The organism is Phaeobacter sp. JH20_29 (assembly GCF_048056175.1).
Classification (GTDB): domain Bacteria; phylum Pseudomonadota; class Alphaproteobacteria; order Rhodobacterales; family Rhodobacteraceae; genus Phaeobacter; species Phaeobacter bryozoorum.
This window is the reverse complement of record NZ_JAYMWO010000022.1, coordinates 110,981-166,126: the sequence shown is the minus strand read 5'-3', so window position 1 is coordinate 166,126 and position 55,146 is coordinate 110,981. Positions and strand designations below refer to the sequence as shown.

Here is a 55,146-nt window from a genome sequence, read left to right as displayed (position 1 = left end):
GAGGACAGCAGCAATATGGTCTTCCATGCGGGCACCAAGGAACAGGACGGCAAGGTGCTCGCCGTCGGCGGCCGGGTGCTGAACGTGACCGCCCGTGGCGCTTCACTGCAAGAGGCCCGCGACCGCGCCTATGCGATGGTGGAGGGTGTCAGCTGGCCGCAGGGCTTCTTCCGCCGCGACATCGGCTGGCGCGCGCTGAAGTAAGACCGGCCGAGCAGGCACTCCCGTCTGTTTCAGAACCATCACAGATGGCTCAACACAGTTGGGCATGGCCGGGCGCTGCTGCGCCCGGCGGCGCAAGCGGCAAGCCCCGACGCCCAGTGAGGATACCGCACACCGGGCTGTCCAGACCCGCCCGGTCGAATCCGACAGGACACCGCGCAAACTCCCCCCAGTCTGACGTTTTCGGCCACGTGCAGCGGTGGGGCGGGCCCTAGGTTGCAGGCGCGCCAAGGCGAGCCTCCCCTTTCGGGACCGGCACTCTCAGTTCCAGGTCTCGGATCCCCCGTCAGCCAGTTGCGCAATTGCCTTAGTCCCGCCTTTGAGCGAAGCGGAGTCCACTTTCGATGATCCTACGCGACAAACCCGGCCTGATGCAGCTGCTGTTTGCGCTGCGCGGCTCTGTCCTGCCCCGCATACTGCCCCGTATCCTCGGCCTCTCCGCCCTGTCGGCGCTGGTGCTGTGGATTGACGCCGATATCACCCGCCTGCCCCATACCAATGCCGCACCTTTTGCGGTCTTTGGCATCGCGCTCTCGCTGTTTCTGGGGTTTCGCAACAATGCCGCCTATGACCGCTGGTGGGAAGGTCGCAAGCTCTGGGGACAGCTGGTCGCGGACCTGCGCTGCCTCAGCCGTGAGGTGGACCTGTTTGTTGCCGACCCGCAGAGCCGACGCCGGATCCTGCGGCTGGCCCTTGCGTTTTTGCATCTGCACCGCATCAACCTGCGCAAAGAACGCGACACCAGCGCCGCAACCCGCTGGGCAGGCGACGATTTCACCACCGCGCCACATCCGCCCTGCGCAGCGCTCGACGCCCTTGCCGCGACGCTGGCCACAGCCGCCGACGATGGGTTTGCCCGCAAGGCGCTGGCCGAACGCACCGCCAGCATGGCGCTCGCTCAGGCGGGCTGCGAACGCATTGCCACCACGCCGCTGCCCTATGTTTATTCACTGCTGGTGTTTCGCACGACCTACCTCTATTGCCTGCTGCTGCCCTTTGCGCTGATCGACAGCGCGGGCTGGCTGACACCAATTTTCGTCGGCATTGTCGCCTATGTCTTCTTCGGCCTTGCGGAGGTGACCGAGGAGCTGTCTCACCCCTTTGGCGAAACGGTGAACGGCCTGCCGCTGGATGCCATCTGCCGGACCGTTGAACGCAGCCTGGCCCCAAAGCTGGGCGAGGAGGTACCGCCACCGCTGCAACCGATCGACTATTACCTCTCCTGACACCCCGACAGGATCAGCATGCCGGCTGGCAAGCACCTGTTTTCACGCTGCCTTCACTCCGCTAAGATCCTTGTAACAGCGACCGCACCCACTCCCGAAGGCTCAGCCCTGCCGCGGAGCTGCGGTCGCCGCGACAGGCAGGACATATGCAGGAACAGCAGGACCAGATGACGGCCAATAGCCAGCAGCCCCGCCCCGGCCTCGACGTCGGCACAGCGCCCATGGGCGATCCCGGCGTCGAGACGCTCGACCAGCTCTTTGCCACCCGTGACCTGATGCAGCTCGCCTATGATTTCCTGCCGGTGGGGATCGTTGTCACCGAAAACCGGGTCCTGCGCGACTGCAACCGGCGGTTCTGCGAGATGTTCGGCTACACCCGGCTGGACCTGCTCGATCAGCTCTTTGCCTTTCTCTACCCATCGCAGGAAGAATTTCTCAACCTGCGCAACCGGGGAAATGACACATTGGGAGCCGGCGCACCCTATTGGGACGAACGGGTGATGCGGCGCAAGGACGGCAGCCTGTTCTGGGTCCGGGTCCGTGGCCATAGCTTCACACCGCAAGAGCCGCTGGCACGCGCGGTCTGGAGCTTTGCCGATCTGTCCCGATCCCGGCCCTATCAGCCCCTGACCCGGCGCGAACGCGAGGTCTATTCGCTGCTGTGCGAAGGCAAGACCAGCAAGGAAATCGCCCGAAGTCTGGAGCTGAGCTACCGTACGGTCGAGGTTCATCGCGCCCGGCTGTTGAAGAAGGTCGGCGTCAGCAATACCGCCGCGCTTTTCTCCTCTCTGGGTGACATCGACGGCGCCCATGTTGTGGGCACGCCCAGCCCGTGACGGCGTGAAATGCGCTCGCAATCGCACCGGGGCCCGCAAGATCCAACCGCTGTCACGGGCTGGGCGCGGGTTGCTCCACCATAGCCCTCCCCGGTTCCGGTTCCGGTTCCGGTTCCGGTTCCGGTTCCGGCAAAGATCGCGCCTCATGCCGCCGAAGTCGATCACGGGGCCGAGCGTCGGCACAAATTCCGCAGGCGGGGCCGATCAGATCAGCCCGCGTCCCTGATCGTACCGGGTAAGGCGCCAATGTCACGAAGGGTGACCGCAGGGGCCGACACTGGCCCGGCACCTTTGTCGCAATGCCCGCGCGCTATCGGAACAGCGTGAAGACGGGATCGCTGAAGCCGCTCGACGCCAGATCACTGTTCAGCCCGCTCAGCAGCAGGAAGCGGTTTCTGAACTCGTCCAGCTTGTCAGGCTTCAGAAGATCCGCCGGATGGCTGGTGCCAAAAGACGACTGCGCACGTTCTTTCATTTCATCAACCTGGCGATCCACGTTCAGCTGGCCAAAGCTGGATGGCAGGCCCAATGCCGTCTCAAACACCGCTTTCAGCGGCGGTGAGCCGATGATGCCGAACCAATGGGCATCTTCGCTGCCACCGGCATCCGCGATCGCTTGCAGCTCGCGCTCCAAGGCAAGGGCAAGGCGCATGTTCGGGTCACTCTCCCCGATGGCGGCCTCAAAATTCCGATCATTGTATAGACCCGCGATCTCCTCAGCGAAACCCGCGGGATAGGTGCGGTCATTGGTACCGGGGTTAAAAGCAAAAGCATTTGCCATAGCCTTCAGGTTCGGATCCCGATGCAGGTTTGCATAAGAAATTTCGGAGGACAGATCGGACTCAAACGCCTTGATCATCACGTCAAAATCAAGCTGCCGCTCGCTAATGTTGAACACATCCAGCCCCGCCTCAAAGGCATCGAAATCAAACACGAACTGCCGTGGCAGCTCATAGTTCTCCAATTTGCCGTCGACCTCATCGGCCAGCACCTTCATCCGGCTTGGCGCGGTGGGCCATTCGTTTTGAAACGCCTCGGCAAAATTATAGAACGCAAGATTTCCGGGCTGATTCACAAAAGAGCTTGGGTCCGAGAGATCGGACTCCAGCACATCACGGATATAATCCTCGCCGGGGTTGCTCAGGTTGAACTGCTCCAGCGCATCCGCGAGCAGTTCAGGCTGAGACAGCAGCTCGTCGGGGCTGGTGAAACTGTTAATATCGGGGATCCCGAAACCAAAGGCGCGCGACATCGCCAGATAGCGCGGATCCTCCTGCTGGTTGACGGGCGATTCCGGATCATAGGGGTTTGATTCCAGCATCCGCTTGAGGAAGATCGAGTTGGTATATTCCAGATCGAAACTGTCCACGACTGCCTTCAGCAGATCCTCATTGGCCAGCAGCTCATCCGCATTGGCCGGACCATTGCCATCGTTCACGGCGAGGAATTCGCCCACCAGCGCCTCCATGCTGGTGCTGTAATCCGGCGGCCGGTTGAATTCGAACGCCTTGGCAAAATCCGCCAGTTTCGTATCGCTCAGCCGGTTCACAAAAGAGTTCGGATCGGTGGTATCGGATTCCAGGACCCGCATCAGAAAGAACTCGTTACCGGCGTATTTCTTCAGGCCAAAGTCATCCAGAGCCTGATTGAGCAGGGTCTGGTTCGACAGCAGATCCTCCGGGCTGGCGACCGTCACATAGGGTTTTTCTATGCTTGTGCTCGGCAGCTGCGGGCCGCTCTCACTGCCAAAGCCAAAGGTCTGCGCAAGACCAAGATAGCGGCTGTCGTTCAGCCGGTTGGCAAAAGAGGTGGGCTCAGACAGATCTGATTCCAGCACCTTCTTGATGAAGGCGCGGTTGTTGATGTCCTCTTCCAGACCAAAGGCGCCCAGGGCAACCTTCAGCACGTTATAGTCGCCGAGCAGCTGATCGGCGGTCTGGATATTGTCGATTTTCCGCGTGAAGTCCTGCACCGCGCGATCAATGATCGGCGATTTTTCAAAAATCTCCTGCTGCTGGGCGCGGGTTCGGTCCAGAAAATTCCATCCGGCGATACCGGTTCCCAGCACATAGGGTGAAAAGGTCACGCGCCTGTCTCCTGCTTGCAAACGGGTTCCGCCACCGGCTGCGACAGCGCAATCCGGGGGGTGTCTTGATCAAGAGAATACGCGCAAAGTGGTGAACAAATCTGCAACGCAGGGGCGCACTGCGGCAACAGCCGGCAAGAAAATAAACCCAACTTTACCGAAGCGGCGCCGAGCATCTGCCGCCTGCCCGCTCAGTCGGCCTGAACCGGCCCCTCGCACCGCAGCGCCGCCGCCAGACCCGTCGCAGGCGAATATGCACCAATTTCCCGGCTGATCACGCGACCTGCCACAAGGGTGCTGACCATGATCCGGCTCCACCCGGCGTCCACAGTCAGCAGCTGCGGGCCATCGCCGCAGTCCCGCAGCCCCGAGGTGATGAAACCCTCCCCGATGCGATGGTTCGTCAGCCCGGACCGCTGTGCGACGTGATGCAGCGCACCGTGGCGATAGCGCCAGATCCGTAGGGTTTTCGCCAGATGAGGACGGTCGATATAGGCGATCTCGATATGGCCGTCGCCATCCAGATCAGCCGCCGCGATCGGGGCCAGCCAGCGAAATCTCGTGCCGATATGCGGCGTCGCTGCCATCTTGCGCAGCGCCCCGTCATGCAGACCATAGATCGCCAGCTGCGCGCCCTTGTCCGGATCGCTTTCGACCACCACCACCTCCGGCAGCGCATCGCCCGTCACATCCCAGAGCCGTGGCGCCAGGTCCTCGAAGACCGCGCCAGCGACAGGCAGGGCCACACGATGGCGGGTGCCCCGGCTGTCCTGCACCACCAGGGCCGAATACTCGATATGATCGCCCAGCACCCCATGCGGATAATGCGCGGTGGGTGCGGCGAATTCAGCGCCCGTCAGCCGGAGCGGATCCTGCGCCGCCGCAGCCGAAACCAGTGCGGACAGCAGCCCGCCTGCACAGATCGCTCGCGCCAATGCGCCAGGAATGGCAGGGCCCGCCCCGGACCCCGCCCGCCACGGGCGCAGCGCCTGACCTGCGCGGCGTCGAGACAGGGGCCAGGCGCGCCACAGATGACGCCGCGCCTGCGGCCCCAGCCGCATCAGATCTGTTTTTCGGGCATATGCACCACGAGACCGTTCAGATCATCCGTCACCTTGATCTGGCAGGTCAGACGCGAGCGCGCGGGATCCGGCTCATAGGCGAAATCCAGCATATCCTCTTCCATGTCGTCCTTGGCGGGGAGCTTCTCAACCCAGGCGGCATCGACGTAGACATGGCAGGTCGAACAGGCGCAGGCGCCGCCGCAATCCGCTTCGATCCCGGGAATATTGTTGTCGCGCGCCCCTTCCATCACGGTCAGGCCATTGGCCACATCCACAACATGTTCGGCACCATTGTGTTCGACATAAGTGATCTTTGCCATCGTCAGCTGCATCCTTTTTCGCGTTGCGTCCGAGGTTGTAGCCAACCGCTGGCCACCGCGCCAGTCAGAAACCACCCGCGGGGCAAAACTCCTGCGCCGCGTTGCACCAGGCCCCCGCCCTCCCTGCGTCCTCCCCCTTTGGGTTGGTTGCCGGTCACGCGCCTTAGCTGAGCCGTCAGAGGATGGAACACCAACAGGCCCGGCGATAACGGGGCTTTGCGCTGGGGCGCGAACTGCGGTAGCCTAGCCCCGGATGCGCTCCGACGCGGGGCCATCCCGGCATCACGGCTGCCGGTATTTCGACACAGGTGTTTCGACACGGGGACTTTGTTCATGTCTGACCTCTTGCGCCCGCACGGGCCCTGGCTGGGGCAGGCCTTTTTGCGGCATATCTGCCGAGGCACAATCCTGCCGGCCACGGCGGGGCTGGTGGTGTTGCTTGCGGCCTGTACCGCGCCACAGACCGGTGGCAGCAGCCTGCAGGTGTCGCGCAATGCTCCCGCCGCCCCGCCCGGCGCTGCCCCCGGCAGCTGCTGGGGCACCCATACCACACCCGCCGTGATCGAAACCGTCACCGTTCAGGTGATGACCCGACCGGCCAGAACCGCCGCCGACGGGCAGGTGCTGGAACCGGCGCGGTTTCGCCGCGAGACCCGACAGGACATCGTGCGCCCGCGCCGCGAAAGCTGGTTTGAAACCCCCTGCCCGGTGGATATGACACCGCAATTCGTCGGCTCGGTCCAGCGTGCCCTGGCGGTGCGTGGCCTCTACCAAGGCCAGATCACCGGCATCCTGGATCGCGACACCCGCGCCGCCGTGCGCAAATTTCAGGAACGCGACGGGTTTGACAATGACCAGCTGTCACTGGTCAGCGCCCGCAGACTGGGGTTGGTAGCCGTTGAGAACTGATCCCCGCCCCGCCCCGTCCCCTAGCACCGAAGGTCTGATATGAGCCCATCGCCAGCCACCGGTGCCCTGCACAGTTCGGGCAGCTCCTCCGGCAACAGCACCGGTCGCGCGGCCTCCTCGGCCCGCCGCAAATGGCTGTTGCCCGACCGCGGGTTCCTCTCTGGTGCCTCCGACCGGTTGCTGGAAATGCTTGACAGCCAGGCCAGTGAAGTCCTCCTGCAGGCTGGCGAAGAACTGTTTGAACAGGGGGATGAGGGCGACGCGCTCTATGCCATCGTCAGTGGCGCGATTGAATTCTCCACCCTGTCCTCTGCCGGGCGCAAACTGTCGCTGGACATCATGCGCCCCGGTGCCGTCTTCGGCGAGATCGCCCTGTTTGACCCCGGCCCCCGCACCGCGACCGCAACCGCGCTGGAGCCCAGCCGCCTGCGCCGACTGCGCAGCGGCGACGTGCTCGCCAAGCTGCAACACCATCCCTCGCTCGCCGGAGATCTGCTGCGCCTCGCCGGTCAGCGGATGCGCTGGATGAACACGCAATACAGCGAACAGGTGTTTCTGCCGATGCCGGTGCGGCTGGCGCGCAAACTGCTGTATCTCACCACCGAAGGCGGCGACGGGCGGCTGTCGCTGTCACAGAGCGAGCTGGCTGAATTTGTCGGCGCCACCCGCGAGGCGGTCTCCAAAACCCTGTCGCAGTGGAAACGCAGCGATGTGATCGACATCAGCCGTGGCGGTCTTACCATCCGCGACCGGGCTGCGCTGCGGCTGCTGTCGGACCCCGACATCGGCTGACAAAGCCGCAGGCTCGGATCTCCGCAGGCCCCGGATCCTCCCCACGCACCTTTTCCCAAAGACTGCCCTCGCCAGCCGGGAAGCGCGCCGCGCGCGGGACCGGCAATCGGACAAATCTTAATCCATTGTGAACTGGGTTACAGACCAGACCGCTCCGGGCAGGGCATGGTCACGACAGGTTGCCGTTATCCGTTCCATCCCAACGGCATCCTGTCCCATCAAGAGCCATGTGTCACGGCACATGGCTCGACGGGACCCAGGGACATCCGCCGGGCGCAACCGGGGACCAATGCGCCATCTGGGGCGGCGGATATCTACGAACAGCTTGTTGGATCGAACAGAAGGTGCCTGGGGGGTGCCTGGGGTCATTGGACCCATGTGCAGACGCCTCCCGTCGGCGTGAGTCCGTGACACGCCGGACCTGTGGGCCGGGGGCAATTTCGCCACCCTGTGATGATCCACGCAAAAGGGCCGAGCATCCCTGCCCGGCCCTTTTGTTATTGTATCTGCTTGTTATGGTATCTGCCTTACGCGCACGTCAGGCGCCTGTCTGCGGCCTGTCTGTGGCAGGTGACCGGACAGATCGGGCCGCCCACCGACGGGCGGCCCTTGACGGATCACTCCGACAAGTTCAGCGCCACGAACCGCGGCTCACCGGCACGGCGCACCAGCAAGAGCAGCGACTTGCGACCGGCTTCCTTGGCTTCGTCGATACGCGCTTCCAGCTCGCTGATCGAGGTCAGTTTCTGCTGGCCCGCCTCGGTGATCAGATCGCCGGCACGCATGCCTTTTTCCCAGGCTTCCGAACTTTCATCTACCGAGGTGATCACCAGACCATCCATGCCATCGGGCACGTTCAGCTCGCTGCGCTGCTCATCGCTCAGACGGCTGACGGTCAGACCCAGCAGCTGTTTCTCCGCCGTATCCGGCGCGCTGTCATCACCAGCGGCAGGCGTGCTCTGGCGCTGCGCATCTTCGCGACGGCCAAGGGTCACCCGCAGGGTTTCAGTCTTGCCTTCGCGGAATACCCGCACCCGCACGGCTTTACCGACTTCGGTATTGCCGACCTGACGCACCAGACCGCGGGTGTCCTTCACATCAACCCCGTCAAAGGACAGGATGACATCACCTGCCAACAGGCCGGCCTCTTTCGCCGGGCCTTCCGGCACATCGGTCACCAGCGCGCCCTTGGCACTGTCCAGCCCCATTGCCTCGGCCACATCGGTGGTCACATCCTGAATGCGGACGCCCAGCCAGCCGCGGCGGGTTTCGCCGAACTCTTTCAGCTGGTTCACCACCTTGCTGACCACATTGGAAGCCATCGAGAAACCGATCCCAATCGAGCCGCCGTTGGGCGACAGGATCGCCGTGTTCACACCGACGACCTGACCATCCATGTTGAACAGAGGTCCGCCGGAGTTGCCCCGGTTGATCGCCGCATCGGTCTGGATGTAGTCGTCATAAGACCCCGACAGCTCGCGGTTGCGCGCTGACACGATCCCGGCAGACAGCGAGAAGCCCTGCCCCAGCGGGTTGCCCATCGCGACAACCCAGTCGCCAACGCGGGCCAGATCACTGTCGCCAAATTTGACAAAGGTCAGCGGCATCGGCGCATCGACCTTCAACAGCGCGATATCGGTGTTGGGGTCAGTGCCGACCACCTTTGCGGGCAGCGGCTGCGACGGCTGGCCTTCACCGGGGAAGAATTCGATCTCGATCTCATCAGCTTCTTCGATCACGTGGTTGTTGGTGACGATATAGCCATCTTCAGAAATCACAAACCCCGATCCCAGCGCCGAAGAGCGGCGCGGACGGTCGCCCTGATCGCCGTTGCGGTCCTGGAACTCCCGAAAGAAATCCTCAAAAGGTGAGCCCTCGGGCACGATGCCCTGCGGACCGGTGCGTCCCTCAACAACAGTTGTCGTGGTGATATTCACCACCGCCCGGCTCACCTTGTCGGCCAGCGGGGCCAGGCTTTCAGGCCGGGCCTGGGCGATGGCCACCTGCGCCAGCACCATCAGGGTGCTGATCATGGCCAGCCAGAGCAGGCGCCACTGCGTCGCCTGCCGCGCGGGGGCGCGGGCAAGGGCGCGGGCGCCGCTGATTGTGTTGTTCTTTGCCTGTGGCTGCACGAAACTACTCCTTAGTTGTCGCCATATTCCATATCCAGCGGCGGGCCTGGGCGGGCGGGCGCCTCTGGATCCGCTGCGGGTCATGGGCGTTAATGTAGTCTTTCCAAGAACCGTCACAACGAATGTTGCACGTATTCAATTCGAAGTGAAACCCGGTGAGCTGCCGCCGGGGAAGCTTTTACAGAAAAGGGGCCAGCCTCACGGCCAGCCCCTGTCTGATGTCTCGTCAATCCACGCAAAGCTTCTGCGGGCCGATCATTGCTGCGCAGCCGCTGCCGGTTTGCCGCTTGAGGATTTCAGATAGTTGAAAAACTCATTGTTCGGCGACAGCACCATGGTGGAGTTCCCGGCCTGCAACGAGGTCGCATAGGCATTGAGCGAACGGTAGAATTCAAAGAACTCCGGGTCCGCGCCATAAGCCTGCGCAAAGATCGCGTTGCGTTCGGCGTCCGCTTCACCGCGGATGATCTCCGCTTCGCGCTGCGCATCTGAGACCAGCTCAACCACGGTCCGGTCAGCCTGCGCCCGGATCCGCTGGGCGGCCTCGTTACCACGGGCACGCTCATCGGTCGCTTCGCGCACACGCTCCGCCCGCATCCGCTCAAAGGTCGCGTCGAGGTTTTCGGTGGGCAGGTCGGTCCGCTTCAGCCGCACGTCGATGATGGTGATCCCCAATGAACGGGCATCGCTGATAGCCCCGTTGCGGATCCGCAGCATCAGCGCCGCCCGGTCCGAGGACAGGATGTCGTTTGAGCTGACAGAGCCGAGGATCTCACGGGTTTGCGCCCGCAGGATCGAGTCCAGCCTGTTTTCAGCCGTTGCGATACCACCGGCACCCACCGCCTGACGGAACCGGTTCACATCGGTGATCCGATAGCGGGCAAAGGCATCTACCACCAGACGGCGGTCATCCGACGGGGTGATTTCCAGCGGGTCGATATCCCGGCTCAGAATGCGGTCGTCATAACGCACCACTTCCTGGATCAGCGGGATCTTAAACGCCAGCCCCGGCTCTTCCTTGACCGAGACAACCCGGCCAAACTGCAGAACCAGCGCCTTTTCGCGCTCGTCGACGATGAACACCGACGACAGTGCCGTGATCGCCACAATCACCAGCGCGGGCAGCAAGAGAGTTGATTTACGCATCAGTTGCTTCCTCCACGGCGCAGTTCATTAAGCGGCAGATATGGCACCACGCCCTGTCCTTCGCCGGTTTGCTCATCCAGGATGATCTTGTCGACGCGGCTCAGCACCTTCTCCATGGTCTCGATATAAAGACGTTTGCGGGTCACATCCGGGGCCTTTTCATATTCGGTCAGAACCGCAGAGAAACGGCTGGCTTCACCCTGGGCTTCGTTCACGACACGTGCACGATACCCTTCGGCTTTCTCCAGCAGTTCCGCCGCCTGACCACGGGCCTCGGCCAGCGCGTTGTTGGCATAGGCATCCGCTTCGTTCTGGCGCCGGTCACGTTCCTGTTCAGCCGCCTGAACATCCCGGAACGCCGCGATCACCGATGCGGGCGGGTCGGCCTTGTCAAAGTTCACCCGGATGATGTTGATCCCACTGTCATAGTCATCCAGCGTGAACTGGATCAGATCCTGCAAACGCGAGGCAATCGCGCCCCGGTCCCGGTTCAGGATCGGCGCCAGCTCGGACTGGGCGATAATCTCGCGCATTGCCGATTCCGACACCGCGCGGATCGTGGTGCGGGCATCGCGCAGGTTGAACAGGTATTTCGCCGGATCATTGATGTTCCAGACCACCTGAAAGTCGATATCGACGATGTTCTCGTCGCCGGTCAGCATCAGCCCTGCATCGGAGCTGATACCGCCACCGACGCCGATGTCTTCGGTCTGTTCACGGGTCACCGGCAGGATTTCCTTGGTCACCAGCGGCCAGGGCGCGAAGTTCAGGCCCGGCTGCCCGGTTGCGGAATACTCCCCAAGGAACAGCTCAACCGACTGTTCTTCCGGCTTCACGGTGTAAAAGCTGGCAAAAGCCCAGAAGCCAACCGCAGCCAGCGCGCCCAGCGCAAGGGTGCCCTTGGTCAGCTGCGGGCCACCGCCGCCGCCAGCACCACCGCGACCGCCGCCGCCGGTGCCACCACCGCGACCGCCCATCAGAACGCGCAGCTGCTCCTGGCCTTTCTTGACCAGCTCGTCGATCTCGGGGATCTGACCTTCATCAGGACGACGTCCGCCACCCCGGTTGTCGTCACCGCCCTGGTTGTTGCCTCTGTTGCCTGAGCCGCCAGAAGAGCCGCCGCCCCCCCAGGGGCCACCATTATTGCCCGCCATATGTGTCCAATCCCTATCTTGCCGCCCATCGCGGCTTGGTGTTCTACCTGTGTGTTCTGCCTGAAAAATCAAGCCGTCCGCACCGGTGTCTTCATCGTGACCAGCTCTTCCGACATCGTCGGATGCACCGCCACGGTGCGATCAAAGTCTTCTTTTGTTGCGCCCATTTTTACGGCGATGCCAGCCAGCTGGATCATTTCACCCGCACCGGGGGCGACAATATGACATCCCAGCACCTTGCGCGTGGCCTTGGAGACGATCAGCTTCATCAGCACCCGCTGCGCCCGCCCGGCAAAGGCCTGCTGCATCGGCTTGAAGGAGGTCGCATAGACCTCGATCTCCTCCTGCTCTGCCGCCGCTTCCTCGCTCAGCCCCACGGTGCCCATTTCCGGCTGGGTGAAGATCGCCGTCGGAATAAGGTCATGGTCCGGGCTGGTCGGATTGCCGTTGAACACCGTCTCGACAAAGGCCATGCCCTCGCGGATGGCGACCGGTGTCAGGTTCACCCGGTTGGTCACATCCCCCACCGCATAGATCGAGGGCACGCCAGTCTGGCTGTACTGGTCAACCACGATGGCGCCCGCGCGATCACGGGCAACGCCGAGATCCTCCAGGCCGAGGTTGTCGGCATTGGGACTGCGTCCGGTGGCGAACATCACCTGATCGAACAGGGTCTCATCGCCATTGGTCGCTTTCACCCAGATCTTGTCGCCCTCTTTGCGCATCTCCAGCACATTGGTGCCCAGATGCAGATCAATACCGGACTGGCACATCTCTTCGGAGATCAGCCCGCGTGCCTCATCATCAAAGCCGCGCAGGATCTGCGCACCGCGATAATACTGCGTGGTCTTGACCCCCAGCCCGTTCATGATGCCGGCAAATTCGCAGGCGATATAGCCACCGCCGACAATCAGCATGGTTTCGGGCAGTTTCTCCAGATGGAAGATCTCATTCGAGGTGATCGCCAGCTCCGAGCCGGGGAACTCCGGCGTGATCGGCCAGCCACCGGTGGCAATCAGGATATGTTTTGCCGTCTTGCGGGTGCCATCGGCCAGTTCGACCGTATGGGCATCCGCCAGTTTGGCACGCTGATCAAAGGTCTCGACCTCGTTGTTCTTCAGGATGTTCCGATAGATCCCTTCCAGCCGGTCCAGCTCGGCGTGCAGTTTGGTCTTGAACCGATCCCAGTCAAAGCTGCCGGGCGACAGATCCCAGCCATAGGCCTGCGCGTCCTCGACCATCCCTGCGTATTCGCTGGCAAACACCATCAGCTTCTTCGGCACACAGCCCCGGATCACACAGGTGCCGCCGTAACGGTCTTCCTCGGCCAGCGCCACCTTCACGCCCTGCTGCGCAGCCACCCGCGCCGCACGCACCCCACCGGAGCCGCCGCCGATAACAAAGAGATCGTAATCAAAGCTCATATAAGTCGCCCTTCTCATATCTTGCGCGAGGTATCCCATAGCGCAGAGGTAATTGCCAGTCTCGCAGGTGGGGACACTGCGCCCTGATTGTTATGCCCAAGGGCGGTTTAGTCGCGAAACCGTGAAAAGCGCGTGAAGAGACCGAGACGCTTGTGACAAAGCAGTCTAATCTACAACCGCCTTGCCGCAAGACGAGGACCAATCCGGCCAGTACGAGGCGAACGCAGCCTGAAACCGCCGTGTTTCAATTGTATCAGCGTTTTCCAATGGGCATCGAAGTTTGGTCAATGAGCCGTCTTCAGCGCGCACGAGAATCGACGCATACCGGTATCGCCGAAAGGGCACGAGACGCAGATCCGATGGCTTTTCCTGAACAGCGACAACTCTCGACCAAGGGATCCTAGCGGAGGATGAGCAGAGGCCCGTGCGTGTCGTAATTCCCTTTGCAGAGACCTCTGCCCAGCTGAGAGGGATCCCATCCCACAGAAAGCACAAAAGCGTCAGCAAATACAGATAGGTCAACGGCGCTAGGTAAGGGACCTCGAAATCGGGCTGATCCAGCACCCACCAATTGTTTTTCTGCGACACCGAAGCGATGAGCAGTGCAAGCGAGAACACAAGGAACGGTGTTGCCGGGACACGCAGCCTCACCGACAGGGAAACCGGCCGGTCCCACGTCTCAGGATCGGCAGCCGATATGTTAGATGTGGTTTGCATGTCGGTGGTCGTCATATGGTTCCAGATATCGCGGTGGCCGACAAAAGCCCAGCCGTCTGGCCCTATCCGTTGCACCTCAATCCATCAGATCCGTGAACAGATTCTCGGTCTCGACAAAATCCAGCCGGTCGATTTCCACCGTGCCCTCATTGATGTCGCGCACCTCGACCCTGCCATCGCCATAGCCGACCACCACGGTGTCACAGATATCGACGAACAGCCCGTTCTCGACCACGCCGGGGATCTGGTTCAGCACCAGCGCCATCTGCCGCACATTGCCGATCCGGTTGAGATGCAGATCCAGAATATGGTTGCCCTCATCGGTCACCAGCGCCGCATCGCCGTTCATCCGCAGCGTTGTCTTGCGGCCCATCACGTCCATCGCCACCAGTGTCTCCTCCAGCAGCGCCTGCGTGGTCTGCCAGCCAAAGGGGATCACCTCCACCGGCAAGGGAAAGGCGCCGAGCGTCTCGACTTCCTTGGCCTTGTCGGCGATCACCACCATCCGGTCCGAAGCAGTGGCGACGATCTTTTCCTGCAACAGCGCACCGCCGCCCCCCTTGATCAGGTTCAGATCCCGGTCGAACTCATCAGCGCCGTCAATGGTCAGATCCAGCCATTTCGCCTCATCCAGCGAGACCACCTCAATGCCCACTTCCAGCGCCAGCTCCGCCGTACGGCGCGAGGTCGGCACGCCCTTGATCCGCAGCCCGTCGGTCTGCACCATCTCACCCAGACAACGCACCAGCCAGGCCGCCGTCGACCCGGTCCCGAGACCAACCCGCATCCCGTCCTCGACCATCTCCGCTGCCCGTTTGGCGGCAACGAACTTGGCCTTGTCGATAGGCGATAGTTCTCCTGTCATGGCAGCATCTCCCTGAAGCTATCTTCTGGTGGTATAAGCCTAATCCGCCCCCGGCGCGAGAGGCCAGCGCCCGCGCGCACGATTTCGCAACACGGGCATAAAATGCAGTACCAAAATACGGGCAGAAAAACGGGCACGATACCCGGCAGGATATTTGGCCAGATAATCGCGGCAGGTCAGCGCGATGTGCTCAGGATCTCGGCAAGCGTCGCGTAATCCTCCCGGTAGTCGAAGGATCCGAACTGCCCGCCGATCCGCACCGCCAGATAGAACAGCACACTCAACAGCAGGGCCGCCGGCACCGTCACCAGCGCCAGGGGCCAGCGCTGTGTCACCGCGTCATGCAGCATCGCGACAAAGAACTTCCAGTCGCAGCGCGCCCGGTCCCAGCGATCACCGCCCACCGCATAGCCGAAATCATGGTGCCGCCAGCTGGCATCGCAGAAAAACCAGCTTGCGGTGTCGGTAATCAGCGCCCGCAGGCGATCCGGCAGCCAATAGGGGCCAACCCCATTGCCGAACCGCAGTTTCTGGGCCTCTGTCAGGTCATCAAAAGAAGGGCGCGACATCCGCTCTCACCTGTTTATCCTTGCAGCCAATTCCGCATATTGCGCCGCACAGTAGGATCACGGATATCGGGAATTCAACCGTCCGGCGCATCATTCGCGCCGCCACCTGTGCCAGCTTCTGCGCAAACTGCGTGTTTCCTATTGGAAACGTCGGAAACGGGCGTTACCCATGGCGGCGGAGATCTTAGAATGGTTCCACGATGGACAAGTATCGCCTGCATTACGCCCCCGACAATGCCTCGCTGGTGATCCGGCTGGCGCTGGAAGAGATGGGCCTCAGCTATGACACCGCGCTGGTCGACCGCCGCGCCGGTGCGCAGAATGGCGCTGCCTATCGTGCGCTCAACCCCACCGGGCTGATCCCGGTGCTGGAGACCCCCGACGGTGCGATCTTTGAAACCGCCGCCATCCTGCTGTGGCTGGGCGACACACACCCCGAGACCGCGCTGGTGCCCGCCCCCGACAGCCCGCAGCGCGCCGCCTTCCTGAAGTGGCTGTTTCATGCCTCCAAGACGCTTCATGCCGATCTGCGCATGTTGTTCTATCCTGAAAAATACATCGGTGCGGCGCCGGACGACCAGCGCCGGCTTCAGGCCATGCTAAAGGTCCGCATCGCGACGCATCTGCGCAATCTGGACGCCGCCTGCGCAACCGTGCCGACCCTGTTCATCGGTCCCTCCGCCAGCGATGATCGCGCCGGTCCCAGCGCACTTGCGCTCTATCTGGCCTGTATGATGCGCTGGATGGCGCTCTATCCGCGCAACAGCGACCGCAGCTGGTTCCGGCTGAGCGACACCCCGGACCTCGCCCGGCTGCTCTCCCGGCTTGAGACCCGCGCCAGCACAGTTTCTGCCGCCGGGGCCGAAGGCCTTGGCCCGACCCCGTTTACACAGCCACATCTCGCGCAGCCGCCAGAAGGATCAGCGACCTAATGTTTCTCTCCGTCTTCGACATGTTCAAAGTGGGCATTGGCCCGTCCTCCTCTCACACGATGGGGCCGATGGTGGCCGCCGCGAAGTTTCTGGACCTGATGCGCGCCTCGCCCTTCGACTTTCACGGGCTGCGCGCCTCGCTGCATGGCTCGCTTGCCTTCACCGGTGTCGGCCATGCCACCGACCGCGCCACCATCCTCGGGCTTGGCGGTTTTGTCGCTCATGACTATGACGACGCCAAAGCCGAGGCCTTTCTGGCGGAGCTGGACAAGACCCATAAAATGCACCCCGAGGGTCTGGGCGCGCTGCATTTCGACCCCAAGGCCGACATGATCTTCGATTATGATCACGCCCTGCCGGGCCACGCCAACGGCATGATCCTGATGGCCACCGATGCCCAGGGCGACGTGATCCTGAAACAGGTCTACTACTCCATTGGCGGCGGCTTTGTCCTCACCGAGGAAGAGCTGACCGCAGGCAAGGCCACCGACGAAGGCGATCCCGTCCCCTACCCGTTCAAATCCGCAGCCGAAATGCTGGAGATGGCCAAGGCCAGCGGCAAATCCATCGCCCAGATGAAACGCGCCAACGAAATCGCGCGCGGCTGCGAAGAGAGCCTTACCAAAGGCACCGCCCGCATCTGGCAGGTGATGAACGACTGTATCAACCGCGGACTGGAGCGCGACGGCATCCTGCCCGGCGGCCTCAAGGTGCGCCGCCGCGCCAAGGGCATTCACGATGCGCTGCTGGCTGAACGCGGCATGAACATCAACGCGCCGCACACCATCAATGACTGGATGAGCGTCTATGCGATGGCGGTGAACGAGGAAAACGCCGCCGGCGGTCAGGTCGTGACCGCCCCCACCAATGGCGCCGCAGGCACCCTGCCGGCGGTGATCCGCTACTATCTCGACCACGTACCGGGCGCGTCCGAATCCCATGTTGAGGATTTCCTGCTGACCGCCGCCGCCATTGCCGGGCTGGTCAAATACAACGCGTCCATTTCCGGCGCCGAGGCCGGCTGCCAGGCAGAGGTTGGCTCCGCCGCCGCGATGTCGGCCGCAGGTCTCTGTGCGGTGATGGGCGGCACGCCCGAACAGGTGGAAAACGCCGCCGAGATCGCGCTGGAGCATCACCTCGGGATGACCTGCGATCCGGTCAAAGGCCTGGTCCAGGTCCCCTGCATCGAGCGCAACGGTCTGGCGGCGATCAAGGCGGTCTCCGCCGCGTCGCTGGCCCTGCGCGGCGACGGCCAGCACTTCGTGCCGCTGGACGCCTGTATCGAGACCATGCGCCAGACCGGCGCCGACATGCACGACAAATACAAGGAAACCTCCCTCGGCGGCCTCGCCGTGAACGTGCCGAACTGCTGAACCATAATCCCACAGGATCGGGCCCATAGCGGCCCGGTCCACGCAGGGGTTTCGCAGCCGGGTTCAACCCCTACTTGCATCCCCCCGCCACCACGCCTAGCGTGGCGTTATGACTCATGACCGCCCCTCACTAGGCATCCTGCTCATGCTCGGCTTCTGTATCGTCGCCCCCTTGGGTGACGCGGTGGCCAAACTGCTGGGCGCTCATATCCCCTTGGGGCAGCTGCTGTTTGTCCGCTTTGCCGCGCAGGTCCTGCTGCTGGTGCCGCTGATCTGGGCCACAGGGCGCCTGTGGCGGATGCGGGGCCGCGTGCTCTGGCTTACCTTCCTGCGCACGCTGCTGCATATCGCGGGCATCGGCGCGATGTTCACCGGCCTCAAATACCTGCCGCTTGCGGATGCGGTGGCCATCGCCTTTGTGATGCCCTTCATCATGCTGCTTCTGGGCAAATACGTACTTGGCGAAGAGGTCGGCATGATGCGCCTCTTGGCCTGCATCGTCGGTTTTGGCGGCACGCTTCTGGTCATTCAGCCCAGCTTTGCCGCCGTTGGCCTGCATGCGCTCTGGCCCCTGATGGTCGCCGTGGTCTTTGCCCTGTTCATGCTGGTCACCCGCCAGATCGCCAAGGACACCGATCCGGTTGGCCTTCAGGCGGTCTCCGGCACCATGGCCTGTGTCATGCTGCTGCCGGTGCTGCTGCTGGGACAGGTCACGGACATCCCCGCCCTGTCGCTGGTGACGCCAAGCGCCGAACAATGGGGGCTGCTGGCCGCCATCGGCAGCCTCGGCACCGCCGCCCATCTGCTGATGACCTGGAGCCTGCGTTACGCGCCTGCCGCGACTCTCGCCTCGATGCAATATCTGGAGATTCCGGTGGCCGCACTGTTTGGCTGGTGGATCTTTGCCGACCTGCCCAATGGCATTGCCGCCCTAGGGATTGTGATCACCGTTGCGGCCGGTCTCTTCGTGATCCTGCGCGAGCGTCAGATCCAATCCCGCAAGAGTGCCGCCGAGCGGGCTGCGCTGCTCACCCGCGACCCGCCCATCGCGCCGGAACAGCCGGCCGTCTGACCCGCCAGCCTCAGCCAGCAGCCAGCGCACCCACCACCACGCCCAGCCGCGCCCGTGGCAGGATCACCAGCAGCCCCGGCCCATCGGCCCGGATCCGAACCGGCCCCGTCGCCCGGTTGGAGGTCCCGACCCGCGCCATCGGATCCAGCTGCAAGCCCTCGATGGGCCATTCCAGCCCCTCCGACCAGCCGCTCACCCGCTGCATCGGAAACAGCGAGACCACCTCCCCCGCCACCAGCGGCAGGGCGATCTCGCCGCGCAGATGAAACACCACCTCCTGCGGCCCCAGCAGCACGCAGGGGCTGGGATGTGGCTGCATCAGTGTATTGAACCCGGCCAGCTGATGGTCAATCCGCCCGCCCAGAAACCCGACCCCCAGCACCACCGGCGCAGTGATCGCGCGCAGCGCCTTGTCGAAATCCGTCGTGGTCTGCTCGGCCACATGGTGCAGCGTGCCGGGGGCGAGCTGCGCCTGCACATCCGCCGACAGCGAATCCAGATCGCCAATGACGGCGACCGGCCGATGCCCCGCCGCCAGCGCATGGGCTGCGCCGCCATCCGCCGCCACCAGCACCGGTGCCAGCGCCAGCGCCGCCTCCAGATCCCCGGGATCCACCGCGCCCGCCCCGACCAGGGTTACCGGCTCAAACCGTTCAACAATCAGCTCTTTCATGCTGGGATTACTCGCAGAAAAGGAAACAGACCACAATGTGGACACAAAATGATACGATCAATTGCACGGATTCGGGCGCAATTTGACCCCCTGGGCGGTCAACGTAGACGGCACTGACTTTGGCGAGGACACCTATCCGATGGTACAGACCAATAAGGTTTTGACAGTCTCCTACGGGACTTTTTCCTGCACATTGGAGGGGTTCGACGATTCTTTCGGCACGATGAAGGCCATTGCGGAGTATTTCCGCGATCTGGCCTCCGATGACCGCTACTTCGGGGCCGAACCGCCGCAGCCGGACGCCGAAATGCTGGCGCGCATCGCCCAGCGTGAGGTCGCCCGCCAGGTCGAGGCGCGCACCAGCGCCGAGGGCATCCACCTGCGCGCCGCCACCCTGCCGCCGCCGCCGCAACAGACCGCACCGCCGCAGAGCGCAACACCGCCCCGCCCCGCTGCCCAGCAGCCCAGCGAAGAGACCTCGCAGCATCGCGCCACCGGCGCCCTCGCCGCCCCTGCTGCCCCGGCCCCTGTCAGCGCTGCCGAACCGACAGACCCCACCGCCCGCGCCGCCCCGGCTAGCGCGCCCAAAGCCCGCGCGCCGCTGTCAGAGCCCTCGGCGACGCCTGTGGCTGAGGTGAAGTTGCAGCCGGTCCAGCAGACCGCACCCACCTCTGCCGCCGCCAGAATCGCCGCAGCCCCGGGAGCCGCTGCCGCCTCGGCCCTCGCGGCCCAGGATGCCCCAGACGATAGCGGTACGGCCGCCACGGCCGATGCCGAGACCAACGCCGAAAGCATCGCCGCCAAGCTGCGCCGCATCCGCGCTGTTGTGGCCAAGACCCCGGTTGATGAGTTCACCGAAGACCAGCACGCCGAACAGGCCCGCGAAGAGGCGGTCAAGGAAATCACCAACGCGCTCTCCGCCGATCACGATGCCGTCGACGCTCCGCGCGCCGCAGATGGCCAGATCGCAGCGCAGGAGCTCGACGAAAACGACGAGGATGACGCCGCCATCGCAGCCGCGCTGAACCGGCTCGACCTCGGCAACACCCCGTCAGTTCCTGCCACACCCAGCGTGCCCAACGTCCCCGAAGGCGCCGAAGAATTCTTCGCCGACAGCAGCAGCGCCACGGATGACACCGAGGCCGACAGCCTTGAGGACGATCTCGACGAGAGGGTCGCGCCCCTGTCGGAAACTGCCCAGCCACAGCCTGCGAAGGCAGAGGTCCAGCAGGCAGAGGTCCAGCAGGCCGAGCGCGCCCCGGAAGAAACCTCAAAGAGCGAGACCGCCGCCGAGACCCCAGCCGCGCCCGAAACCGCCGCGCCCCGCAAACGTGGCCGCGTGCTGCGGATCAAGCGCCGCGATATCGAAGGCGCCATGGCCGATGGCACGCTGGAAAAACTCGACGACACCGCCGCTGCGACTGTGCCCGATACCCCTCCGGCGACACCCGCCGCCCCGGCGCCCGAGGCCGCCGAAACATCCGAGGCCCGACCAGAGACCCGCCCAGAAACCCACAGCAGCCTCTCACCCGATGACGAGGCCGAACTGCTGGCCGAACTCGCCGCCGTCGAGGCCGATCTGCTGGGCAGCGATGATGATGAGGCCTTCTTTGACGACGAGGATGACGAGGACGAGGACAGCGCCGCACCGGCCGCAGCCGTGCGCGCCTCGCCTCGCACTGACGCACCGCTCAACAGCGCCGCAGAGGCCGCCGCCGCCGTGGCGCCGGGCTCCCGACGCGGCGCCACCAGCACCGCCGACAGCGATATCGCCCGTCTGATGGCCGCCGCTGACGAACGCCTGGAAGACCCCGAAAACACCACCTCGCGCGAAACCTACAGCCAGCTGCGCGCGGTCATGGCTGCGGCCTCGACCGAGCGCTCCGCCGGTGGCGCGCTGGAGGCCGAGGACGACGCCCAGGTCTACCGTGACGATCTGGCCAGCGTGGTGCGCCCGCGCCGCCCCGAATCCCGCGAGACCGCCGACCAGCGGCCCGCCAAACCGGCGAGCCGCCCCGCACCGCTGCAACTGGTGCAGGAACAGCGCATCGACGACAGCGCCGCCGCCCCCGTGCGCCCGCGCCGGGTCTCCGCCGCCGTGCTGGCCGAAGAGGCCCCGCGCAACAGCGGCAGCGACGGCGGCTTTGCGGCCTATGCTGCGAAATCCGGCGCCGTGGAACTGGCCGAACTTCTCGAAGCCGCCGCCGCCTACATGAGCTTTGTCGAAGGCCGCGATCACTTCTCGCGTCCGCAGCTGATGAACAAGGTCCGCGATGTCGATGGCACCGACTTCAACCGCGAGGACGGGCTGCGCAGCTTTGGCCAGCTCCTGCGCGAGGGCAAGATCGAACGCGCCGACAATGGCCGCTTCACCGCCTCCGGCCAGATCGGCTTCCAGCCTGGCAACCGCGCCGCAGGCTGATCCCCGACCCAGATGACACAAAAAAAGGCGGCCCCCAAAGGCCGCCTTTTTAGATTGAGACCAGCCCGGCGTGACACTGCCGACCTGTCATCTTTCCCGAAATACTCCGGGGTGAATTGACCGTCAGGTCAAGAGGGGCAGCGCCCCTCGCCGGCTGTTATCCCGGCGCCTCAGCCCTGATCCTGATCCGCATCATCCGGATCCGCCTTGCCGACACCGCGAAAGACGAATTTGAACGGCAGGATCCACAGGACACCCAGCAGCACATAGACAATCAGCTCAACCAGCAGCGACGGCCGGTCCAGCCAGCTGATCACATTGACCGCCAGCACGATATAGACCGGCATGCCAATCAGCAGGATCACCAGCGCCCAGCGCCGCCGCGCCTTATAGCTCAGACCACCCTCTCCCGACATCAGTCGGCAAAGGGATCGGTCACCAGAATGGTGTCGTCCCGCTCCGGGCTGGTGGACAAAAGCGCAACCGGGCAGTCGATCAGCTCTTCCACGCGCTTGACGTATTTGATGGCATTGGCAGGCAGGTCGTTCCAGCTGCGCGCCCCTTCGGTGCTCTCGTGCCAGCCCGGCATCTCTTCATAGATGGGGGTGCAGCGCGCCTGCTGGTCGGCTGCGGTCGGCAGATAGTCCAGACGCGCGCCGTCCAGCTCATAGCCGACACAGATCTTCAGCGTCTCGAACCCGTCCAATACGTCCAGTTTGGTCAGCGAAATGCCGGTGATGCCGGAAGTGGCACAGGTCTGACGCACAAGGCAGGCATCAAACCAGCCACAGCGGCGCTGACGGCCGGTGGTGGTGCCGAATTCATGACCACGGGTGCCCAGACGCTCGCCATCCGCATCCGGGGTGCCGTCTTCCTTCAAAAGCTCGGTCGGGAACGGGCCTTCGCCCACACGGGTGGTATAGGCCTTCACGATGCCCAGCACATAGTCGATGGAGCCCGGACCAATGCCCACACCGGTTGCCGCCTGACCGGCAATCACGTTGGAGGAGGTCACAAACGGGTAGGTCCCGAAATCAATATCCAGAAGCGCACCCTGCGCCCCTTCAAACAGGATCCGCTTGCCCGCCTTGCGCTTTTCATTCAGCACTTTCCACACCGGCGCGGCAAAGGGCAGGATATCCTTGGCGATCTCTTTCAGCTGCGCGATCAGATCGTCGCGATCCACGGCTTCGATGCCCAGACCCTTGCGCAGCGGATCATGGTGCTGCAACGCACGATCAACACGCGCGACCAGGGTCGCCTCATCCGCCAGATCCGCGACACGGATCGCACGACGGCCCACCTTGTCCTCATAGGCCGGGCCGATGCCACGACCGGTGGTGCCGATCTTGGTGCCCTTGGAGGCCGCCTCTTCGCGCGCCCGGTCCAGCTCGCCATGCAGCGGCAGGATCAGCGGCGTGTTCTCCGCAATCATCAGCGTCTCGGGAGAGATGTCCACGCCCTGGGCGCGCACGGTCTCGATCTCTTTCATCAGATGCCAGGGGTCCAGCACCACGCCATTGCCAATGACCGAGAGCTTGCCGCCGCGCACCACGCCCGAGGGCAGCGCGTGCAGCTTGTAGACCTTGCTGTCGATCACCAGCGTATGACCGGCGTTATGGCCGCCTTGAAAACGCGCAATGACATCAGCGCGTTCGCTGAGCCAATCGACAATCTTGCCTTTACCTTCGTCACCCCATTGGGCGCCGACTACCACGACATTGGCCATCTCAGGTCCTCATGTATGCTGGTTGAAACCGACGCTCCGTATAACGAGACCGCGCAGACAGGGGAACCGGTTTTTCGTCGCAGGCGCGGGAATCCACGGCAAAGCCCCCTGCTGCGTGGCGAAAATGGACGATCAGGCCGCCGCGCAGCGCTGTTGCGCGTGGAGCGCCCGTCGCAGGGCCGTTGCGTCCGCAGCGCGCGCCCTCTTCACCCCTTCGGGATCAGGATATGTCAGTCTGGACGCGGATCGATCCCCCGCGTCAGGGTCACTTAAGCCCGGCGCACCCACACGCACAGGAGACCGGCCCCGATCCCATCGGGGGCGTGTCAGGATATCCTGCCTGCGCAGGCCCCATCCGGGCCTGTCCACCTCCACCGGCGGCGCCGCCATCCCTGTTTTTGGCACAGCGCGAGACCGCAACCGAGACGAGACAGACAAACAGACCGATAGACTGGGACGGCGAAACAGAGACAGAAGGGACGCGAGAGAGCGACAGAAGAGACACCCAGACCCGAACAACACAGGCCCGAACGACCCAGGTCCGAACGACCCAGACCCGGTGCGGATCTCCCCGCGCCGCACCATCAGCCGTGGCGGTGGCGCCCCGAACCGGTGCAGCTGCGCCCGGCCCTCCGCAGACGATATTTCCGGCCACTCGCCCGACTAATCCGCAGGCAGCTCAACCGGCATGCCATGTGGCGTCGACAGATAGGCCGCCTCCCAGCGGGCGCGCATCCCCTCGGCATCGGCAGGGGCCACCCGGCCTGTCTCTGCCAGAAACATCTCCAGCGTCTCCAGCCAGACAGCAAAGTAATCCTCGCCCCCGTTCAGATCGCGCTCCAGCCCATGGCGGCGCAGGCTGGCAGAAAACCGCGTCACCCAGTCGCCCCAGGACAACGCCCCGCTTTCGTTCAGATGCACCGTCAGCGCAAAGACCTGCGCATGCCACGGCTGTTCAAAGGCCGGTTCCGGGCGCTCTGCCACCGACGTGTCAGTTGTGCTCATGCCGGCTCCAGATAGCTTTGCCACAGGTCCAGAACCACCTCGTCGCGCGGATGCTCCGGCGCGCTCCACAGCTCGGCCGCCGGGAACACCACCGCATAAAGCGGCTCCGGCGCCTCCCCCAGACCATGTGCGGCACTGTCCGGCAGAACATGCGTCCCATGCAGGCGCAGCACGCGACCGCTGGCGCCCACTGCATAGCCGGGCAATCGGGTGTGACCGCCCGCCACCAGCCGGTTGCCACCGGGGCGGCGACAGCGCACCGCATCGCCCGGGGCAAAGACCACCGGCACATCAGAGGGCCGGTCCGCCGGCCCGCCCTTGGCGAGGGTTGCGGCCACATCCGATGCCTTCAGCGCACGGGCAGCGAGCGGATGCGGGGCCACGGCCTCTGCGCCCGTGCCGTCTTTCTGACGCCCCCCTGCCTCGGCTGTCGCCAGATCCGCGCGGCTCAGCACACCCTTTTCCACCAACAGCGTCGCCAGACCGGCCAGCCATTTCTCGTAGTAGGAAAACCGCGTGTAATCCTTCGGTGCCAGCCGCTCGCGGGCGTGGCGCGAGGTGTCGATATTCCACTGCCCCAGCGCGCCGCAGGCCAGCGTCACCGCCAGGGCACGGGCGTGCCAGTCTTCGGCAAAGACCTCTTCGGCAAAGACCGGGGCATCCTCTGCCTCGGGCACCACCGGCCCGTCCCCGAATCGCCCGCCCATGTCATGCAGCCTGCTCATGTCGCTGCCCCCTCGGGCAGCTGTGCCAGACCGGTGCCGATCATGCTGTCGCGGCTGACCAGCGCCGCCAGCGCGTCCTCGCTCAGCCCCTCACTGCCCGCAGGCCGCATCGGCAGCACCAGATAACGGACCTCAGCGGTGGAATCCCAGACCCGCACCGCGGTGCCGTCGGGCAGGCTCACGCCGAATTCCGCCAGCACCTTGCGCGGCTCGCGTACCGCTCGGGCGCGGTAGGCGTCGGATTTGTACCAGCCCGGCGGGATCCCCAGCAAAGGCCAGGGGTAACAGCTGCATAAGGTGCAGACGACCATGTTATGCTGCTGCGCGGTGTTCTCGACCACCACCATATGTTCACCCTGACGGCCATAATACCCAAGCTCCGCCAGCACCGGATCGGCATCAGCCAGCAGACGCGCCCGAAACTCAGGATCAGCCCAGGCCCGCGCCACCACGCGGGCGCCATTGGCCGGGCCGATACGGTTCTGATAGGTATCGATAATTTCATCCAGCGCCGCCGGATCAATCAGCCCCTTTCGGGTCAGCACCGTCTCCAGCGCCTTGACACGCAGGGCGGGGTCCGGGGGCAACAGGCTATGCGGGGCGTCTGCGTGATCATGAGGCATAGGGCGAGACTGCCCGCTGCGGCGCAAAGCTGTCCAGTCACAATCCGTCATGATCCCGATCACCAGCGGTGATGCCCGCGCGCAGCCGCAGCAGCCGGACCTCTCATGCGCCGTTTTCTGCGGATTTGATGCGCCCGAAACGCCGCAGGTCCGCCTTCTCCGCCCTTCGGCAAACTGAGCCCTTGCCCCTCAGAGCAATCTTCCCTATTTACCGCCCGATACTCAGCCAACCGCCGTAGGATCCTATGGAAAACGTCGTACTCATCATCCATCTTCTTCTGGCCCTGGGGCTGATTGCCGTTGTCCTCTTGCAGCGCTCCGAAGGCGGCGGCCTTGGCATGGGCGGCGGCGGTGGCGGGGCTATGTCCGGCCGTGCAGCAGCCACCGCGATGAGCAAGGTGACTTGGATCCTGGCCGTGGCCTTCATCGCCACATCCATCACGCTGACCATTCTGGCAGCACAGAAATCCGCAGGCTCTTCGGTTGCAGATCGCCTCTCGGCGCCTGCCGCAGAAGGCGCTGCCGACACACCCGACACCCCGCTGGGCAGCGACCTGCTGCCGCCGGTGCAGGGTGACAATGCACCGCTGGTTCCCAGCGCAGACTAATCCGGCCACCCGGCCCGGAGGACCCTCGGATCGGCCCGACAGCCAATTGCGCTTCGGGCAGATCCGGCAAGACCAGAGCGTCTGACGCGGGATTCGCGAGGATCCACTACACTTAGAATGAACAAAAGCAGCCGTAACAGCATCTTGCGGCTTGCTTGCGCATTTTGCGCGAATCCTTTATATGTAAAGCCCCGTGATGCTGCGGTTTCTGCAACCGCCGGGCAGCTGAATTCTGACTTCTCACGGGGGCAGCCGAACAGACATGGCGCGTTTCATTTTCATTACTGGCGGTGTTGTATCATCTCTGGGCAAAGGGCTGGCATCCGCCGCTCTTGGGGCACTTCTGCAGGCGCGCGGCTATTCCGTCCGCCTGCGCAAACTGGATCCCTATCTGAACGTCGATCCGGGCACGATGAGCCCCTTCGAACATGGCGAGGTCTTCGTCACCGACGACGGTGCCGAAACCGATCTCGACCTCGGTCACTACGAACGTTTCACCGGCGTGGCCGCCCGCAAGACCGACTCGGTCTCCTCGGGCCGGATCTATTCCAACGTGCTGGAAAAGGAACGTCGCGGCGACTACCTCGGCAAGACCATTCAGGTCATTCCGCATGTGACCAATGAAATCAAAGACTTCATCTCCATCGGTGAAGATGAGGTTGATTTCATGCTCTGCGAAATCGGCGGCACCGTCGGCGACATTGAGGGGCTGCCCTTCTTTGAAGCGATCCGCCAGTTCGCCAATGACAAGGCGCGTGGCCAGTGTATCTTCATGCACCTGACCCTCCTGCCCTATATCAAGGCCTCCGGCGAGCTGAAAACCAAGCCGACCCAGCACTCGGTGAAGGAGCTGCGCTCCATCGGTCTGGCACCGGATATCCTGGTTTGCCGCTCCGAAGGGCCGATCCCGCACAAGGAACGCGAAAAACTGGCGCTGTTCTGCAATGTGCGCGCCGACAGCGTGATTGCCGCGCAGGATCTGAAATCCATCTACGAGGCCCCGCTGGCCTATCACCGCGAAGGTCTCGATCAGGCGGTTCTGGATGCCTTTGGCATTGCGCCGGCCCCGAAACCCAATCTGACCCGCTGGGAAGATGTGGCCGATCGCATCTACAACCCCGAAGGCGAGGTCAAAATCGCCATCGTCGGCAAATACACCCAGCTGGAAGACGCCTATAAATCCATCGCCGAGGCGCTGACCCATGGCGGCATGTCCAACCGCGTGAAGGTAAAGATCGAATGGGTCGATGCCGAGCTGTTCGACAAGGAAGACGCCGCCCCCTACCTGCAAGGCTATAACGCCATTCTGGTGCCCGGCGGCTTTGGCGAGCGCGGCACCGAGGGCAAGATCAAGGCCGCGCAATATGCGCGCGAGCACAAGCTGCCCTATCTCGGCATCTGTCTGGGTATGCAGATGGCCGTCATCGAGGCTGCGCGCAATGTCGCGGGCATCGCGGAGGCAGGCTCCGAGGAATTCGACCATGAGGCAGGCAAGAAACGCTTTGAACCGGTGGTCTATCACCTGAAGGAATGGGTGCAGGGCAACCACACCGTGGCGCGCAAGGTCGATGACGACAAGGGCGGCACCATGCGTCTGGGCTCCTACAACGCCACGCTGGCCGAAGGCTCCAAGGTGGCCGAGGTCTATGGCACCACCCGGATCGAGGAACGCCACCGTCACCGCTATGAGGTGGACACCAAATACCGCGAGCAGCTGGAAGCCTGTGGCCTGAAATTCTCCGGCATGTCGCCGGATGGTCGCCTGCCGGAAATCGTCGAATGGACGGATCACCCGTGGTTCATCGGCGTACAGTTCCACCCCGAGCTGAAGTCGAAACCGTTTGAGCCGCACCCGCTGTTTGACGATTTCGTCCGCGCCGCCAAGGAAGCCTCGCGGCTGGTCTGACCGGCACAGCGCCCGACGCATCGGGCCTGACTGAAACACACCAAAAGGCAGACCACCCCGGTCTGCCTTTTTTGCGTGCGAACGCCTGACGGATATGCCTGCCTGCGATGTTTCGCCGAACCGCCGCCCGGTCGCGTCACTGTTAGCGGAGGCGTTAGCGCAACCACTTGATACAGATAGTTGTTTCCTGCCGCAGGCGCGGTATAGACGATGCCAGACAGACAATCCCTTTTCGTGGAGACCCGACCTATGGCGCAAGAAACCTCGACCCAGACTGCTCAGCTCGATCGCATCGCAAACGGCAAGGGCTTCATTGCGGCGCTCGATCAGTCCGGCGGGTCAACCCCGAAGGCGCTGGCGCTTTATGGCGTGACCGAAGACGCCTACCGCAATGACGACGAGATGTTCGGCGAAATCCAGAAAATGCGTGCCCGCATCATCACCGCACCGGATTTCAACAGCGAAAAGATCCTCGGCGCGATCCTGTTTGAAAAAACCATGGATGCCGAAATCGACGGCCTCCCGGTGCCCGCCTACCTGTGGGACAACTGCGGCGTTGTACCTTTCCTCAAGGTCGACAAGGGCCTCGCGGATGAGGCGGACGACGCCCAGACCATGAAACCGATGCCCGATCTTGATCAGCTGCTGTCGCGCGCGGTACAGGCCGGGATTTTCGGCACCAAGATGCGCTCGGTGATCAAGGGCGCCAATGCCACCGGCATCAAGAACGTCGTCGGCCAGCAGTTCATCGTCGGCCGCCAGATTGCCGCTGCCGGTCTGCTGCCGATCATCGAACCCGAAGTGGACATCAACTCCGCCACCAAAGCCGAGGCGGAAACCCTGCTGAAGGCTGCGATTCTGGACGAGCTGAACGCCCTGCCCGCCGATACCAAAGTGGCGCTGAAACTGACCATCCCGACCGAGGCCGGTCTCTATGACGATCTCGCCGCCCATGCCAATGTGGTGCGCGTTGTTGCGCTGTCCGGCGGCTACACCACCGATGACGCCTGCGAAAAGCTGGCCAAGAACAGCACGATGATCGCCTCCTTCAGCCGCGCCCTGACCGAAGGTCTGAATGTCGCGATGAGCGACAGCGACTACAACGCAGCGCTTGGCTCCAACATCGACAAGATCTACCGCGCCTCGATCTGACGATCACGCCGCCCCTGTCGGGGACAGACACCAAGGTAAAGAGCCGCGCCGGTCAGATCCCGGCGCGGCTCTCTTTCATTGCACTGACTGGCTGACGTCGGCCTCAGTCGAATTTGGGCGCGCGGTTCTGCATCTGGGCGGCGACCACTTCCATCTGCTCAGGCTTGCCGATCAGACCGACCTGAACACGGGATTCCTCCAGCAGCACCTCGGCGCGATCCGCGCTGGCCTCGGCCGTCTCGATCAGCGTTTTTGCCGCGCGGATGGCGGCGGGGCTTTGCCCAGCGATCAATGACGCCAGTTCATGGGCGCGGGCGATGGGATCCTCGGCCAGCTCGGTGACCAGCCCCCAGTCCAGCGCCTGCGGCGCCGACACTTTCTCCGCCGTATAGGTCAGCCGCCGCAGCACATCGGAGCGCAGCAGCCGCGGCAAGAGCACCATGCCGCCCATATCCGGCACGATCCCCCATTTCATCTCCATCACTGAAAACCGCGCATCGGGCGCAGCAATGCGGATATCGGCCCCCAGCGCCAGTTGCAGACCGCCGCCAAAGGCCACGCCATTGATCGCCGCAATCACCGGCATCGGCAGGCGACGCCAGACCATTGCCACCTGCTGCACCTGATTGGCATCGCCATGAGAGCGGCTCATCAGCCACTCTGTCGGGTCTTTCATCCCCATCTGGGCAAAGCTCATCAGATCAAGGCCGGCGCAGAACGCCTTGCCCTCGCCCGAGAGCACAACCACCCGCGCCTTGCTGTCCATCAGGCTTTCGCCAGCGGCAATGATCTCTTCGATCATCTGGCTGTCCAGCGCGTTCATCTTGTCACCGCGGGTCAATGTCACCCGTGCAATATGGTCTTCGATCTCTACCGATACCCGTGCCATCTCGGCGCCCTCCTTCTTGGAATTTCCGTTGGCGGCAGACTGCCCCGGATCCCGGCAGTGATCCAGCGTAACGCCGGGGCAAAGCGACGCGCTTGCCCGGACGCACCGGATCACGTTATCTCAGCCCATGACACAGCCACGCTACACCCCGCTTGCCCACTCCCTCCCCGCCTCTGTCCCCTTTGTCGGGCCGGAAACCCAGGAGCGCCAGCGCGGCGCGCCCTTCACGGCGCGGCTGGGCGCCAATGAAAACATCTTTGGCCCCTCGCCCAAGGCGATTGCGGCCATGCAGGCCTCGCTGGGCGAAATCTGGAAATATGGCGACGCCGAGAGCCATGACCTGCGCGAGGCGCTGGCCGCGCATCACGGTGTTGCGCCCCAGAACATCATGATCGGCGAAGGTATCGACGGGCTGCTGGGCTATCTGGTGCGGCTGCTGATTGGCGAAGGCGATGCGGTGGTGACCTCGCTTGGCGCCTATCCGACCTTCAACTACCATGTCGCGGGCTTTGGCGGCCTGTTGCATACCGTCCCCTACAAGGACGACCACGAAGACCCCGCCGCGCTCTTTGCAAAGGCCGCCGAGGTGGATGCCAAGCTGGTCTACCTCGCCAATCCCGACAATCCGATGGGCAGCTGGCACAGCGGCGCTGATCTGCTGGCCGCGATGGACGCCCTACCAGAGGGCTGCCTGCTGCTGCTGGATGAGGCCTATATCGACTGCGCCCCCGAGGGCACTGCCCTGCCGATAGATATCGACGATCCCCGCGTGATCCGCACCCGGACGTTTTCCAAGGCCTATGGCATGGCCGGTGCGCGGGTGGGCTACGTGCTGGCAGAGGCCGGGCTGGTCAGCGCCTTCAACAAGGTGCGCAACCATTTCGGCATGAACCGCACCGCTCAGATTGGCGCATTGGCGGCCCTGCGGGATCAGGCGTGGCTGGCCGAGGTGCTGGGCCGCATTGCCACCGCGCGCAACCGGATTGCGCAGATTGCCCGCGACAATGGGCTAACGCCCCTGCCCTCGGCCACCAATTTCGTGGCCATCGACTGTGGCAGTGACGGTGCCTTTGCCAAATCGGTGCTGGAGAGTCTGGTGGATCAGGGCGTGTTTGTGCGGATGCCCTTTGCGGCGCCGCAAAACCGCTGCATCCGGGTCAGCTGCGGGCCGGAGGATCAGCTGGACGCCTTTGCCCGCGCGCTGCCCCTCGCGCTGGAGCGGGCGCGCAACGGCTGAGGCTGCGTCAGGGCCTGCTGCGGATCACCCGCAGCAGCTGCCTCTCTCTGATGTGTCTGCAACAGATGCCGCGCCACCCCCGGCGATCACCTGTGAGGCCGCCTCCAGCGCGCCGGATCCATGCGGGATCTCCAGCGCCTTCAGACCGGCATCAACCCCGCCCAGCAGCCCCATGATCATCTGACCGTTCACATGGCCCATATGGCCCAGCCGCAGGAACCCGTGCCACTCAGGGCTGTTCGGCGGCGCCATGCCAAGGCCGATGCCCAGCGTCAGCCCAAGGGTCTGTTCCACCCAATTGCGCAGGCGCGTGCCGCGATCGCCGCCGATATGCAGCGATGTGACCGCGTTTGACCGCAAAGCGACCTCCTGCACATTCATCCGCAGCGGGCCACCTTCGCCCCAGCAGTCACAGGCCGCCCAGATCGCCTGTGCCAACAGGTGATGGCGCGCCCAGACGGCCTCCATCCCCTCACCGTGGATCAGATCCAGTGCGGCCCGCAGACCATAGAGGTGATGCGTGGGCGCGGTGCCGCCGAAATACTGGTAGAATTCCTCCGGGTTGGCGCGCGGCTGCCAGTCCCAATAGCGGCTGACCCGTGGCAGGCGGGCGCGGGCCTCCGCCGCCTTTGGCCCGAAGAAGACAAACCCCATGCCCGCAGGCACCATCAGCCCCTTCTGGCAGGCCGAGACCATCACATCCACGCCCCAGTCGTCCATCTCGAACCGGTCACAGCCAAGCGAGGCAATGCAGTCGACCATCAACAGCGCCGGGTGGCCGCAGGCATCCAGTGCCGCGCGCATTGCCGTCACATCATTGCGGATCGCGCTGGAGGTATCGACATGCACCGTCAGAACCGCCTTGATCCGCTGGGCGGTATCGGCGGCGAGATGGCTGGAGATCTGGTCCATGTCCCAGGCCGAGCCGGTGCCGAAATACAAAAGCTCCACCTTGATGCCGAGCGCCTCCGCCATTTCCGACCAGCCAATGCCAAAACGGCCCGAGGCGGCGACAAGCACCGTGTCACCCGGCTGAAGGGTGTTCAGCAACGCCGCTTCCCAGGCGCCGTGACCGTTGGAGATATAGATCGCCACATCATGATCGGTGCGCGCCACCCGGCGCAGGTCCGGGATCAGGGTTGCCGTCATCTCCACCAGTTCACCGGCGTAGATATTCGGCGACGGGCGGTGCATCGCCTGCAACACCGCGTCCGGCATGACCGAGGGGCCGGGAATGGCCAGATATCCGCGTCCCGCGGCAAGGGAAACACCCGCTGTCATGCTGCACTCCTATGTTTATCTGGGCAAACTGTGACGCGCGTCTGCGGTGGCTGCAACCCCTTGCAACGGCGCAGCACGCGCATTTGACGCAGCGGTTTTTACCGCCGCCCAGAGCTGGCCCATCGGCTGCGAAAGCCGCGCCATGCTTGCACCTTTTCCCCCAGCTGCTTAAATGGCTCAGGCCTGACGTGGATGTCAGCGCCAGAAAAAACCACATCGGTTGTGATCCTTGCCCCAGACTGACCCCAAGACGACGCCCCCATCCGCAACGCCGGACACGCCGGACGCCCCTGCGGTGGATGCCGCCCCCTCGCCCAGGCGGGCGGTGGCACCCGCCACGGCAGAGGCCCCGGCCATCAAGTCAAAGCCCGAGCACATGTCCTCGCGCGAGCTGCTGGGCTGGCTGTGGCGCGGCTATCTGCGCCATTACATGGGCCTGTTGGGGCTGGCGATCGTCTTCATGCTGATCGAAGGCGGCACCGTTGGTGGCCTCAGCTACATGATGCAGCCGATGTTCGATCTGGTGTTTGTGGCGGGCAATACCACTGCGCTGTTCTGGGTCAGCCTGGCGTTTTTGATCATCTTCTCCATGCGCGGGATTTCCAGCGTCTGTCAGAAGGTCATTCTCAGCAAGATTTCCCAGACCTCCGCCGCCCATATGCGCAAGGACATGCTGGCGCGGCTGATCCGGCAGGATCCGTCCTTTCATCAGGTGAACCCGCCCGGTTTCCTGATCCAGCGGGTGCAGAGCGATGTGATGGCGATCAATTCGGTCTGGCAGGCGCTGATCACCGGTGCCGGCCGCGATGTCACGCAGATGGTGGCCGTTCTGGCAGTGGCGATCAGCGTTGACTGGCGCTGGACCGCGATCATGCTGGTCGGCCTGCCGATGCTGCTGTTGCCGCTGGCGGCGGTGCAGCGCTATGTGCGGCGCAAGGCCTCGCAGGCGCGCGATCTGGGGGCCTCGCTGTCGACCCGGCTCGACGAAATCTTTCACGGGATCGTGCCGATCAAGCTGAACAATCTCGAAGACTACCAGACCGACCGTTTCGGCGGCCATATGGACCAGTTTGTCCGCTCCGAAGTGCGCGCCTCTTTTGGTGTGGCCTCAACCACCGGGATGATCGACATCATGGCCGGCTTGGGCGTGATGGGCGTGGTGCTTTATGGCGGCGCCGAGATCATCGAGGGCAAGAAGACCGTGGGCGAGTTCATGAGCTTTTTCACCGCCATCGGTCTGGCCTTTGACCCGATGCGCCGGTTGGCCTCGATCAGCGGCACCTGGCAGGCCGCGGCCGCCGCCATGGAACGCATCAAGGAACTGATGGACTCGCCGATCAAACTGGTGTCGCCGGAGACGCCGGTGCCCGCCCCCAATGGCCTGCCCGAGGTGGCGCTGAGCGATGTCACCCTGCGCTATGGCGACTCGGATGTGTTGCGCGAACTGTCGCTGGTGGCAGAGGCCGGCAAGACCACCGCGCTGGTTGGCGCCTCCGGGGCCGGGAAATCCACCATCTTCAACCTGCTCACCCGGCTGGTGGACCCGCAGGAAGGATCAGTGACCGTGGGCGGCGTCGCCGTGCGGGACATGGATCTGGATGATCTGCGCGGGCTGTTCTCGGTGGTGACCCAAGAGGCGCTGCTGTTTGACGAGACCCTGCGCGAAAACATCCTGCTGGGGCGCACTGATGTGAGTGATGAGCGGCTACAGGAGGTTCTGGAAGCCTCGCATGTGGCCGATTTCCTGCCAAAGCTCGCCAATGGGCTGGATACGCTGGTGGGTCCGCGTGGCTCGGCCCTGTCCGGTGGCCAGCGTCAGCGGGTGGTGATTGCCCGCGCGCTGCTGCGTGACACGCCGATCCTGCTGCTGGATGAGGCGACATCGGCGCTGGATGCGCAATCTGAAAAGGTGGTGCAACAGGCGCTGGAGAAACTCTCGGGCGGGCGCACCACGCTGGTGATCGCACACCGGCTGTCGACCATCCGCAATGCCGACAAGATCGTGGTGATGGAACGTGGCCGTGTAATGGATCAGGGCACCCACGAGGAACTGCTGGAGCGTGGCGGCATCTATGCCGATCTCTACCGGTTGCAGTTTCAGGACGGCAAAACGCTGGTGGACCGCGCAGGCGTCGCCGCACAGGCGCCCAGACAGTTCAGCGAAGGCGGCGACCAGCCGCGCTGGTTCCAGAAACTGGCCCGGCGCATGTTCGGCTAGGCCTTACCCACTTCGCGACCTACATTGCCTTCGTGATCTTTCAGGAGCCTGACCCATGACCAACCGCCGCATCCTGCGTCTTTCCGGCGCTGACACCCGCGACTTCCTTCAGGGGTTGATCACCAATGATGTCGCCAAGGTGGATCAGGGGCTGGTCTATGCCGCCCTGCTGACCCCGCAGGGCAAATATCTGGCGGATTTCTTTGTCGCCGCTGATGGCGATGACCTGCTGGTGGACGTGGACGAAAGCCTCGCCGCGGGGCTGGCGAAACGGCTGACAATGTACCGGCTGCGCGCCAAGGTCACCATCGAGGAAACCGATCTGGCCGTGCGCCGGGGCACCGGGCCGGCGCCTGAGGGCGCGCTGGCGGATCCGCGCCACCCGGATCTGGGCTGGCGCGCCTATGGCACCGAAAGCGGCGAGGACGGCAGCAACTGGGACGCCATCCGGGTCGCCCATTGCATCCCCGAAACCGGCATCGAGCTGGGGCCGGAGAGCTACATTCTGGAAGCCGGGTTTGAGCGGCTGAACGGCGTCGATTTCCGCAAGGGCTGCTATGTCGGCCAGGAGGTCACCGCCCGGATGAAACACAAGACCACCCTGCGCAAGGGTCTTTCCACCGTCGCCATCGAGGGCAGCGCGCCCATCGGCACCGAGATCCGCCGCGCCGACAAAGCCGTCGGGACGCTGTTCACCCAGTCGGGCGAACACGCGATTGCCTATCTGCGATTCGACCGTGCGGGCGACGATATGTGTGCGCAGGACGCACGGGTTCACTGGCAGGTTAAGACCTGAGGCGATTCCGTGGCCGCCACCCGAGATCGTGACGCGACGTCACATCGGGAGCGCGGCCTCGGGCGGCTATGTCTCAGACATCATTTCACGAGGATAATTTCATGCGATTGCTCCCCTGCCTTGCCCTGACGCTGCTGCCCCTGCCCGCGTTTTCCAGTGACTACTGGGAATATCAGGACTGGTCCGTCGCCGCCGATATGCGCGTCACCGAAGAGCACGACTGGCGCGATTGCACCGCCTGGACCGGCGGCGACGGGCTGCCGCTGCTGCGCCTCACGGTGACCGAAGGCGATGTCGGCCCGCCCGAAACCTACCCCCAGCTTGAGCTGTTTGAGAGCGCCGCGCGCCATTATCCGACGCAGGTTCAGAACGGTCAGGCCATCGGCTTTATCATCGACCAGAAGGCGGTGTTCTACGGTATCGCCGATGCCGAGATCAACGAGGAAGGCATTGCCGAAGCGCGCGCCATGGTCCGCTGGATGGATGCGCTGAACACCATTCTCTGGATGCAGGACGGCGATCGGATGGAGGTGCGGACCGTGGTGCCCTATGGCGCGGGCGAGGTGGTTCTGGATGCCTCTCTGGCCGGGTTCACCGCTGCCTATGGCAAGATGATGGACGAATGCGGCCACAGTCTGGAACTGCGCAAGATTGAAATCGACTACAACTGATCGGCTCTGCCACCTGTTGTGACACCATGAAAAAACCCCCGCAGGACAGCCTGCGGGGGTTTTCATTTGCTGAAGCTGTTGGCGCTAACCGCTTAGGCGCGCTCAGAATATTCCATGGTCTCGGTATTGACGACGATCATCTCATCCTGACCGACAAAGGGCGGCACCATGACCTTGACGCCATTGTCCAGGATCGCAGGCTTGAAGGAGTTGGCAGCGGTCTGACCTTTGACCACCGGCTCGGTCTCGACAATCTTGCAGGTGACTTTCTGCGGCAGCGTTGCGTTCAGCGCCTCGGATTCATGGAATTCCACAACGATGGTCATGCCGTCCTGAAGGAACGGGCGGCGATCGCCCAGCAGGTCGGCGGGCAGCTCGATCTGCTCATAGGTTTCGGCATCCATGAACACCAGCATGCCGTCGCTCTCATAGAGGAACTGCTGGTCCTTCTGTTCCAGTCGGACCTTTTCGACCTTGTCGGCGGAGCGGAACCGCTCGTTCAGTTTGGAGCCGTTGCGCAGGTTGCGCATCTCGACCTGGGCAAAGGCGCCGCCCTTGCCGGGCTTCACGTGATCGACTTTGACAGCGGCCCACAGACCGCCGTTGTGTTCGAGAACATTGCCGGGGCGGATCTCGTTACCGTTGATTTTGGGCATGACAAAAATCCCTCTCGGGTGGTTGATGAACTGTTAACCGCCCCTATATCTGGCAGGGAGTCGGCTGGCAAGACAACGATATGTCGTGTGAGGGACCGGGGAGCCATGCAAATTGCGCATAAAAGATATGCGTATGAAGGCTATCCGAATCGTCACAATTCCGCCATAAGGAGCGCTACGCCGAAATTGCAATAGCAAGAACAAAAAGGAAGCACGATGCGAGATTTCGTTGACGGCACCGCATATAACAACGAGCAAGGCAACCGGGCACGCAAGCTGTTTGCGGCGGTGGTATTGGCTGCGCTGGACGATGCGATTGCTGATGACAAGAAATACGGTAACGGCCCCGAGCAGATCGCTCGGTGGGCACGGTCGCGCGACGGGCGCGAAGTGCTGAGCTGTGCAGGCATCGACCCGAACGAACGTGTGGTCGGCGGCCTGATGGAATTTGTGGGCCGGGGTGTCCGTACCTCTGTTGCACTGTCGCGCGAAGAGAGCGAACGCCGCAACGCGGCACAGGCCGAAGCGGCCTGATCAGACCTGCCAGTCTGACGGACAGTTAACCGTCAAAGAAAAGCGCGTCCTGGGGGGCGCGTTTTTTCTTTTGGCGATGGCGGTTTCATGGCGAAATCGGCCGCTCGCCGGGCTTTTCATGGCCCGAAAAATCCGCCATGGCTGACAGGTGACAGATCACACCAGCAACAGCGGGAAAGAGGCGGCCATGACAGCACGGGCCATCATGATCCAAGGCACCGGCAGCAATGTCGGCAAATCAATGATTGTCGCGGGGCTGGCGCGTGCCTTTGTGCGCCGGGGCCTGTCAGTGGCGCCATTCAAACCGCAGAACATGTCCAACAATGCCGCGGTCACCCCCGAGGGCGGTGAGATCGGCCGCGCGCAGGCGTTGCAGGCACGGGCCGCGATGCGCCCGCCTCATACCGATATGAACCCCGTGCTGCTGAAACCGGAGACGGAGACCGGCGCGCAGGTGATCGTACAGGGCAAGCGGCGCGGCACCCAGGCGGCAGGCTCCTTCATGCGCGACAAGACCGGCCTGCTGGAGGCCGCCTTGGAGAGCTTTCGCAGGTTGGCGGCGGATGTCGATCTGGTCCTGATCGAGGGCGCCGGATCCCCGGCGGAGACCAACCTGCGCCGGGGTGATATCGCCAATATGGGATTTGCCTGCGCGGCGGATGTGCCGGTGGTGCTGGTGGGCGACATTCACCGGGGCGGCGTGATTGCACAGATCGTCGGCACCCATACGGTGCTGGAGCCGCAGGATCTGGCGCGGATCAAGGGCTTTGCCGTCAACCGGTTCCGCGGCGACCGCAGCCTGTTTGATGCCGGTCGCGATGATATCGCCGCACGCACCGGCTGGCCGTCGCTGGGGGTGATCCCCTGGTTCTGGGAGGCCTGGAAACTGCCGGCCGAGGACATGATGGACATCGCCTCGCACCGGGGGGGCGCCTGCAAGATCGTGGTGCCGCAGCTGGAGCGGATGGCGAATTTCGACGACCTCGACCCGCTGGCAGCAGAGCCCAATGTCACGGTTGAGATCGTGCCCGCCGGGCGCGCCCTGCCCGGCGACGCGGATCTGGTTCTGATCCCCGGCAGCAAATCCACCATTGGCGATCTCACCTATCTGCGGGCGCAGGGCTGGGACATTGATATCCTGGCGCATTACCGGCGCGGCGGCCATGTGATGGGGCTCTGCGGCGGCTACCAGATGCTGGGGCAGACAATTGATGATCCTGATGGTGTCGATGGCCGACCGGGCAAGGTGGCCGGGCTGGGCCTGCTGGATGTGCATACCGTGATGGCGGGCGAAAAGCGGGTGACGCTGACCGAAGCGGTGACCCGCGACGGCAATCTGCCAGTCAGCGGTTACGAGATCCACATGGGCCGCACCGATGGCGCGGATTGCGCCCGCGCCTGGCTCAGCATTGAGGGCCGTCTGGAAGGGGCCGTATCGCCGGATGGGCGCGTGCGTGGCTCATATCTGCATGGTCTGTTCAGCTCGGATGCGTTCCGGGCGTCGGTCCTATCTGGTCTGGGGCATGAGAGCGTTGCAGGCTATGACGACGGAGTCGAGGCCACGCTGGATGCGCTGGCGGCCCATCTGGAGGACTGCATGGATCTGGACGCGCTGCTGGCGCTGGCCGAACCGGTCCGGGGCGCATAGGCGCGATGAGCGCAGCTATGGTGTCGCCAGAGACGCGCGCCAGTGGATCGGTTGGGATCTGATCAGAGCAGGTTCTGGGCCGACAGGGCGCGGTGGATCTCGCGGCGCACCAGTTTGCGGACGTTGCGGGTGATCCGCTCACCCAGGGCGCCCTGCAACTCCTCGCGGACGATTTCAGAGACCAGCTCGCGCAGGGCCTGTTCATCCAGAATGCCCTCGTCGGCGCTGAACCCCGCCAGCGCCTCCAGCGCGGTGTCGGTGACAGCGGTTTCGGCCAGATCGCGGTGATCGACGGGGGGACTGTCAGGGGCCTGCGCCGCAACTGCGCCCTCCGTGACCTCCTCCGTGATCTCTTCCGGGTCTTCGCTGACGGGCGTCTCCTGCGCCTCGCGGTGCGAGCTATCAGCCTCTATCCCCGTCTCCGGTTCTGCGATCTGATTCTCCTCCGGGGTCTCGGCCTGCGGTGCCGAAGCGGCCAGCTGAACCTCCTCAGCGGCCTCCGCGTCACTGTCCTGATCCTCCCAGGCGAGGGTCTCCAGATCGCTGCCGGCATAGGGCGTATCGCGGGAGCCATCCGGCTCCCAGAGCACGGGGCGGGCTGAGTTTGCAGCCTCCATCTCGGCCAGTTTCTGCACCACGGCGCCCACCTTCGGGTTCAGCTGGGCATGTGGTTTCACCACAACCGCTGGCGCCTCTGTCTCGGGCCGGCGTTCGGGTGCGTGTTCGGGCCTGTGCTCAGGTGCGTGGCCGGTGGTGGCGGCCGCCTGATAGAGCGTGGCAGAGGGGTCGGTCCAGGGCGCGTCGGCGCTGCGCGCAGCAGCAGCCGGTTGCGGCGCGGGCTTGGCCGCATCAGCGGCAGCCTTGGCGGCATCAGCGGCGGTTGCGGCGGCGATACCGTTGAAAAACGCCAGATCCTCATGGCCGGGATCATTGTCATGCAGCGCCAGCCCCTGCGCGATACGGTCCTGCGGCTCATCCCAGAACTCAATCGCATCAACGGCCATCAGCGCCTCGAAACGCGCCTTGCCGGATGTCGCGGCATCAGAGGCCTGCTGCGAAACCGGTGCGGTGTCCGCGTCCTTGGCATCCTGGGTGATCGGCCTGTCAGCCACGAATGTATCGGCAATCGGCGTATCGGCGATGGGCGCAAGCTTGCTCTCGGGGACGCGCAGGGCCGGTGTCAGAACCAACCGTGTTACCGGCTGGCTGCTGTTGGCGGTGTCCGTTTTCGGCTGCACGCCCGTGTTGCGGTGGATCCGCTGCGGCTGGGCGATCTGGGCGGCCAATGCCACCTCGCCCCCCTTGCCAAGCCGGGGATCAGCCGTGCGGCTGTCCTCGCTCACCAGACGGCGGATCGATGACAGGACGTCTTCAATTTCAGCTTGGGTAACCGGTTCGGACATTTTTGCTTATCACTCTCGCCTCTTGAGGCTGAGTGTAGCGATCTGTCCCGGTTCAGACAACCGTGTGAATTAAGCGGTTTTTAAGGAGGCCCGCCGCTGCGGACCTCCGGTCGAGCGCTCTGCGAGGTCTCAGTTCTTGCCCAGAGCGCGCATCACACGGTCCAGATCCTTGCTGCGCTGGCTGACATGGGCCGGCGCATCCTTGACCAGATTGTAGTAGAGCGTCGGATCGTAGATTTCGACAGCCAGACCAAGGTGTTCTGCGGTCAGAAGCCCCTGCGCCTGCAACAGCGCATAGGCCGCCAGCACCTGATTGGCGCGGGACTGCACGCGGTCGGTCTGGGCGTTCAGCAGCTCCTGCTCGGCTTCGAGCACGTCGAGCGTGGTTCGCGCGCCCAGCGTTGCCTCCTCGCGGACACCGTCAAAGGCGACCCGCGCGGCGCGGACGCGCTCATTCGAGGACACCAGGCTGGCGCGCGCGGTTTCCAGCGCCACAAAGGCCGCCGATACATCCTGTGTCACGCCGCGCTGGGTGGTGATCAGGGCACCGCGTTCGGCCTGAAGACGGGCAATGCTGGCACGGCGCGCCGAGGCCAGAGAGCCGCCGGAATAGAGCCGCTGTGACAGCGTCACGCTGGCGCCGGAGGTGTCGCGCGTCCCCGGCCCGCTGGCGTCAGAGGCATGGGTGGCATTGGCTCGCAATGTGACCGATGGCCCGAGGTTGCGGGTGTTGCTCTGCGAGGCGTAATCCGCAGCCTTTACCGCGTGTTGCTGCGACAGCAGGCTGGGGTGATTGCGCATCGCGATGGCTTCTGCCGATTGCAGCGAGGCCACGCGCTGCGGCAGCGGCGGCTGGCCGGCAATCGTCCCCGGCGCATTGCCAACAGCCTGAACATAGGTCGCACGGGCATTGCGCAGGTCGCCCTGGCTTTCGATCAGGCTGGCCTGCGCGCCGGCCACGCGGCTTTCGGCCAGAGCCACATCGGTCCGGGTGACTTCGCCCACTTCAAAGCGGTCATTGGCGGCGCGCAGTTCCTCGCGCAGCAGCCGCAGGTTGTTGCTGCGCAGCGCCACGGTCTCCTGTTGCAGCAGCACGTTCACATAGGCCTGGACGGCGGCAAAAAGCACCTGCTGTTCAACGTCGAGCAAGGCCTGCCGCGTCGCCAGAACGGTCTCCTGCGCGGCGAGCTGGCTGAGCCGGGAGACCCCGTTGTCAAACAGCAGCCAGCTGACATCAATACCGGTAGACAGGGTCGAATCATGGTTGGAGCTGGCAATGGTGCCGTTGCCATTGCGCACATACTGACGCTCTGCCCGGGCAACCCAGTCGACCACCGGACGCAGGCGCGCTACAGCGGCGGCAACGTTTTCGTCCTGCGCGCGCAGCAGAGCGCGGTTCTGTTCCAGCAGGCCGCTGGTCTTGTAGGCGCCGATCATCGCATCCGAGAGATTGTCGGCAGCAGCCTGTTTCGGAGCACCCAGCAGCAGTGCCGCGCTTCCTGCGAAGACGAAGGCCTTAACCAGGTTTGCCGTCAGTTTATTGCGCATCTTAAGCCTCTTGTGATCCGGCCTACCGACGCGGCAGTGCCGTTCTGCTCTCTCTGGCGCACAGGGGTCTCAGGCGCCGATCTGTCACGATCCGCCCGGACCAAGGTCAGCGCGGATCACCTGTGAACTCTCTGACGGATCAGAGAGCGAATTCTTCAACAGCCGCAAAACCGGGCAGCACTGGGGCACCCGCATTAAAGGCCAGACGCCAGGAGATCTGGCCGCCGGTCTTATAGCCGACTTTGACCTCTCCCAGCGGACCGGACATGAAGATTGCTGCCATCCGGCCGCTATCCTTCAGCTGATCCAGCAGCGCCTCCGGCAGGGTTTCCACCCCCCCCTCGACGATCATGACATCATAGGGGCCGTGTTCTGCGGCGCCCTCGACCAGCGCACCGGTGTGCACGATCGCATTGTCGGCGCCAACGGCCGACAGCTGGCCCTGCGCTTCGCTCGCCAGGGTCTCGTCTTCCTCGACGCCGATCACCATCTGCGCCACCCGCGCGATCACCGCGGTGGAATAGCCCAGACCGCAGGCCACATCGAGCACCAGCTCATCCGGCTGCACGTCAACCGCATCCAGGATCTTGCCCAGGGTGCGCGGCTCCAGCAGCACCCGACCGGGTCCGATATCCAGATTGCCATCGGCATAAGCCGCCTCGCGCTGCGCATCGGCAACAAAGGCTTCGCGCGGCACGGCCAGCATGGCTTCGATGATCGGGAACTTGGTGACATCCGACGGGCGGATCTGCGTGTCGACCATCATGCGGCGACGTTCGGCAAAGTCAGTCATATGCTAAACTCATCTGTTCAGTCAGTTGCTGTGGTTGTGCCACATCCGGGACAGGGCGGCAACGGGCGGGCGCGCATTTCTGCTGCGTTGTGGCGGGTGAGACGCCTATTTCTTTTTCACGAATTTGGTCAGGATGACGATGCGCTGCCCCTCGACCCGGCCTTCGATATGTTCGGGGTTGTCGGCAACAAGGGAGATATTGCGTACGGCGGTGCCACGTTTGGCGGTAAAGCCTGCGCCCTTCACCGGCAGATCCTTGATCAGCACCACGCTGTCGCCATGGGCCAGCGGCGCGCCATTGCTGTCGCGGTGGGCGCCGGGCTGAGGTGCCGCATCGACCCAGGCGCGCGTGTCCTCGTCAAGCCAGAGCTGATCGGAGAGATCCCGCGCCCAGTCCTGATCCGACAACCGCGCCAGCAGACGGGCCGCCAGCACCTGAACCGCAGGCGTTTCTGACCACATCGCCGAGGACAGGCAGCGCATATGTGCGGGATCCGGATCGCCCGTCACCTGCGCAGCGCAGGTCTGGCAGATGGCAACCTCGTCCAGCTGGCCCTCGGGGGCGCCAGCGACCTCATGGGTGACAAGCGGCGTTTCGGCGGCGCATAGGGCGCAGGACATCGGCAAAGCTCCTTCAGGACAGGGTTGCCCCTGCTTTAGGCGAGCGGACCGACAAAGAAAACCGCGAAAGAAAAGCGCCCGCGTGGAGGCGCGGGCGAGTTGGGATGCAGCACGGAGACCTGCTGCGGGTCCACAGGGGAACGGGGGTACTCGTAAACGCAAACTTGCGGAGGCGGGGGAATGCGGGCTCGGTTGGAGGTACCCGGCCTGCATTTCCGGCCTGCATCTCCGGCCTGTATCGCCGGCCTGTATCGCCGACGCTGGCGGCTAGCCTGCGCAGGAGGTGCAGAACGGCGTGGTCGGATGCTCGCGCAGGTGGCTGTCGGTGATGCGATCACCACAGATCTGGCAGTAGCCATAGGAGCCTTCGTCAAGCCGGGCCAGAGCGCAGTCGATATCCCGGCGCAGTTCCAGCCATTTGCGGCTGAGCAGCGCCTCCGACGGCTGCGCGACTGCCGGGCTGGCGCGGCGCGGCGTCATCGGTACGACGTTGCCCGCGGCATCCGCGAAAGCGGCGCCAACGGCAGGCAGGCCATTGCGAAGATGTGTCAGTATGTCTTTCTGAGCGGCGTGGTTCATTGAGAAATCCTCCCCGGATCGGTGACAGGTTGTGCTGACGAAAATTGATCGACCCGACTCAACCTATGCGGTTTTGACCGAAAGTGGTACTCACCGGATATGGGGGATGGGGTCGGCGCGGGCGACGGGCGGCCGGGGCGGCGGCGGTCGTGAAAATGCCGCCGATATATCGCCCCGCAAACCACTGGAACGCGCGCCGCGCGCTTGCTATCTGTTGGGCAAGATCGACCACGGGAGACATGCGATGATCCGAACCGCCCTGACCGCCCTCGCCCTGACGGGCGCGCTGTTTGGCCTGACCGCCTGCGAAACCACCAAAGGCGCCGGCCGCGACATTTCCAAAGCCGGCCAAGCCATCAGCGGCGCCGCACAGGACGTGCAGAACAGCTTCTGACGACGGGATGCGAAAGATGTGGAAACGCCCGGTTTGCCGCCGGGCGTTTTTGTTTGCTCTGCGGGGCCTCAGATGCCGAGCATCGCCTTGGCCTCGGCCAGGGTCTGAACCGAGGCGTCATGGTCGCCCGCGTCATGCAGGCTCTGCCCCTCGTCGCGCAGTTCCTGAACGGTTGCCAGATCCGCCTCCGACAGTTCGGTGCCAGCCGCCAGAGCCGCGTCGATGGCGGCAATGTCGGCGGGGCATTGTCCGGCCAGAAGCGGCGACGCCAGGAGGGTGATCGCGGCGGCCAAAGTCAGGTGTTTCATGGTGTTCTCCTCCCCAGATGAACGGGGTGTAGGATACCACGGAACGGGTGCGTTTTCAGCGGGTTGGTGCACAGAGGCTGCGGATGGGCGGAGAGTGGCGCACAAAGGTTTAGAGGGGAGCGGCGGTTGGCCGACAGCGTAGGGCAAGCCTGCCTGCATAATAGACATTGCCTGACATCAGATCAGCACGCGGAGGGCAGCGCCCGGCCCGGCGGGGTGGGAAGCGAAGCGCCCGCCCCGTGGGGGGCGGGACGGGCGCTGCCCGGCCTGCGGCCGGGCGGTGAGTCTGAATTTCTCTATGGACCTTTACAGTTTCATGGTGGAGCGTTTCCCCGTAATACAGTCAAAGCGAATCTCTCGATGGACATTGAAAGCCTTTCTGACTTTTTTGACGCGGTGAAAAAGGAACTATCCGAGCACAGTGGTCGGCAAGTCTTCTTTCGCGGTCATTCCAAGACTGATTACAAACTCGAGCCTTCCGTATTTCGGACGAAGAACTGGCGGGAAAGCGAACACCTTATGCTTCGTCAGATGCTTGCCGAGAACCCAAAGGACTTCGAAGGCGATAATTCAACTTTCGATAAGCTTGTTAGAGCACAACACTACGGTCTGCCAACTCGCCTATTAGACATCTCTACAAACCCTTTCGTTGCGTTGTATTTTGCTTGTTGTTCAAACAACTCTCACGATGGCAAAGTTCTGGTCATTAGTTCCTCTAAGCAGAGGCACAAGTATTTTGACAGTGACACAGTTAGCTTACTCTCAAACTTAGCGTTCTTGAAAAGATCTGAAAAAGATGAGCTACTCAGCTACGCCAAGTCCAACGTGCCCGAGAGAGCCATACAATCAGAGCGCGTCAAGCTTTATGAAAAATGTCCTTCACTGGATAAGTTGCTCCAAACCATTAGGGCTGAGAAAAATTTCTTTCGCTCACAAGCCGATCCCTTCGATCTTGCGTATGTCGTCTCAGTCACGCCAAGAAAGACACACGAACGAATAAAGGCCCAGGAAGGACAGTTCTTGCTCTTCGGCATGAATGAGAGCGACCAGGGAACCCATCTAGAGAACTTAAAAATAACGGAAATCGATATTTCTGAGTTTTATAAAAACATCTTGTTATCCGAGCTTGCACAGTTCGGGGTTTCCGAGAAGACGCTATTTCCTGAGATCGAAAAATCAGCGATACAAATTCGGCAACGATACAGCTAATCTGTAGGAGCGAAGGCGATCTACTCACAACACTAACTGCTTCTCTAAAATTCCCCAGAAGACAGCGCCTGCCCGTGGGGGCGGATCGGGCGCTGCCCGGCCTCTCGGCCGGGCGGGACTTTGGATGGGCCAGAAACAGAAAACGGGGCCGAAGCCCCGTGTTGAAACCGTTTGAATAGGTCTCGTTTCCGCCGCAGAACGCCGGGGTGCGGGCACGCAATTGGCTGCGCCAACCGCTTTCGCCCGCGCGCCCTCGGAAATGGTCAGCTTCAGCTGTCCATTTTGAGGGCGGAAATAAACGCCTCCTGGGGAATATCCACCTTGCCGAACTGGCGCATCTTCTTCTTGCCCGCTTTCTGCTTGTCCAGGAGCTTGCGCTTCCGGGTGGCGTCGCCGCCGTAGCATTTGGCGGTCACGTCCTTGCGCAGCGCCGAGAGGGTCTCGCGCGCGATCACCTTGCCGCCGATGGCGGCCTGGATCGGGATCTTGAACATGTGGCGCGGGATCAGGTCCTTGAGCTTTTCGCACATGGCGCGGCCCCGCAACTCGGCGCGGTCGCGGTGCACCATCATCGACAGCGCATCCACCGGCTCATCGTTGACCAGCACCGACATCTTGACCAGATTGTCCTCGCGGTAGCCGGTCATCTGGTAGTCGAAGGAGGCATAGCCCTTGGTCACCGATTTCAACCGGTCGTAAAAGTCGAACACCACCTCGTTGAGCGGCAGGTCATAGACCACCATGGCGCGGGAACCGGCGTAGGTCAGGTCTTCCTGAATGCCGCGACGGTCCTGGCAGAGCTTCAGCACATCGCCGAGGTATTCATCGGGCACCAGAATGGTCGCCTTGATGCGCGGCTCCTCAAGGTGGTCGACCTTGGACATATCGGGCATGTCGGCGGGGTTGTGCAGCTCGATCATCTCGCCCTCAACGCCTTCCTTGCCCTTCATATAGACATGGTAGACCACGGAGGGCGCGGTGGTGATCAGCTCGATATTATATTCGCGTTCGATCCGGTCGCGGATCACCTCAAGGTGCAACAGACCAAGGAAGCCGCAGCGGAAGCCAAAGCCGAGGGCCGCGGAGGTTTCCATTTCAAAGGAGAAGGACGCGTCATTCAGCGCCAGCTTGTCGATGGCGTCGCGCAGGTCTTCGAACTCGGAGGAATCCACCGGGAAGAGACCGCAGAACACCACGGGCTGTGCCGGTTTGAAGCCCGGCAGGGCGACCTCGGTGCCGTTGCGGTCATTGGTGATGGTGTCGCCGACGCGGGTGTCGCGCACCTGTTTGATGGACGCGGTGAGGAAGCCGATCTCGCCTGGTTCCAGCTGGTCCACCACCTGCATGGCCGGGCGGAACACGCCGATGCGGTCGACGTGATGCAGGGTGTTGTTCGACATGAACTTCACCCGCATGCCCTTTTTCAGCACGCCGTCCATGATGCGGACCAGAACGATCACACCGAGATAGGCGTCATACCAGCTGTCCACCAGCATCGCCTTCAGCGGCGCGTCGCGGGTTCCGGTTGGCGCGGGGAGTTTCTTCACGATGGCTTCGAGCGTCTCGCGGATGCCCTGCCCTGTCTTGGCGGAAACCCGGATCGCCTCGGAGGCGTCGATGCCGATCACATCCTCGATCTGTTCGGCGACGCGGTCACAGTCAGAGGCCGGCAGGTCGATCTTGTTCAGGACCGGCACGATTTCATGGTCGGCGTCCAGCGCGTGATAGACATTGGCCAGCGTCTGCGCCTCGACCCCTTGCGAGCTGTCGACCACCAGAAGCGAGCCTTCGACCGCGCGCATGGAACGGGAGACCTCATAGGCGAAATCGACGTGACCGGGGGTGTCGATCAGGTTCAGGACATAGGTCTCGCCATCATCGGCCTTGTAGTCGATGCGGACGGTGTTGGCCTTGATGGTGATGCCGCGCTCGCGCTCGATATCCATGGAGTCGAGCAGCTGCTCCTTCATATCGCGGTCCTCAACCGTTCCGGTCTCCTGAATGAGCCGGTCAGCGAGGGTGGATTTGCCATGGTCGATATGGGCGACGATGGAGAAATTGCGGATGTGAGCGAGGTCTGTCATGCAAGGGGATATGATTTGGTTTTAGGGTTTGGTCAAGGTGGATTGGAGGGTAGATTTGGACGATCATTTTTATCGCGTAGAGTTCCCTAAAGTGATCCGCAAGTTGGGCTAGGTCTCTTCCAGAAGCAGAAAGATCCTTTTGGGCCGCCATGTGCTGCGAAATCTGGGCTTACGGATGGCGGAATTCTCCGAGGGTTCTCCTGAACCTGACACCGATCTGCTGCGTATTCTGCGAGTTCTTCAGGGGTCCCAGCTCCCATCTTCGGAAGCAACTGAACTGTTCTCTGCTCCGTATACGCCCAATGATAGGCCAGAGGAAATTTCCCTAACAAAACGGAAGTCCCATACAGTGGCTTCGGTTCGCTTCTTTGGAGGCGGATCGTCACTTCACTTCCGGCAACCTGAAGGGCATCACAGCACGTTTACCAACGAGATGTCAGAATTGTTGCATTTGGCTGACCGAATTTTTTCGAGAGAAGTCAGAGACACTACCAAATCTACCAGTTTGAGCACCAAGCGCATCGTTGATGAGCGGAGCAACTCGCTGGCTTGGTAGGTGGTGGTGCAATTGCGGCAGGGGTCAATTTTGGCCCCAAGTTGCTTGAACTCGTAAAAATTGGCCTGCGCCTGCTCGGTGTTCTCTGAACAGGCCCCCGCCCAGTCCCAAGGCCAAACCGCGCCTGCCCTCCCCACACCGCCAAAACGCCGCAAATTCGTCTGGCCTCCTGCGGGCGCGTCGAAAATACGCTATACTGTGGCCATTCCGCGAGACGCGCGCCCCCGCTGCGGGGGATCCCACTGCTCAGGAGGACACCGAAATGGATGCCATCAGAACTGCCGAATATGCCCGAGCGCTCTATTCAGCGCATGGGGACAAGGCCGAGGCCGAAGTGGCGCAGAAAATGCGGCGTTGTCAGGAGGCTGGCAAAACCGCCGAGGCCGAGGACTGGAAGTCGGTCCGCCAGATGATCCTGTCCCTGCGCGGGCCAAATCAGTCCTGACCTGCGCCCGCTGGCCGCTCGGTCGAACAGCTGCCCGAACGGGGAGCCGGACTATCGGACAGGGCCGCATCGCCATAGCAGATCACCAGAGGGGTCGGCGCCCGATGGGCGCGGCGGCGGCTGGGCTGTGCCCGGGCCGCGGCGGAGGCCCTCTCGCCCGTTGGCGGGTTTCCGCCGAGGGCTAACCAGCTGTTTACCTAGATTGAAAGCCTCCGCCGCTTGCGTCATAGTCCCGGCACACGCGGGCATCAGACCCGTTCAGATCAGAGCACTTGCAGATTTCTAGGGACAATGAAGATGAAGCTACTGCTGACTGCCACGCTATGCGCTGTGATGATCACCGGTGCGATGCCTGCCCCCGTCGACGCCGGCGCCATCGAGAAGGCCTGCCGCCAGTCCAACCGCGCCGCAGCCTCGCCGTCACTCTGCCGCTGCATTCAGTCGGTGGCCAATGCCAGCCTCAACCGCAGCGAACGCAAGACCGTGTCGAAATGGTTCAGCGATCCGCATCAGGCCCAGGTCGTGCGCCAGTCGAGCCGCAGCTCGGACGAGCGGCTGTGGAAACGGTACAAATCCTTCGGTGAAAACGCAGCCCGGGTCTGTAGCTGATCCGCTGCGGCGGGGTGGGTTCATCACGTCCAACCCGGCGCCCGGATGACACCGGATGGCATCGGATAAGACGCCCCGCAGGCAGAGGCTATCACGGACCGCAGCTGAGCAGACGATGCGCATCGCCCCTCCCCTTTCCCATCGACGGGACGCAGAACGGCGCCCGCACCATCAGGCAGGACCGCAGATATGTTGATGAAAGGGGTGACGCTGCGCGGGCTTGAGGTGTTCGAAGCGCTGGCCAAGACCGGGTCGGTGGCACAGACGGCCGCGCTCACCGGGCTGAGCCAGCCTGCGGTCAGCCAGCAGCTGCGCAATCTGGAAAGCGCGCTGGGGGCGGAGCTGGTCAACCACGGCCGCCGTCCGATGGTGCTGACCCCGGCCGGGCGCAATTTCCTGGCGCGGACGGAGGCGGTGCTGACCGAGCTGCGTCTGGCGCAGAGCGAATTGAGCGTGGTTGACCTCAACCACCTGTCGACGCTGTCCATCGGTCTGATTGATGATTTCGACAATGATCTGACCCCGCGTCTGGCCACCACACTGGCCGAGAGCCTGGTCAACTGCCGTTTCAAGATGATCACCGCAGGCAGCCACGACATTCTGGACGCACTGGATGCGCGCGAGCTGCATATTGCCGTGGCGGCCACCTCAGGCGCGCTGCGCGAGGGGATCACCGAATACCCCTTGGTGCGCGATCCCTTCATGCTGGTGGCGCCGCGCGGGATGCTGCGCAAACCGGAGGCGGAGATGGATATCCTCAGCGCCCTGCCGTTTCTGCGCTATGAGAGCAGCCAGCTGATTTCGCAGCAGATCGAGGCCCATCTGGCGCGCCAGAAGCTGCTGTTTGAGGAACGGTTCGAAATCGGCTCGCATCTGTCGCTGATGGCGCTGGTGGCGCGGCGGATCGGCTGGGCGATCACCACGCCGCTGGGCTATATGCGGGCTGGCCGGTTCCATGATGAGATCGAGGCCTTTCCGCTGCCCTTTGGGGCGTTTTCGCGGCGAATTTCGCTGTTTTCCAGTGCCGATTGGGCCGACCGGGTGCCGCGCGACGTGGCGCAGACGATGCGGCGGCTGGTGCAGGGCCATATGATTGACCCTGCGGTGCACCGCCTGCCCTGGCTGGCCGGTGAGCTGAAGGTGCTGGAGGACTGAACCCGCCTTAGCGCAATGTTCTGGCCAGCCCGGCTGCGGCGGCTTCGATCAGATCGAGGCATCCGTCAAAGTCGCGGGTGTAATAGGGATCCGGCACGTGATCGGCGCCATGATCCGGGGCGTAATCGGTGAACAGCCTGACCGGCGTCGTGGCTCCCTCGGGGCGCAGCGCTTCGATATCGGCGAGATTGTCGCCATCCATTGCGATGATCAGATCAAAGCGGGCGAAATCCTGTGGTGTGAACTGACGCGCGCGCAGATCCGACAGATCAATCCCCCGCGCCCCGGCTGCGGCCTGCATGGCGCCATAGGGCGGCGCGCCCACATGGTAGCCTGCGGTGCCGGCGCTGTCGGTCCCGACCTGCGGGCAGAGCAGTCGAAACACGCCTTCGGCGGCGGGGGAGCGGCAGATATTGCCAAGACAGACAAAGAGAATGTTCTGCGTCACGGATGCGGCCCTTGCTGGATGCGCCGCGATTTGGCGCGAGGGGAGAGGCCCATGGTAACGCGCCCGCAGAAAAAGAAAATGGCCAGCCCAAGCGGCGGTCTGCGCGGGCTGGCCAAAAAAGGGCTGTGGTTTCAGATCAGACGGGCGATCAATGCGAGTGTTTCATCGCACCGTGATCTGCCTTGCGCTCCAGATCGACGGGCACGGTCACGGTGACCTCACCGGCCTTTTCGAACACGAGGGTAAGATCGACCGTATCGCCATGCTCCAGCGGTCTGGTCAGCCCCATCAGCATCACATGATCGCCGCCACGTTGCAGCATATGGGTGGCACCGGCAGCAACGGCAAAGCCCTCCTCGACGTGCAGCATCTGCATGACGCCGTTTTCGCCTTCCTTATGGGTGTGCAGCTGCACCAGCTTTGCGGCGTCGCTGTGGGCTGCGATCAGGCGGTCGTCGCTGTCGGAGGCGTTTTCGATCATCATAAAGGCAGCGCCGCTCTTGGCGGCTTTGGAGGAGACGCGGGCATAGCTGTCTGTCACGGTGATGTCGGCGGCAAAGGCGGCACCGGCAAAACAGATGGCAGCGACGCTGGCGGCAAAAGTGGTCTTGAAGGTCATTGGTCGTGATCCTTGATACGTAGGCTTTGGAATTCGGGTCTGGTGGAGCGCGCTCAGACCGCGCGCAGAGGCACCAGTTCCGGTGGACCACGGGCCCAGGCCGCCAGCCGCACCATGGGCAGGATCGCGGCGGATTCGCCCAGATCGCGCGTCAGCTGTCGCGGCAGGGTACTCTGCGCCGGAAGCGGCAGCGACAGCGCAAGATCGGCGGTGAAGGTCAGGCATTCGGGGCAGTCCATCGGCGGCGAGACCGGCTGGCCGTCGCTGTCGATATAGACCATCACCGGCCCGGTGCCGGTACAGATCACCATCTGCCCCGTAGCATCGCGCATACCCGCCTGCGCGCTGACGCCGGTGACGGCCATCAAAGCGATCAGGGCCAGAGCCAGATATGAACGCAGCAAGGTCATTGTGCCGCGAGATATGCGCCCGCGACCGCGCCGCTGCAAGCCGAAAAAGGGACGCAGGCAAAGCAGGCGAGACCGGCCAGCAGGCACACCAGTGGCACACATGAAAACGCCGCGCATGAGGGTCATGCACGGCGTTTCGAAATCTTGTCCCTGCCCGCTGCGGGGCCGGGTCTGGCGATCAGGCCTCGGCGGCTTGTGCCTTGGCGATCTCTTTCTTGACCTTCAGCGCTGCGGTGGACAGCTCTTCGTCCTTGGCTTTGGCCAGGAATGCGTCCAGACCACCACGGTGATCAACGGTGCGCAGAGCAGCCGCGGAGATGCGCAGCTTGATACCACGACCCAGAGTCTCGGACTGGAGGGTCACGTCGTTCAGGTTCGGCAGAAAGCGACGTTTGGTTTTGTTGTTGGCGTGGCTGACATTGTTGCCAGTCATCGGGCCTTTTCCGGTCAGTTCGCAACGGCGCGACATAGGTTCATCCTTCGTATCTGGGGCGCCCGTGGATCATTGTTCGAATCGAGCACCAAATTACAAGGGGCGCGGCCATTGGCTGCGCCCGAAAACTGGTTGGATGCGTTTAGGAGGAATCGCGTGCAGGGTCAAGCCATATGAAACGGATTTATGGGACAACCCGTGCACAACCTCCCAGCGGGCTGTTTCAGCACCCAAGGTCTGCGCCCTCATAGCCTGTCTGAGGCGCGGACTCCAGCGTTTATCACAGCATCTGCGCCTGCCGCAGTATCCACTCCCGGCAGCCGGTGCGGACCTCAACCGACGCCCAGCCCGGCCAGCAGATCCCGGGCCGCCGCCGCCGGCGTGATCTGCCCTGCCGCCACATCTTCGGAGAGTTCGGCCATGCGGCTCCGCGCCCAGGGGGTTTCCAGCCGTGCCAGCAGCGCCTGACGCACATCCTCGCCAAACCAGTAGCGGGCCTGTTCGGCGCGGCGGCGCTGCCAGTGGCCATTGGCGCGACGCCAGTCGGCCAGCGCCTGCATGTCGTCCCATGCGGTCTCCAGCCCGTCCCTTGTCGCGGCAGAGACCATCAGCGCCTTGGGGAAGCCATCGGGATCCTGCGGACGTTTGCGCAGCAGGCGCAGCGCCCCGGCATAATCGGCGCAGGTGCGGGTGGCGGCCGGTTTCAGATCGCCGTCGGCCTTGTTCACCAGAATGATGTCGGCCATTTCCATGATACCGCGTTTGACGCCCTGCAATTCGTCGCCCCCCGCCGGCGCAAGCAGCAAGAGAAACAGATCGGACATTTCCGAAACCACGGTTTCTGACTGCCCGACCCCGACGGTTTCGATCAGCACCACGTCAAAGCCCGCCGCCTCGCACAGCGCCACCGCTTCGCGCGAGCGGCGCCCAACGCCGCCCAGATGGGTCTGGCTTGGCGAGGGGCGGATAAAGGCGTTTTTTTCGCGGCTGAGATGTTCCATCCGGGTCTTGTCGCCCAGAATCGATCCGCCCGAACGGGTCGAGCTGGGATCAACCGCAAGCACCGCGACCCGCAGGCCTGCCGCGATCAGCATCATGCCGAAGCTTTCGATGAAGGTGGATTTCCCCACCCCCGGCGTGCCGGACAGGCCGATGCGCAGAGCCTGACGGTTTTCGCGGGCCAGACTGTCCAGCAGGCGGGTGGTGGCCTCGCGGTGGTCGGCGCGCCCGCTTTCCACCAGCGTGATCGCTCGGGCCAGGGCGCGGCGTTCGCCATTCAGGATCCGCGCGACCAGATCGTCGATATCCAGCGGCCCCCTGCGGTCTGCCGTTGTGCCGCCTGTTCCACCGGAATTGCCTGCTGCTGCCATGGTGGCCCTCTCCCCGCTCCTAGGTTTGGGCATTGATGGCGCAGCCGGGCGGCGCTTGTCCAGTGAACATCCGTCGCAGGAGGACAAAGCCGCTGCGCTCGGCGCTGGACCACGCCCGCGCCATTGGCGATAAGGCGGCATGACCAGATTGCCCATTGATGACGCCCTGCCCGAGTTGATCGCTGCCCTGCGCCGCCAGTCGCGTGCCGTGTTGCAGGCGCCACCGGGCGCGGGCAAGACCACGCGGGTGCCGCTGGCGATGCTGGAAGAGCAGCTCTGCGAGGGGCGGATCATCATGCTGGAGCCGCGCAGGCTGGCAGCGCGGGCCGCGGCGGAACGTATGGCCGACACGCTGGGCCAGCCGGTCGGCGCAACCGTCGGCTACCGGATCCGCGGCGAGGCCAAAGTCAGCGCCGAGACCCGGATCGAAGTGGTGACCGAGGGGATCCTGACCCGGATGCTGCAATCGGACCCTGATCTGCCCGGTATCGGCGCGGTGATCTTTGACGAATTCCACGAACGGTCGCTCAATGCCGATTTTGGTCTGGCG

55 protein-coding genes (2 of these 55 only partly in view) are annotated in these 55,146 nt (G+C 63.5%); 24 read left to right on the top strand and 31 right to left on the bottom strand.

Annotation, left to right across the window (positions count from 1 at the left end; all coding sequences use genetic code 11):
- The 3 genes from purD to VWZ85_RS20250 all read left to right on the top strand — a co-directional run.
- On the top strand, nt 1-204 hold the 3' portion of the coding sequence (gene purD, locus VWZ85_RS20260; protein WP_416554888.1) for a phosphoribosylamine--glycine ligase. 1,062 nt of this gene lie to the left of the window's left edge; the window shows 204 of its 1,266 coding nt (coding positions 1,063-1,266); its start codon lies off the left edge, out of view; the stop codon is at nt 202-204.
- 362 nt (nt 205-566) lie between these two features.
- Complete coding sequence (locus tag VWZ85_RS20255; protein ID WP_416535058.1) at nt 567-1,448, top strand: bestrophin family protein; 882 nt, start codon at nt 567-569, stop codon at nt 1,446-1,448.
- 221 nt (nt 1,449-1,669) lie between these two features.
- The gene (locus tag VWZ85_RS20250; RefSeq protein WP_416535136.1) at nt 1,670-2,284 is read left to right on the top strand and encodes a LuxR C-terminal-related transcriptional regulator; all 615 of its coding nucleotides are present in this window, start codon (nt 1,670-1,672) and stop codon (nt 2,282-2,284) included.
- A 310-nt stretch (nt 2,285-2,594) separates the two neighbouring features.
- On the opposite strand, the gene VWZ85_RS20245 is transcribed toward VWZ85_RS20250, so the two are convergent.
- From VWZ85_RS20245 to VWZ85_RS20235, 3 genes are all read right to left on the bottom strand, one after another.
- Nucleotides 2,595-4,370, bottom strand: coding sequence for a DUF1217 domain-containing protein (locus VWZ85_RS20245; protein ID WP_416589490.1), 1,776 nt, complete (start codon nt 4,368-4,370; stop codon nt 2,595-2,597).
- A 191-nt stretch (nt 4,371-4,561) separates the two neighbouring features.
- Nucleotides 4,562-5,431, bottom strand: a complete 870-nt coding sequence (locus tag VWZ85_RS20240; RefSeq protein WP_416589489.1) for an FG-GAP repeat domain-containing protein — start codon at nt 5,429-5,431, stop codon at nt 4,562-4,564.
- On the bottom strand, nt 5,431-5,754 hold the full coding sequence (locus VWZ85_RS20235) for a 2Fe-2S iron-sulfur cluster-binding protein (protein ID WP_340546125.1): 324 nt from the start codon (nt 5,752-5,754) through the stop codon (nt 5,431-5,433). The genes VWZ85_RS20240 and VWZ85_RS20235 overlap by 1 nt, the downstream gene beginning before the upstream one ends.
- 333 nt (nt 5,755-6,087) lie before the next feature.
- Here VWZ85_RS20235 and VWZ85_RS20230 point away from each other — a divergent pair, with 333 nt between their 5' ends.
- Both VWZ85_RS20230 and VWZ85_RS20225 read left to right on the top strand, forming a co-directional pair.
- The gene (locus VWZ85_RS20230; protein WP_416589488.1) at nt 6,088-6,663 is read left to right on the top strand and encodes a peptidoglycan-binding domain-containing protein; all 576 of its coding nucleotides are present in this window, start codon (nt 6,088-6,090) and stop codon (nt 6,661-6,663) included.
- A gap of 39 nt (nt 6,664-6,702) precedes the next feature.
- Complete coding sequence (locus tag VWZ85_RS20225) at nt 6,703-7,455, top strand: Crp/Fnr family transcriptional regulator (protein ID WP_340546127.1); 753 nt, start codon at nt 6,703-6,705, stop codon at nt 7,453-7,455.
- Between the two features lie 617 nt (nt 7,456-8,072).
- Here the strand turns inward: VWZ85_RS20225 and VWZ85_RS20220 are convergent.
- The 7 genes from VWZ85_RS20220 to VWZ85_RS20190 form a co-directional block, all read right to left on the bottom strand.
- Entirely contained in the window at nt 8,073-9,587 is a 1,515-nt protein-coding gene (locus tag VWZ85_RS20220) for a Do family serine endopeptidase (protein ID WP_416539086.1), read from the bottom strand.
- 255 nt (nt 9,588-9,842) lie between these two features.
- Nucleotides 9,843-10,733, bottom strand: coding sequence for a protease modulator HflC (hflC, locus tag VWZ85_RS20215; RefSeq protein WP_340546129.1), 891 nt, complete (start codon nt 10,731-10,733; stop codon nt 9,843-9,845).
- Nucleotides 10,733-11,887: an FtsH protease activity modulator HflK gene (gene hflK / locus VWZ85_RS20210; RefSeq protein WP_061049028.1), complete on the bottom strand. Its 1,155-nt coding sequence runs from the start codon at nt 11,885-11,887 to the stop codon at nt 10,733-10,735. Before hflK ends, hflC begins: the two co-directional genes overlap by 1 nt.
- Nucleotides 11,888-11,955: 68 nt before the next feature.
- Nucleotides 11,956-13,311 (bottom strand): glutathione-disulfide reductase, encoded by a 1,356-nt coding sequence (gene gor / locus VWZ85_RS20205; protein ID WP_416589487.1) that lies wholly within the window; start codon nt 13,309-13,311, stop codon nt 11,956-11,958.
- 165 nt (nt 13,312-13,476) lie between these two features.
- Nucleotides 13,477-14,043 carry a hypothetical protein gene (locus VWZ85_RS20200; protein ID WP_416539088.1) on the bottom strand — a complete coding sequence of 189 codons (567 nt, stop codon included), beginning with the start codon at nt 14,041-14,043 and terminating at the stop codon, nt 13,477-13,479.
- A 61-nt stretch (nt 14,044-14,104) separates the two neighbouring features.
- Entirely contained in the window at nt 14,105-14,893 is a 789-nt protein-coding gene (rpiA, locus tag VWZ85_RS20195) for a ribose-5-phosphate isomerase RpiA (RefSeq protein ID WP_340546131.1), read from the bottom strand.
- 176 nt (nt 14,894-15,069) lie between these two features.
- Complete coding sequence (locus tag VWZ85_RS20190; protein ID WP_416546449.1) at nt 15,070-15,462, bottom strand: hypothetical protein; 393 nt, start codon at nt 15,460-15,462, stop codon at nt 15,070-15,072.
- 200 nt (nt 15,463-15,662) lie between these two features.
- On the opposite strand from VWZ85_RS20190, the gene VWZ85_RS20185 reads away from it, so the two are divergent.
- From VWZ85_RS20185 to VWZ85_RS20175, 3 genes are all read left to right on the top strand, one after another.
- A complete protein-coding gene (locus tag VWZ85_RS20185) occupies nt 15,663-16,394 on the top strand; it encodes a glutathione S-transferase family protein (RefSeq protein WP_416589486.1) in 732 nt (243 codons plus the stop codon).
- The gene (locus VWZ85_RS20180; protein ID WP_416589485.1) at nt 16,394-17,767 is read left to right on the top strand and encodes an L-serine ammonia-lyase; all 1,374 of its coding nucleotides are present in this window, start codon (nt 16,394-16,396) and stop codon (nt 17,765-17,767) included. The genes VWZ85_RS20185 and VWZ85_RS20180 overlap by 1 nt, the downstream gene beginning before the upstream one ends.
- Nucleotides 17,768-17,876: 109 nt before the next feature.
- Nucleotides 17,877-18,839, top strand: a complete 963-nt coding sequence (locus VWZ85_RS20175; RefSeq protein WP_340546135.1) for a DMT family transporter — start codon at nt 17,877-17,879, stop codon at nt 18,837-18,839.
- A gap of 10 nt (nt 18,840-18,849) precedes the next feature.
- On the opposite strand, the gene VWZ85_RS20170 is transcribed toward VWZ85_RS20175, so the two are convergent.
- A complete protein-coding gene (locus VWZ85_RS20170; protein WP_416589484.1) occupies nt 18,850-19,512 on the bottom strand; it encodes a thiamine diphosphokinase in 663 nt (220 codons plus the stop codon).
- A 139-nt stretch (nt 19,513-19,651) separates the two neighbouring features.
- On the opposite strand from VWZ85_RS20170, the gene VWZ85_RS20165 reads away from it, so the two are divergent.
- Nucleotides 19,652-21,934 carry a chemotaxis protein CheA gene (locus VWZ85_RS20165; RefSeq protein WP_416589483.1) on the top strand — a complete coding sequence of 761 codons (2,283 nt, stop codon included), beginning with the start codon at nt 19,652-19,654 and terminating at the stop codon, nt 21,932-21,934.
- Between the two features lie 170 nt (nt 21,935-22,104).
- Here VWZ85_RS20165 and VWZ85_RS20160 read toward each other — a convergent pair whose 3' ends face one another.
- The 5 genes from VWZ85_RS20160 to nthA all read right to left on the bottom strand — a co-directional run bounded on the left by VWZ85_RS20160 (nt 22,105) and on the right by nthA (nt 26,016).
- The gene (locus tag VWZ85_RS20160; RefSeq protein ID WP_340546138.1) at nt 22,105-22,350 is read right to left on the bottom strand and encodes a DUF2842 domain-containing protein; all 246 of its coding nucleotides are present in this window, start codon (nt 22,348-22,350) and stop codon (nt 22,105-22,107) included.
- Nucleotides 22,350-23,663, bottom strand: a complete 1,314-nt coding sequence (locus tag VWZ85_RS20155; protein ID WP_416589482.1) for an adenylosuccinate synthase — start codon at nt 23,661-23,663, stop codon at nt 22,350-22,352. Before VWZ85_RS20155 ends, VWZ85_RS20160 begins: the two co-directional genes overlap by 1 nt.
- Before the next feature lie 663 nt (nt 23,664-24,326).
- Complete coding sequence (locus VWZ85_RS20150) at nt 24,327-24,668, bottom strand: nitrile hydratase accessory protein (RefSeq protein WP_416589481.1); 342 nt, start codon at nt 24,666-24,668, stop codon at nt 24,327-24,329.
- Nucleotides 24,665-25,393: a nitrile hydratase subunit beta gene (gene nthB / locus VWZ85_RS20145; RefSeq protein ID WP_416589480.1), complete on the bottom strand. Its 729-nt coding sequence runs from the start codon at nt 25,391-25,393 to the stop codon at nt 24,665-24,667. Before nthB ends, VWZ85_RS20150 begins: the two co-directional genes overlap by 4 nt.
- A complete protein-coding gene (gene nthA, locus VWZ85_RS20140; protein ID WP_416535047.1) occupies nt 25,390-26,016 on the bottom strand; it encodes a nitrile hydratase subunit alpha in 627 nt (208 codons plus the stop codon). The genes nthB and nthA overlap by 4 nt, the downstream gene beginning before the upstream one ends.
- 245 nt (nt 26,017-26,261) lie before the next feature.
- Here nthA and secG point away from each other — a divergent pair, with 245 nt between their 5' ends.
- From secG to VWZ85_RS20125, 3 genes are all read left to right on the top strand, one after another.
- A complete protein-coding gene (gene secG, locus VWZ85_RS20135) occupies nt 26,262-26,624 on the top strand; it encodes a preprotein translocase subunit SecG (protein WP_340546143.1) in 363 nt (120 codons plus the stop codon).
- 262 nt (nt 26,625-26,886) lie between these two features.
- A complete protein-coding gene (locus VWZ85_RS20130) occupies nt 26,887-28,530 on the top strand; it encodes a CTP synthase (RefSeq protein WP_340546144.1) in 1,644 nt (547 codons plus the stop codon).
- A 249-nt stretch (nt 28,531-28,779) separates the two neighbouring features.
- Nucleotides 28,780-29,682 (top strand): fructose bisphosphate aldolase, encoded by a 903-nt coding sequence (locus tag VWZ85_RS20125; protein WP_416589479.1) that lies wholly within the window; start codon nt 28,780-28,782, stop codon nt 29,680-29,682.
- Nucleotides 29,683-29,785: 103 nt separating this feature from the next.
- Here VWZ85_RS20125 and VWZ85_RS20120 read toward each other — a convergent pair whose 3' ends face one another.
- On the bottom strand, nt 29,786-30,571 hold the full coding sequence (locus tag VWZ85_RS20120; RefSeq protein WP_416541261.1) for a crotonase/enoyl-CoA hydratase family protein: 786 nt from the start codon (nt 30,569-30,571) through the stop codon (nt 29,786-29,788).
- A 127-nt stretch (nt 30,572-30,698) separates the two neighbouring features.
- Between VWZ85_RS20120 and VWZ85_RS20115 the strand changes: the two genes are divergently transcribed.
- Nucleotides 30,699-31,808 carry a pyridoxal phosphate-dependent aminotransferase gene (locus tag VWZ85_RS20115; protein WP_416589478.1) on the top strand — a complete coding sequence of 370 codons (1,110 nt, stop codon included), beginning with the start codon at nt 30,699-30,701 and terminating at the stop codon, nt 31,806-31,808.
- A gap of 24 nt (nt 31,809-31,832) precedes the next feature.
- Here VWZ85_RS20115 and VWZ85_RS20110 read toward each other — a convergent pair whose 3' ends face one another.
- Nucleotides 31,833-33,089, bottom strand: a complete 1,257-nt coding sequence (locus VWZ85_RS20110) for a pyridoxal-phosphate-dependent aminotransferase family protein (RefSeq protein ID WP_416589477.1) — start codon at nt 33,087-33,089, stop codon at nt 31,833-31,835.
- Nucleotides 33,090-33,465: 376 nt separating this feature from the next.
- Here VWZ85_RS20110 and VWZ85_RS20105 point away from each other — a divergent pair, with 376 nt between their 5' ends.
- The 3 genes from VWZ85_RS20105 to VWZ85_RS20095 all read left to right on the top strand — a co-directional run bounded on the left by VWZ85_RS20105 (nt 33,466) and on the right by VWZ85_RS20095 (nt 36,774).
- The gene (locus VWZ85_RS20105; RefSeq protein WP_416555044.1) at nt 33,466-35,307 is read left to right on the top strand and encodes an ABC transporter ATP-binding protein; all 1,842 of its coding nucleotides are present in this window, start codon (nt 33,466-33,468) and stop codon (nt 35,305-35,307) included.
- Nucleotides 35,308-35,362: 55 nt separating this feature from the next.
- Nucleotides 35,363-36,103, top strand: a complete 741-nt coding sequence (locus VWZ85_RS20100; RefSeq protein WP_340546149.1) for a folate-binding protein — start codon at nt 35,363-35,365, stop codon at nt 36,101-36,103.
- Nucleotides 36,104-36,204: 101 nt separating this feature from the next.
- Nucleotides 36,205-36,774 carry a hypothetical protein gene (locus VWZ85_RS20095; RefSeq protein WP_416589476.1) on the top strand — a complete coding sequence of 190 codons (570 nt, stop codon included), beginning with the start codon at nt 36,205-36,207 and terminating at the stop codon, nt 36,772-36,774.
- 92 nt (nt 36,775-36,866) lie between these two features.
- Here the strand turns inward: VWZ85_RS20095 and efp are convergent, their stop codons facing one another.
- Nucleotides 36,867-37,430 carry an elongation factor P gene (gene efp, locus VWZ85_RS20090; RefSeq protein WP_340546151.1) on the bottom strand — a complete coding sequence of 188 codons (564 nt, stop codon included), beginning with the start codon at nt 37,428-37,430 and terminating at the stop codon, nt 36,867-36,869.
- Between the two features lie 216 nt (nt 37,431-37,646).
- Between efp and VWZ85_RS20085 the strand changes: the two genes are divergently transcribed.
- Both VWZ85_RS20085 and VWZ85_RS20080 read left to right on the top strand, forming a co-directional pair.
- Nucleotides 37,647-37,964 carry a DUF6280 family protein gene (locus tag VWZ85_RS20085; RefSeq protein WP_008207990.1) on the top strand — a complete coding sequence of 106 codons (318 nt, stop codon included), beginning with the start codon at nt 37,647-37,649 and terminating at the stop codon, nt 37,962-37,964.
- 187 nt (nt 37,965-38,151) lie between these two features.
- Nucleotides 38,152-39,612, top strand: a complete 1,461-nt coding sequence (locus VWZ85_RS20080; protein WP_340546152.1) for a cobyric acid synthase — start codon at nt 38,152-38,154, stop codon at nt 39,610-39,612.
- A 62-nt stretch (nt 39,613-39,674) separates the two neighbouring features.
- On the opposite strand, the gene VWZ85_RS20075 is transcribed toward VWZ85_RS20080, so the two are convergent.
- From VWZ85_RS20075 to VWZ85_RS20055, 5 genes are all read right to left on the bottom strand, one after another.
- The gene (locus VWZ85_RS20075) at nt 39,675-41,015 is read right to left on the bottom strand and encodes a hypothetical protein (protein ID WP_416589475.1); all 1,341 of its coding nucleotides are present in this window, start codon (nt 41,013-41,015) and stop codon (nt 39,675-39,677) included.
- Between the two features lie 129 nt (nt 41,016-41,144).
- A complete protein-coding gene (locus VWZ85_RS20070) occupies nt 41,145-42,563 on the bottom strand; it encodes a TolC family outer membrane protein (protein ID WP_340546154.1) in 1,419 nt (472 codons plus the stop codon).
- A 139-nt stretch (nt 42,564-42,702) separates the two neighbouring features.
- Nucleotides 42,703-43,356, bottom strand: a complete 654-nt coding sequence (locus VWZ85_RS20065; protein WP_416589474.1) for a protein-L-isoaspartate O-methyltransferase family protein — start codon at nt 43,354-43,356, stop codon at nt 42,703-42,705.
- A gap of 105 nt (nt 43,357-43,461) precedes the next feature.
- Nucleotides 43,462-43,977 carry a PhnA domain-containing protein gene (locus tag VWZ85_RS20060; RefSeq protein ID WP_416539103.1) on the bottom strand — a complete coding sequence of 172 codons (516 nt, stop codon included), beginning with the start codon at nt 43,975-43,977 and terminating at the stop codon, nt 43,462-43,464.
- Between the two features lie 267 nt (nt 43,978-44,244).
- On the bottom strand, nt 44,245-44,556 hold the full coding sequence (locus tag VWZ85_RS20055) for a TraR/DksA family transcriptional regulator (RefSeq protein ID WP_416589473.1): 312 nt from the start codon (nt 44,554-44,556) through the stop codon (nt 44,245-44,247).
- Between the two features lie 244 nt (nt 44,557-44,800).
- Here VWZ85_RS20055 and VWZ85_RS20050 point away from each other — a divergent pair, with 244 nt between their 5' ends.
- Nucleotides 44,801-44,950 (top strand): entericidin A/B family lipoprotein, encoded by a 150-nt coding sequence (locus tag VWZ85_RS20050; protein ID WP_340546158.1) that lies wholly within the window; start codon nt 44,801-44,803, stop codon nt 44,948-44,950.
- Between the two features lie 68 nt (nt 44,951-45,018).
- Here VWZ85_RS20050 and VWZ85_RS20045 read toward each other — a convergent pair whose 3' ends face one another.
- A complete protein-coding gene (locus VWZ85_RS20045; RefSeq protein WP_416546470.1) occupies nt 45,019-45,258 on the bottom strand; it encodes a hypothetical protein in 240 nt (79 codons plus the stop codon).
- Nucleotides 45,259-45,384: 126 nt separating this feature from the next.
- Here VWZ85_RS20045 and VWZ85_RS20040 point away from each other — a divergent pair, with 126 nt between their 5' ends.
- Nucleotides 45,385-46,467 carry an FRG domain-containing protein gene (locus VWZ85_RS20040; RefSeq protein WP_416589472.1) on the top strand — a complete coding sequence of 361 codons (1,083 nt, stop codon included), beginning with the start codon at nt 45,385-45,387 and terminating at the stop codon, nt 46,465-46,467.
- Between the two features lie 269 nt (nt 46,468-46,736).
- Here VWZ85_RS20040 and lepA read toward each other — a convergent pair whose 3' ends face one another.
- Nucleotides 46,737-48,551 (bottom strand): translation elongation factor 4, encoded by a 1,815-nt coding sequence (lepA, locus tag VWZ85_RS20035; RefSeq protein ID WP_416539107.1) that lies wholly within the window; start codon nt 48,549-48,551, stop codon nt 46,737-46,739.
- A gap of 818 nt (nt 48,552-49,369) precedes the next feature.
- On the opposite strand from lepA, the gene VWZ85_RS20030 reads away from it, so the two are divergent.
- The 3 genes from VWZ85_RS20030 to VWZ85_RS20020 all read left to right on the top strand — a co-directional run bounded on the left by VWZ85_RS20030 (nt 49,370) and on the right by VWZ85_RS20020 (nt 51,316).
- Nucleotides 49,370-49,552 carry a hypothetical protein gene (locus VWZ85_RS20030; protein WP_027246833.1) on the top strand — a complete coding sequence of 61 codons (183 nt, stop codon included), beginning with the start codon at nt 49,370-49,372 and terminating at the stop codon, nt 49,550-49,552.
- Between the two features lie 297 nt (nt 49,553-49,849).
- Nucleotides 49,850-50,161, top strand: a complete 312-nt coding sequence (locus VWZ85_RS20025; RefSeq protein ID WP_340546163.1) for a hypothetical protein — start codon at nt 49,850-49,852, stop codon at nt 50,159-50,161.
- 189 nt (nt 50,162-50,350) lie between these two features.
- Nucleotides 50,351-51,316 carry a LysR family transcriptional regulator gene (locus tag VWZ85_RS20020; protein ID WP_416535035.1) on the top strand — a complete coding sequence of 322 codons (966 nt, stop codon included), beginning with the start codon at nt 50,351-50,353 and terminating at the stop codon, nt 51,314-51,316.
- Between the two features lie 7 nt (nt 51,317-51,323).
- Here the strand turns inward: VWZ85_RS20020 and VWZ85_RS20015 are convergent, their stop codons facing one another.
- From VWZ85_RS20015 to meaB, 5 genes are all read right to left on the bottom strand, one after another.
- Nucleotides 51,324-51,764: a low molecular weight protein-tyrosine-phosphatase gene (locus VWZ85_RS20015; RefSeq protein ID WP_416535034.1), complete on the bottom strand. Its 441-nt coding sequence runs from the start codon at nt 51,762-51,764 to the stop codon at nt 51,324-51,326.
- 148 nt (nt 51,765-51,912) lie between these two features.
- Nucleotides 51,913-52,383, bottom strand: coding sequence for a copper chaperone PCu(A)C (locus VWZ85_RS20010; protein ID WP_416541274.1), 471 nt, complete (start codon nt 52,381-52,383; stop codon nt 51,913-51,915).
- 53 nt (nt 52,384-52,436) lie between these two features.
- The gene (locus VWZ85_RS20005; protein ID WP_340546167.1) at nt 52,437-52,793 is read right to left on the bottom strand and encodes a DUF2946 family protein; all 357 of its coding nucleotides are present in this window, start codon (nt 52,791-52,793) and stop codon (nt 52,437-52,439) included.
- 178 nt (nt 52,794-52,971) lie between these two features.
- Nucleotides 52,972-53,262, bottom strand: coding sequence for a 50S ribosomal protein L28 (gene rpmB / locus VWZ85_RS20000; protein ID WP_260088093.1), 291 nt, complete (start codon nt 53,260-53,262; stop codon nt 52,972-52,974).
- 296 nt (nt 53,263-53,558) lie between these two features.
- Complete coding sequence (gene meaB, locus VWZ85_RS19995; protein ID WP_416589471.1) at nt 53,559-54,596, bottom strand: methylmalonyl Co-A mutase-associated GTPase MeaB; 1,038 nt, start codon at nt 54,594-54,596, stop codon at nt 53,559-53,561.
- A gap of 139 nt (nt 54,597-54,735) precedes the next feature.
- On the opposite strand from meaB, the gene hrpB reads away from it, so the two are divergent.
- On the top strand, nt 54,736-55,146 hold the start of the coding sequence (hrpB, locus tag VWZ85_RS19990; protein ID WP_416589470.1) for an ATP-dependent helicase HrpB. 2,094 nt of this gene lie beyond the right edge of the window; the window shows 411 of its 2,505 coding nt (coding positions 1-411); its start codon is at nt 54,736-54,738; the stop codon falls past the right edge of the window.

What these genes read in the sequence shown, in the direction of transcription:
- VWZ85_RS20255 (WP_416535058.1), top strand. Translation starts at nt 567, where the DNA reads ATGATCCTACGCGACAAACCCGGCCTGATGCAGCTGCTGTTTGCGCTG.
- VWZ85_RS20250 (WP_416535136.1), top strand. Translation starts at nt 1,670, where the DNA reads ATGGGCGATCCCGGCGTCGAGACGCTCGACCAGCTCTTTGCCACCCGT.
- VWZ85_RS20240 (WP_416589489.1), bottom strand. Translation starts at nt 5,431, where the DNA reads ATGCGGCTGGGGCCGCAGGCGCGGCGTCATCTGTGGCGCGCCTGGCCC.
- VWZ85_RS20235 (WP_340546125.1), bottom strand. Translation starts at nt 5,754, where the DNA reads ATGGCAAAGATCACTTATGTCGAACACAATGGTGCCGAACATGTTGTG.
- VWZ85_RS20230 (WP_416589488.1), top strand. Translation starts at nt 6,088, where the DNA reads ATGTCTGACCTCTTGCGCCCGCACGGGCCCTGGCTGGGGCAGGCCTTT.
- VWZ85_RS20225 (WP_340546127.1), top strand. Translation starts at nt 6,703, where the DNA reads ATGAGCCCATCGCCAGCCACCGGTGCCCTGCACAGTTCGGGCAGCTCC.
- hflC (WP_340546129.1), bottom strand. Translation starts at nt 10,733, where the DNA reads ATGCGTAAATCAACTCTCTTGCTGCCCGCGCTGGTGATTGTGGCGATC.
- hflK (WP_061049028.1), bottom strand. Translation starts at nt 11,887, where the DNA reads ATGGCGGGCAATAATGGTGGCCCCTGGGGGGGCGGCGGCTCTTCTGGC.
- gor (WP_416589487.1), bottom strand. Translation starts at nt 13,311, where the DNA reads ATGAGCTTTGATTACGATCTCTTTGTTATCGGCGGCGGCTCCGGTGGG.
- VWZ85_RS20200 (WP_416539088.1), bottom strand. Translation starts at nt 14,043, where the DNA reads ATGACGACCACCGACATGCAAACCACATCTAACATATCGGCTGCCGAT.
- rpiA (WP_340546131.1), bottom strand. Translation starts at nt 14,893, where the DNA reads ATGACAGGAGAACTATCGCCTATCGACAAGGCCAAGTTCGTTGCCGCC.
- VWZ85_RS20190 (WP_416546449.1), bottom strand. Translation starts at nt 15,462, where the DNA reads ATGTCGCGCCCTTCTTTTGATGACCTGACAGAGGCCCAGAAACTGCGG.
- VWZ85_RS20185 (WP_416589486.1), top strand. Translation starts at nt 15,663, where the DNA reads ATGGACAAGTATCGCCTGCATTACGCCCCCGACAATGCCTCGCTGGTG.
- VWZ85_RS20180 (WP_416589485.1), top strand. Translation starts at nt 16,394, where the DNA reads ATGTTTCTCTCCGTCTTCGACATGTTCAAAGTGGGCATTGGCCCGTCC.
- VWZ85_RS20175 (WP_340546135.1), top strand. Translation starts at nt 17,877, where the DNA reads ATGACTCATGACCGCCCCTCACTAGGCATCCTGCTCATGCTCGGCTTC.
- VWZ85_RS20170 (WP_416589484.1), bottom strand. Translation starts at nt 19,512, where the DNA reads ATGAAAGAGCTGATTGTTGAACGGTTTGAGCCGGTAACCCTGGTCGGG.
- VWZ85_RS20165 (WP_416589483.1), top strand. Translation starts at nt 19,652, where the DNA reads ATGGTACAGACCAATAAGGTTTTGACAGTCTCCTACGGGACTTTTTCC.
- VWZ85_RS20160 (WP_340546138.1), bottom strand. Translation starts at nt 22,350, where the DNA reads ATGTCGGGAGAGGGTGGTCTGAGCTATAAGGCGCGGCGGCGCTGGGCG.
- VWZ85_RS20155 (WP_416589482.1), bottom strand. Translation starts at nt 23,663, where the DNA reads ATGGCCAATGTCGTGGTAGTCGGCGCCCAATGGGGTGACGAAGGTAAA.
- VWZ85_RS20150 (WP_416589481.1), bottom strand. Translation starts at nt 24,668, where the DNA reads ATGAGCACAACTGACACGTCGGTGGCAGAGCGCCCGGAACCGGCCTTT.
- nthB (WP_416589480.1), bottom strand. Translation starts at nt 25,393, where the DNA reads ATGAGCAGGCTGCATGACATGGGCGGGCGATTCGGGGACGGGCCGGTG.
- nthA (WP_416535047.1), bottom strand. Translation starts at nt 26,016, where the DNA reads ATGCCTCATGATCACGCAGACGCCCCGCATAGCCTGTTGCCCCCGGAC.
- secG (WP_340546143.1), top strand. Translation starts at nt 26,262, where the DNA reads ATGGAAAACGTCGTACTCATCATCCATCTTCTTCTGGCCCTGGGGCTG.
- VWZ85_RS20130 (WP_340546144.1), top strand. Translation starts at nt 26,887, where the DNA reads ATGGCGCGTTTCATTTTCATTACTGGCGGTGTTGTATCATCTCTGGGC.
- VWZ85_RS20125 (WP_416589479.1), top strand. Translation starts at nt 28,780, where the DNA reads ATGGCGCAAGAAACCTCGACCCAGACTGCTCAGCTCGATCGCATCGCA.
- VWZ85_RS20120 (WP_416541261.1), bottom strand. Translation starts at nt 30,571, where the DNA reads ATGGCACGGGTATCGGTAGAGATCGAAGACCATATTGCACGGGTGACA.
- VWZ85_RS20115 (WP_416589478.1), top strand. Translation starts at nt 30,699, where the DNA reads ATGACACAGCCACGCTACACCCCGCTTGCCCACTCCCTCCCCGCCTCT.
- VWZ85_RS20110 (WP_416589477.1), bottom strand. Translation starts at nt 33,089, where the DNA reads ATGACAGCGGGTGTTTCCCTTGCCGCGGGACGCGGATATCTGGCCATT.
- VWZ85_RS20105 (WP_416555044.1), top strand. Translation starts at nt 33,466, where the DNA reads ATGTCCTCGCGCGAGCTGCTGGGCTGGCTGTGGCGCGGCTATCTGCGC.
- VWZ85_RS20100 (WP_340546149.1), top strand. Translation starts at nt 35,363, where the DNA reads ATGACCAACCGCCGCATCCTGCGTCTTTCCGGCGCTGACACCCGCGAC.
- VWZ85_RS20095 (WP_416589476.1), top strand. Translation starts at nt 36,205, where the DNA reads ATGCGATTGCTCCCCTGCCTTGCCCTGACGCTGCTGCCCCTGCCCGCG.
- efp (WP_340546151.1), bottom strand. Translation starts at nt 37,430, where the DNA reads ATGCCCAAAATCAACGGTAACGAGATCCGCCCCGGCAATGTTCTCGAA.
- VWZ85_RS20085 (WP_008207990.1), top strand. Translation starts at nt 37,647, where the DNA reads ATGCGAGATTTCGTTGACGGCACCGCATATAACAACGAGCAAGGCAAC.
- VWZ85_RS20080 (WP_340546152.1), top strand. Translation starts at nt 38,152, where the DNA reads ATGACAGCACGGGCCATCATGATCCAAGGCACCGGCAGCAATGTCGGC.
- VWZ85_RS20075 (WP_416589475.1), bottom strand. Translation starts at nt 41,015, where the DNA reads ATGTCCGAACCGGTTACCCAAGCTGAAATTGAAGACGTCCTGTCATCG.
- VWZ85_RS20070 (WP_340546154.1), bottom strand. Translation starts at nt 42,563, where the DNA reads ATGCGCAATAAACTGACGGCAAACCTGGTTAAGGCCTTCGTCTTCGCA.
- VWZ85_RS20065 (WP_416589474.1), bottom strand. Translation starts at nt 43,356, where the DNA reads ATGACTGACTTTGCCGAACGTCGCCGCATGATGGTCGACACGCAGATC.
- VWZ85_RS20060 (WP_416539103.1), bottom strand. Translation starts at nt 43,977, where the DNA reads ATGTCCTGCGCCCTATGCGCCGCCGAAACGCCGCTTGTCACCCATGAG.
- VWZ85_RS20055 (WP_416589473.1), bottom strand. Translation starts at nt 44,556, where the DNA reads ATGAACCACGCCGCTCAGAAAGACATACTGACACATCTTCGCAATGGC.
- VWZ85_RS20050 (WP_340546158.1), top strand. Translation starts at nt 44,801, where the DNA reads ATGATCCGAACCGCCCTGACCGCCCTCGCCCTGACGGGCGCGCTGTTT.
- VWZ85_RS20045 (WP_416546470.1), bottom strand. Translation starts at nt 45,258, where the DNA reads ATGAAACACCTGACTTTGGCCGCCGCGATCACCCTCCTGGCGTCGCCG.
- lepA (WP_416539107.1), bottom strand. Translation starts at nt 48,551, where the DNA reads ATGACAGACCTCGCTCACATCCGCAATTTCTCCATCGTCGCCCATATC.
- VWZ85_RS20030 (WP_027246833.1), top strand. Translation starts at nt 49,370, where the DNA reads ATGGATGCCATCAGAACTGCCGAATATGCCCGAGCGCTCTATTCAGCG.
- VWZ85_RS20025 (WP_340546163.1), top strand. Translation starts at nt 49,850, where the DNA reads ATGAAGCTACTGCTGACTGCCACGCTATGCGCTGTGATGATCACCGGT.
- VWZ85_RS20020 (WP_416535035.1), top strand. Translation starts at nt 50,351, where the DNA reads ATGTTGATGAAAGGGGTGACGCTGCGCGGGCTTGAGGTGTTCGAAGCG.
- VWZ85_RS20010 (WP_416541274.1), bottom strand. Translation starts at nt 52,383, where the DNA reads ATGACCTTCAAGACCACTTTTGCCGCCAGCGTCGCTGCCATCTGTTTT.
- VWZ85_RS20005 (WP_340546167.1), bottom strand. Translation starts at nt 52,793, where the DNA reads ATGACCTTGCTGCGTTCATATCTGGCTCTGGCCCTGATCGCTTTGATG.
- rpmB (WP_260088093.1), bottom strand. Translation starts at nt 53,262, where the DNA reads ATGTCGCGCCGTTGCGAACTGACCGGAAAAGGCCCGATGACTGGCAAC.
- meaB (WP_416589471.1), bottom strand. Translation starts at nt 54,596, where the DNA reads ATGGCAGCAGCAGGCAATTCCGGTGGAACAGGCGGCACAACGGCAGAC.